Consider the following 56,217-nt stretch of genomic DNA (forward strand, 5'->3'; position numbering starts at 1 on the left):
AAGCCGAGCAGGCTCCATACCCCGAGCGAGACGCGCCATCCGTGTGCCTCGGCGACCGGCACCGCGGTGAGGGCCGGCACGATCGTGCCGAGCTGCACCATGACGATGTACAGCGAGCTCAGCGCGGCGACGTGATCCGGGAAATACCGCTTCACCAGCGGCGGGATCACCACGTTGCCGATGCCCATCCCCGCGAGCGCGAGGGCGGAGAAGCTGAGCAGCCCCACCGTGCCCGACATGAACACCCGGATCAGCATGCCCGCGCCGGTCATCAGCATGGCGGTCAGCGCGGTGCGCTCCAGTCCGAGCCGGGCGGCCAGGATCGGGGAGAGCAGTCCGGACAGCGCGAACATCGCGGTGGGGACCATGCCCATGACACCGATAGTGGCAGTGCCATAACCGATTTCGGCGCCGATCTGCTCGGCGAGGGGGCTGAACGCGGTGACCGCGACCCGCAGGCTGAGCGCGGACATCAGGATCGCCACCAGCACCAGCAGGCGGCCCTCGGTCGACCCCCGTCGAGGACGCTCGATCAGGACAGGACCCTGGCGAGGGGCAATTTCCGGGAGGGCAGTCACCGAGAAATCATAGGATGACAGGATGATGAGCGGCAATGATTTGTGAGCAGCGGTACTCTGTCGACGTGCAACCCGTCCGCCGCACCAGCCTCATCGCCCAGGTAACCGAGCAGCTGCGTGCCGAAATTCGTTCCGGCCGTTGGCCGATCGGCTCGCGTATTCCCACCGAGCCGGAACTCACCGAACTCACCGGCACCGGCCGCAACACCGTGCGCGAGGCCGTCCAAGCCCTCGTGCACGCGGGCATGCTGGAACGTCGCCAAGGCTCGGGCACGTATGTGATCGCGGCTTCCGACCTCGGCGGCACGCTGGGAAAGTATTTCGCCGACGCCGCGGACCGCGACGTGCTGGAGCTGCGCCTCGCGCTGGACACCACCGCCGCCGCGCTGGCGGCCCGCCGCCGCGACGACACCGACATCGCGAACCTGCTGCGCCTGCTCGCCGAACGCAACAAAGAAGGCCGCAACAAAGAAGACAACGACGACCAGGCCGCGATCGAGGCGGACGTGCGGCTGCACCGCGCGATCGTCGTCGCGAGCCACAACGCGGTGTACCTCGAGTTCTACGACTCGCTGCTGCCCATCATCGAACAGGTCATCCGCACGCAAAGCGCGAAGTTCGACGACTCCCGCCCCGAGGAGCACACGGCCTTGGTGCACGCGGTGATCGACGGCGACGCCGAACGGGCCGCGTCGGCGACCCGGTGCTTGCTCAATTCCCTCATCGCCGAATATCCGGACGCGCGATAAACACAAGGCCTACCAGGTAACCAACTGGTCACCATCGGAATCCGGCTCCGGTGAGCCGGAATTGCCGGGAACGTCATCGAAGGCCACCGCGACGCAACAACCGCCTCCTACCTTTATCTCGACCACAGCTAGGCACTCGATACCGCCGGCGGCGACAACGCCGTGATGAGGGCCGGTCGAGCCGAATCGAGAGGAAGCCGATGACCGCCGTAGCAGCCACCGGCCAGCAGTCGCAGCCAACGACTTTCGAATACCGCAAACGCGGACGCTGGATCGACCACTGGGATCCGGACAACGCGAGATTCTGGGAATCCGGCGGCGCGAAGACCGCGCGCAAGAATCTGATCTTCTCGGTGTTCGCCGAGAATCTCGGCTTCAGCGTCTGGGTCATCTGGGGCACCGTGGTCACCAGCATGGGCGCCGCGGGCTTCGACTTCCTCGCCGGCCTCGGCAAAGGCAATCCCACCGCGGTGAGCAACGCATTGTTGCTGACCTCCACCCCCACGCTGGTCGGCGCGGCGCTGCGCATTCCATATACCTTCGCCGTCCCCAAATTCGGCGGCCGGGCGTTCACCGCGTTCAGCGCGGCTATGCTCCTGCTCCCAACGCTCGGCCTGGCGTACTTCGTCAACCAACCCGGCACGCCCATGTGGGTCTTCCTGCTGCTGGCGGCGCTGGCCGGTGTCGGCGGCGGCAACTTCTCCTCGTCGATGGCGAACATCTCGTTCTTCTTCCCGGAAGGGAAAAAGGGTGCGGCACTCGGCATCAACGCCGCGGGCGGCAACCTCGGCGTCGCGCAGACCCAGCTCATCCTGCCGCTGCTGATCACCCTCGGCACCCACATCATGGCGAAGGATCCCGGCGGCTACCGGTTCGGCATCACCCTGTCGGTGCTGGTCTGGATACCGTTCATCCTGGTCGCCACGTTCGGCGCGCTGCGGTACATGGACAGCATCGGCACCGCGAAATCCGACGGCAAGTCCTACAAGCTGGCGCTCACCAGTCGGCACACCTGGGTGATGTCGTTTCTGTACATCGGCACCTTCGGCTCGTTCATCGGGTTTTCCTTCGCCTTCCCCACCCTGATCAAGGCCAACTTCCCGGACCTGGCCAAGATCGGCTGGATCACCACCCTCGGTAATCTCGCCTTCCTCGGTGCGCTGGTCGGCTCGTTCAGCCGTCCGTTCGGCGGCTGGGTCTCCGACAAGGTCGGCGGCGCCAAGATCACCGCGTTCGTGTTCGGCGGCATGTCGGTCGCGGTCGCGCTCATCATGGTCGCGCTGGAGCTGAAGAGTTTCCCGCTGTACCTGACCGCGTTCCTGCTGCTGTTCGTACTCACCGGCATCGGCAACGGCTCCACCTACCGGATGATCCCGATGATCTTCAGCGCGCAGGCCAAGAAGTACGCGGCCGAATACGGACTCGACCACACCGAGTCGCTGGCCTCGGCCAAGCGTCAGGCGGGCGCCGCCATCGGCGTGATCGGCGCGATCGGCGCCTCCGGCGGCTACCTGCTCCAGCAGGCGCTGCGCCTGTCCAACATCAACTTCGGCACCATGGCCCCGGCTTTCTGGGCCTACGCCGCGGCATTCCTGGTCATGGCGGGCGTCACCTGGTGGTTCTATCTGCGGTCCTCGTTCGCCGTCCAGCGTGCCCCGTCGCTGGCGTACGCGAACGTATAACCGCCGCAGCGTGTCCCGCGGTCCGGACCCCGCGGGACGCGAGCGGAGGGCCGCCGTTCCCTTCCGGCGAGTCCAGCCCCACCGCACGGGACAGAACGCCCGCCCGGGTGAACTCCTTTGTCCGGTAACGGGTCCTGGCCCGCACTGGGACGACGGGCGTTCGGTTTCGTCGTGCGCCGGACAGCCAGGTAAAACTGCTCATGCCGCTTCCGCGTCACTTCCGGCCATGCCATCAGGCCGCCCCGAGCAACCAGGCGCGCAGTTGCGCGTCGTCACTCAGCCCGATCAACTGCACCAGTCCCCAGTTCTCCCGGTGGCTCGGCGCGGTGCGCAACCGGCTCTGCCAGTCGTCGGCGTACGCACGGAGCGCGAGAATCACCTCGTCCACCGCGTCATCGAAGGTTGAGCCGTCAGCCGCGATGGGAAGTCCGCGCAGGAGTACAGACCAGCCGCCGTTCTCTGCCACCACCTCGGCATTGGCGGCATACAGCCTGGTCAGGGCATTCCGCAAGCGTTCGGCATCGACGACCGCGACACAATCGGCATCCCGCCGAACAGTGGCGACTCGGCCTTGTCCCGCGGCATCCAGCAGGTCCTTCAGATGTGCACGGGCCTCGGTATAGCTCGCGTAATGCACAGCGGACATCACATAACCTCCATTCGCTCCATCCACTACCGCGAGCACCTGCCAGTACGTCGCGTACGTGCATGCGCTCACTGGTGGACCGACCCGCGACACAAGAGACCGCCGAATCGAATCTGGACTCCGGTGGGTCGAGGAGTCGACGACCGGATCGTTCTTCGGGGGCAAGTTCGGCACGGGCATCGGACACCAGCCATACGCCCCCCGTACATGATGGTCAATAGGGCAGGTGGACGCCGTCGCGCACTTCGGTAACTGTCCGGGTGATCATCTGCTGCAAGGTCGCGGCGACGCGTTCGTTGGTGGTGGGTTTGATGGTCAGCGTGTCGGTGCCGAAGGTGACGTAGCGCCCGTCATCTGCGACGTCGTTGAGTTGGAAGTCCTTGCAGCCCTGAGTATGTCGGTTGTCGACGCTGCCCATGGCGTAGACGCCGACGTGACCGATCAAGGTCATCGCGCGGGTGAAGAACCGCTCGAACTCCTCCCGCGGTGTCGGCCGCCACGCGTCGCGGACCGGCGGCCGTGGCCGTTTCAGCTCCTCAGCGGAGACCTGTAGTTGCCTGCTGCGCCCCGCACCGCGGCCGGGGAACACATCGACCACCGCGCGCGCCACTGCATTCGCGGGCAACAACGTCAGGACGACATCACCGCCTTGTTCCTGGTCCGGGCCCGGCTCCTGCACCGCGACCGCCCCGTGCTGGTAATGCACTCCGGCATGCGCACGCAGCCTGCGGTCGCGCCGGGCGCCGACGAATGCGGCCAGCTCCACTCGGGCCTCCGGCGCCAGTAGCACCTCGACCGCACGCAGCAGAGCGTCATCGATGCGCGGGTGCAGCGACCGCGCCGCATCCTGCCGCAACCGCAGACTCTCCGACCGGAACTCCGTCGTGTACTGGTGCCGCAACGGGTAGGGCAACACGTCCCGTCCGGTGGACTCCCACAGAGTCCGGAATTCGAGCGCGGTGAACCGCCAGTTTCGCACGTCAGCCATGGGAAATGTGCTCACGGCGCCGGGCTGTCACCGATAACCGGCGGTACCGTCCGGGGCAGGTCATCGAGCCCGGTGAGCTCATTACCGTGTTCCTGGGTGATCAGGTAGTCCGGAATACCCTTGCTGGATTCATCATCGGATTTGCCGCCGCGCGCACCGGGCGCCATCCCGCCTGGCATGCCGGCCATTCCTGGGCGGCCGGACGGGTTTCCCGATCGTGCGACAGCCGGGACGGCTCCGGGACTATTTTGCGTGCCCGACATCGAACGTCCCGGGGGCGGCGCCGGCACACCCGGCGTGCCGGGACCAGTTGGGCTACTGGGACTTCCTGGGCTTCCCGGCGTGCTGGGATTCGGGCTCGCCGGGGTCCCCGGAGCGGTGGTCGAGGCCGGTGTGGTCGAGGCTGGTGTGGTCGAAGCCGGTGTCGTCGACTCCGGATCAGGGCGCCTCGACTGCGGGGTTCCAGCCGGGTTATCCGTGGATTGTGGGCTCGCAGGAGTAGCCGAGTCATCGATCGAGTTGGCATCGGGAGGGTTCGAGCCGGGAGATGGCGTGCCCGAAGGGTTTCCGGTGCCGATGTTCGTACTGCGCGGGGCGGGACCACCCGGGTTGGTGTCGCCCGGATTCGCGACCGGCGCCGGACGGGGTATCACGGGCACATTGGTGTCGGACTCCAACACCACCGGGGCATACACGGTGCGCAGCACGCGCAACGCCTCGGTCTTCGCGTTGTACTCGGCGACATCGTCATTGCGCCAATCACGTCCGGCAAGGACAGAGCGGAGGTTGTCGAATCCACTGCGATGTTCCGGTGCGTGCGGGACGAGTTGTTTGGTCGGCTCCAAACCGGTCAGCAATTCGGCCAGCTTGTTACTGGTCAGCCTGGCCGCGTTCGAGACCTGCGCGCCCTGTGTGGCGTAATCGCTCACCGCGCCTGCCGCCGAGTCGCGTGCCGCACCCCGCCACACGCTCGCGTCGGTTCCGCGAGCCATCTCCTTGGTGAAATCATCGAGCGAAGCCTTGGCACGATCGGCGATGTTGTTCCAACTGGCGATCAGGTCGCTGACTGCGTTCAGGTCGACGTGGTCGACTTTACTGCGCAGTGTGGCAACGTCATACTTTTCGAATTCATCCGAATCGAGCACTTCCCTGGGCCGGAATCGGCCTTGGAAGCCGATATCGGCAGCCCGGCTGCGCACACCGTCGCGCTGGCGGTTGTAGGTGTCCTGCACACTGTATGGATCGACTTCCGGCCGCAACTCTTCACCGGCAATCCAATCGGTGACGTTACGGAGCACGATCGAGCCAAGTCCGTCCGGCAAGCCCCCGAAACCCATCAGCTCACCCGTCCGATGACATCCGACGCACGCACGAAACCCACCAGCAGCAACATGATTCGACGGCTCATCCCCACCCTCTCGACCCGCGGACCCAGGGTTGCGGCCCACAGTAGCAGACGATCAGCAGCACGCACCCGCCCACGCTTCAGGATCAGCACAACTGGACAACCTGCCGGAGGGTCCCAGCCGAGGTAGCTGTCGTTGGAGGCAATCGTTTTTCAACCACGCGGAGAGCCACGCCCAGGCGCTCATCCAGTGACAACGGTCCAGAGTTGCAGCTCGGCCTCACGAGATGGCGTGCCGTTCCACGGGTGGTCCTGGAAATCTCCGTCCCGCAGCTTCGCTTCCTCCCTAAAATTGACATCTTTGTCGGCGATATTGAGGACAGCAGTGCGCGCGCCCAGTTCCGAACGCTTCAGTGCATCAGCGATCTCGGTGGCGATCGGACGCAACGAGTCGGGATCCTCCGAGCCAGGTACGCACAGCTCGAGAGTGACGACGTCAAGGTTGGGACCTCTGTTGGAGGCGACTACCAACCCGCTGATCACCTTGACCCCCGCTGGTAATTCCAGGTGCGCCACGAATGGTCCGAGGGGATCGGAGAGCGGCCCCGACGGATAGCATTGGCGTGTTGATGCCGACGTCGGCACCGATGTCGGTTCGCCGGTGTGCGTACCGCATCCGGCCAGCGCGACGAGGGCGGCGACCGCCACCAATGATTCAGCCATGGTCCGCTGCCGCGTCATGAGAGCTCGACCGCCTTCCATTCCTTGGGGTTATTGTAGGCTCCGGGGAGCGCATCCGGCCATTTATTCCCCGGTAGGCCCCACGGGTTGTCAGCGACATCTGCGAAATCGTTGGCGACGATCATCTGTGTCTGAACCTGACTCGCCGCCGCACCGATCAGCTTTGCGGCAACAGCAAATGCGTCATTTACTGCGCGAACCATTCCGGGGGCGCCATCGTAAATCAGGACTACGGAAGCAACCTCCTCGATCGCGGCCGCCAAGGCCGTCAAGTATGTCGAAATCTGATCGACAATATTTCTGTACAAATCGAGACCCGACTTGGCTAGATCGATGAGACTTGTACTAACTCTCCGCGACATTTCGTGCACGCTAGTCATAGCTTTTTCTTGACTTGCCTTAGAGTTTGCGAACCGCTCCTTGGCACCGCCCTCCCAGTAACCGTTTAAGCTGTAAAGCGGGTTATCTTCTTCGTTGAAGCCGGTACGCACCGAGGCGGCAACGGCCTGCCACTGGGCGGCATAATCAACAAAAGTAAACGGTGCACCTATCCCTTCCAGGACCTCCTCCAGTTTATCGAGAAGATCCTTCAACTTCTCCTGAGCGTCGTCCCTTAATCCGGTCGCGTACGCCCAGGCAGCGGGATAAACCCATTTCAGCCGATTGACCGTGTCGTTGATCTTATCCGGCATTTTCTTCCACTCATCGAATTGATTGCGGAATTCGTCTACAGCCTTATCTAGATCTTCCTTTGTGACTACAGGTGGTGTCATAAGCTGAAATCCATATTTCCGGTGATAGCCTGGGTCTGCTGGGCCTGCTTCAGATCTTGCTGCTCGTAAGCATTTGCTGCGGTATGCAATGCGCCGCCCATTCTGTCAGCCTGCTCGGCGCCTTCGATCAGGCGCGCTTGAATGTAGTTCGCCGTGTTTATGTAGCGATCCCATGGGAGCTGAAATATTCCCGCTTGCAGTCGCGAGAACTTCAGCCCGTCAATGCGCCTGCTGCCATTGAGGAGTTCATTGCGAACAGTGTCGGACCACGCTTTGGCCGCACCCCTCAGATGATCTGCTTGTACGGTTAGATCTTCAGCCATCAGGCATCCCTTCGCAGTCGGCAGATGTGTTCTACAAGACGCTCCATCAGCTGGTCATCGGACTCTTGTTCGAGGTAGGGATCGCTGACCAGGACTGGTTTCATCGCGCGAATCTGCTTCGCGCAACCAACGATGTCTTGGGCGATAGCGAACTCCTCGACGGAGGCCGCCCAATTTCCATCGATGCCAATCGAGCGCAGCCCCGAGCGATCGGCCTTCACGGTCAGCGCCGGTTCGTCGAATTCCGTCAATCCCGGGCCGTGGGCAACATATGTCGCTCGTCCGATCAACCTGTCCAACGTTTCCTTGTACTCGAAATGGCTACGAGTCTGCAATAAGGTTGGGACAATCGAACGCATGGACGGAAATGTTGGTGTGCCAACCCTTCCCGACTCCATCATTCGAATTGCTCTTTCATATACTGCATAACGATATGCGGACAGGATTGAAGCGCCATATTCCGCTGGATCGTACGAACGCTTCCATGTGCGACTCAATTTGACACTATTCGGCAGCCCTCCGTCATCTATTTCGACGTGAACAAACGATGACTTCGAAGGCGGGGTAAAGGCGATCTCGTCCCGCGCCACGGGCTCCCGAGGTGGCGTGTTCGAGTCTTGAGCAGGCACGGTTATGAAGTCACTGCCGTCGGCATTTGCAAAAATATCGTATTCGGAAGCGCCATGATCAGGTTCATCCCAATAGTCCGGATCATCCCACGGTGGCGGAGTGTATGCTGTCACTTATCCTCTTTCACAGTTTGTAGCGTTCGACGGTCACAGCCAGTAATCCTGCCAGTCGCGCAAGCGACCACTGGATGCGCACTGAAAGTGCTACTCATCAGCCCGGCTGTTCGGTGGCGTTCGCGATCTGGGCGGCGTTCTCGATGTCTTGGCCTGTGATGCGCTTGAAGGAGATCGCCATTACCTCGCGCATGTTCTTCACGGTCTCGATCTGTTCGAGAATGACCTGGTCGATCGAATTGGCTTCGCCAGTAGCTTGCTTGACGAACTTCTTTTCGAGATCATGTGCCATATTGAAATCACCGAAACCCGAAACGTTCTGGGTTCTACGGGCCGCGAGGAGCAGTTCTTCCAGGTCAAGGATGTGCTGGTCACACGCCTTCGCACAGTGGTATGCGGCGTTCTCGTCATCGAAGTACAGCGCCCCCGCTCGAGCTTGGCCGACAAGCCGACTCCAGAATGATGCGTTTCCCTCACTCATATACCCCTCCCCGATCAGCGCGGTAACACAGGAACAATCGACTCACCAACGCGGTACAACACGGCGCATGGGTCCTGGAGATCGTCCTGGCCAGGCCTGTTCAAAATGGCCAACTGCACAGCCCCTTGAGACGCCGGAAATACGACATCACAACCAAGGTTCTTCGACGCCCCTTCGACCCTGAACTGCCGACCTTGACGGCCCGCGACCGTCACATCGGCGAAATCGACGTTTCCAGGCTTGCGCTCGAATTCCGACACTGTGCGACCAGTTGAGTACACCGTGACGAAGTACTTGGGTGCTCTCCAGCCGCAGATCTCCCAGCCGGACTGATGCACTCCGGCGATACCGGACTCCTCGGTTGCCGGATCGGCCCCGGCCTTCAGCACCACGTCGTCAGGAATCCCCGTGCACGGGTCGAATAGGGCCTTCACAGTGGTTGTGCTTGTGGTGGTAGCCCCATGCGTTGTGTCTTCACACGCAACGACACCTAAGGCGAGCAGCGAAGTAAGAAGCCCCAATGTGATTCGATGACCCATCCCCACCCTCTCGACCCGTCACGGCTCAGGTTGCGCCAACAGTAGCAGACGAAGGCCTCGGACCGTGGTGCAGAGGATGGGGCCGCCGCCCGCTGGTTATGCGGTCGATTGGTCACGCAAGCCGGGCGAATTCGCCCTCCTTCAGACCAGCAGCGAATGCATCCCACGCGCGAGGCGTGAAGACCAGCGCCGGACCCACGGCGTTCTTCGAATCACGGACACCGACGTGACCAGCCTCTAGCCACGCGACTTCGACACACGCATCCGCCTCGCCACTGCGGGCAGACTTGAACCACTTCGCTCCGGATAGGTCGATGATCATTGTTCCTGTCTCCTTGCGATGTTCCTGAGCAGGTCTCTCGATGGTCGTTCTTCCAGGGCCGCACCACTGATAGCTGCATGAATTTCCCAAAAACGATTTACGTCATCGCCATCCTCGAAAATCATCGTTCCTATCGCTCCTTCCGTATAGACGACGGATGGCTCGTTATGCGGGAATTCGATGATGATGTACGGCGGTATCGCCAGCCCACCTGGAAAACCAGCAGTGAACGGAACAACTCGGATAGAGACGTTGTCCCGCGTACCCATGTCGGCAAGATGACGATATTGCGAAGACATGACTCGGCCGGAGCCCACCACGGTACGCAGCACCGACTCATGCAAAAGGAATTCGGCTTGAATCGGCTTATGCCTTCGGGTGAGGATTGCTGATCGTTGTATTCTCCGTTCTACGAGCTGATCAGCTTCGTCCCCGGTACCCGTCGAGGCGGCCGCTCCCACACTGCGGGCGTAGTCAGGAGTTTGCAACAGACCAGGTATGACAAGTGATTGAAAGAAGTGCAGTTCGGTTGCCGCAGATTCCAATTGGAGATATGTATTGAATCCCGGTCGGATCAGGCTCTGGAAGTCTTCCCACCAGACCCTCGCGCTGGACTGCGTTACAAGAAGTTTCAGATATTCGATTCGATCCTCCGGTAGCCCGTAGAACTGACAGATGTAATCCACATCCCGAACCTTGACCTTCTCGTTCTGGCCGAGTTCGAGCCGACTCAGTGTCGATCGGCTGAACTCCAGGGCTTCGGCCACCCGTTCGAGCGTGTAGCCGCGAGCCTGGCGCGCGTCGCGCAGCGCTCGGCCCAGCTGGCGATGCTGCAGCGTCGTCCCGCTGAGGTCTGACTTGGTACCCACCATTCCGCTGTTCCTCCCCTGCTTCCCACGTTGTGACCGTGTTTTCCCACGGCGAGAGTCCTCGTGCACCGAACTCAGGAAGCTTTCAGGGCATACGCGCCGATTGCCGCGCACCGGCCGTTTCGAGCCTCGCTCCGCGAGTACGCACCGCAGCATAAGCGCATGCCCGAACAACACGGAAGACCAATCGAGACTGTGACGAATTCCCCGCTGGCAGAAAGGACTGCGGCAACCAGCCGGGACCAACCGAAGGCCGTGGGATTCTTGCGGGGCGAGGTGTCGCAGGGCAATGCACCCCGGCACGCGATCGCCATCGAACGACATGCTCGCTCGCTGGGCTATGAGTACGTCTACACCCTGCGGACCCCACGCGATAGCGCCGATCCAGTCGGGTTCGCGCTTGGTGTCGCCGCCGGGCTCGGTGTCGCGGCGATCGTGGCCTACGACCTGGCACATGTCGACGATCGGCCCGCCCGGGTGTGCGAGGGCTTCGACCTGGAAACCGTGTGTCCGCCGAGCACGTGGGCGCGAGTCGCCGCGCCGGCTGCGGCCGTCGAAGACGGGACGGGGCGATGAATCCGGCTGCCCTGCTCACCCCAGGTGGGGTGTGTGGACATGCGGACGTGGCTCTCGCGCATCACCAGATGCAGGCGCATCGCGGTTGTCGCGTCCACCAGTGCGCATGGAAAGCGGCCGCGTACCGCACGCTGGTGGTGGCGGGTCGGCTGACGCCGCAGACGCTCAGTCCACGCGAGCGCGCCGCCGCGCGCGGCATACGGTTTCCGCCCCACGAGGCATGCGGTGTCGCCGGCGCGCGCCCGGCCGTACGCACAGTGCAGGAAGTGCTGGCGCGGCTGTCGGAGCCGGCGACACCACCGAAACCCTTTCGGGAGTGAAGGTTGCATCGGACCACTGTCGACGATACCCACGCTGGATGGCGGTTGGTGGGACATCGCATCGAGATCGTCTTCCTGTGCGACGATCGCGAGTCCACACCCGCCTACCGGCTGCGCAATAACGGCGAAGTGGTGCCGATTCCCTTGGAGCAGTGCGGATTCATCGCTTTCGATGAGCAATCGCTGCCGGATCTGACACTCGTGCGGGAGTGGTTTCCGCGCCACTTCCAACTGTGGGACGCCGTCCGCAGACACTACTGGCAGGTACTGCTGCCGTCCGCCGCCCGACACGTGGAATTCGGTAGCGACGCACAGTAGCCCCTCTGGCGTGCGCCACTCGCGCCGTCACATTTCTCGACGTCCGCATTCGGTATGCATATCACCCTGAGCGACCGTCATCCGCGGACGCAGCCCGGGCCGCAGCTGGGGCACGGACAGTTCAGGGGGCGCCACCTGACCGATGGCATGGGCAGCGTCAACGAGGCACGGCGGGCGGATCACCGGGCTTATGCAGGACCCCCACGAATTCGTGCGGATCGAAACAATCGACATCGAACAATCGACGAGGACAATGCGCAAGCGGCGAAACACAATGCGACACAATCCGAAACCGACACAGCGACGACCATCGGCGCCCACCATCCGATACCCACCGAATGCCACGATCGACGCACTCCTGGCCACGATGATGGCCGAATTCAGCACCGAATCGACCAACCCCGGCCTCGACACCCTTCACTTCTGGGTGTTTGCCGGGGGCAACACTCGAACTACCCAGCAGACAGCCCACACTGCGATCGTCCTCGATCCCGACGCAGAACGCTCCCCCATTCTCGACGCGGCGGAATTGCTCATCCGCAGATTCATGGTCCGTTTGTGGGGATTCGGGCTGGCCTACCGGACGATCGGCGAAATGTTCACCGGTCCAGGAGCCGTCCCGCCGGACGCGATACGCGCCGCCCGAGCAAGCCGGCTCCACGAGCGCGCCGGAGCCGACGAAATGTGCGCGGCAACAATTTTCGATGCTCGCGGATTGAGCTACACCGCTCTGACATACACCCACCTACCCGAACTCGGACCGACGCCGACCTGGACGAACGACACCAGCGCCAACACCACCGCCTGGATCGAACTGTTCGATCAACGCGCCGTCGCGGCACACGCCTGGGCAGCCGCGATAACCCTCGACCCGGACCGCAACCACGCCGCCATAGCCCGCCTACGCACACCATGAAAGCCGTAGACCGAGCTGGCAGCGACAGGTGGTCAGCCTCAGCGACCGTTTTTACCCAGGATAATCAATGATTCAAGACCCGAGTTCACGGGTCAAATCGATCAGGAATTGCGCTGCACTACGGACTTGCGGTTCGGAAATTTTTAATTTTCGTTCACCGCTTCCGGAATTGATCAAAGCCGTGTTGACGGTGAGTGTGCCCTGCCAACCGTTGACCTTGGTAGCGATACGAACCGCATCGCCGGTTTGATTCAGCCACACCTTTTCCTCGTACCCGTTTTGCGGAATATAGCTCGGGTCGCCTTTAAGTAGGGGAGGATCCGTCTCACTCGGCAACATGGCTCGAAGCCGTGTTTGCCCCACCCCTACCAAGGACGCCTGCCTTATGGTACATGTAGCCCCCTTGGCTATTGGCCCTTCTGGTTTATCGGACCCGTATTCGATACCCACATCAGCTATTCCAAGGTCATTTGCAAAGAAACTCAGTGTTCTATTACATTGATCGCGGATGGTATGGCTAGAATCTTTTGGCACAGAACTACTGCTTATTCCGCACCCGGGTATGAGCGTGACGGCTATAAGCCCTACCGTCGCGCCGACCAAGCGTCCAAGGGCCCTACTCAATCGCCACTCCTCATCTCAGTGAACACCGGATTACTGCGTCCGCCTATCCGTATTTACCGACCACCTATTTGTGCCATCGGTGACGGTCGCGTCATCAAATCCGGCGGATTCGTTGACATTCATTGGCGGCCACTTATTGTCCGGAAGACCATCAATATCCGAGCTGGACTGTGCTATCCGGTTTCCATTGATAATGCTGTTCTGGGCCGACGAGGCTATGCTTCCAACCGCTAGAGCGATTGCATTGTATGCATTGCCAATAGATGCTGCAATTTCCCCCGTCTGGGCCGCCGCAAGAGGGCCGGAAGCGACAATACCATATAACTCGCCGAGACTAGTAAGAAACGATAGAATCGCTTCGACTATCTCACGGTAAAGCTCCAGTGTCTTTACAGCAACATCCTCGAGTGCCGCCGCTATTGTTTCACAGGACGCCGGGATCGCCTGTTGCGTGCACGGCCTCTCCTGCCGCGCTCGACAATTTTCATACGATTCGGCAGCGATGCCGGACCAATGGGCTTTGAGCGAGGTCTCACTGATCTGAGTTCCAGCATTAGTGACCGCACTTCCAATATCGCGCCACGTATTGGCGTAGTCGATAAATGTAATTGGAATTGCAATGCCTTTTATTAGCTCAGTTAATTTGGTACCAGCATCTTTGATACTTCGCTGTACTTTGTCCCGCTCTTCCCACAGCCTGTCAACGATCTCCTCAGCGCCGAGCCCACCCCCAATACCAAAGAAACCCCAACCGGAAATGCGAACAGCCTTAACGATATCCCCAAAGGCGTCGTTGACCTTATCGGGATGCCCTTCTAATTCCTTCGCCTTGGTTTTTATATCCTCGATACTAGCCTTCAGATCTATGCGTTTCTGGGGATACTTGTCTTCGCTCATGCTTCGGCGCTACCTCAGTAAAGATTACGGATCTCGTGCTCGCGCCGCTCGTCCTCGGCTTGATATGTGTCCGCGACCTGGCGGAGAGTTCTAGCAATCTCGCTGAAGACTTCTATTCCCTCCTTCATTCGATCGTGCACGAAATCAGGAGCGGATTTATAGCTGTCGTAGGCAAGTGCGAATACACCCGCCTCAAGCTTTTCGAATTTTGCTTTCTCAGTGTGCTTTCGTGCCTCTTCCAAGGCGGCCGATGCTTCATCCCAGTTAGTTGCAGCGCCGCGTACTTGATCTACCGCAACCGAGATAGCGTCGTTGGACGGTCCGGCCATATTAAACCCCCAGCTCCTCGATTAGATTTTCGCGATGACGAATATGCTGATACTCGAGATCCTCGATAGAATAACTAGAGTAATCTCCCCGGATCTTGAAGGTAGGGCGAAGCTCTCGGACTCTATCCGCGCAGAAAATAATCTCATCAACAATCTGGGCAGGATCGACCTGCCGCGCCCATTCCGGCCATATTCGTATGGAATTCATTTTAAAGCGGTTCGCATTAATTGAAGTTACTGGTTCGTTCTGAATCCACACTCGACCGTGAACCTCGAATCCCTTCCGGCCGAAAATGCGCATTTGGGTTTCACGATAATCAGCCCAACTTGCAGTTTCAAGCAATAGCGCTAATATCGTACGTTGATCAGGAACTGCACACTCGTGACGAAATTCTCCGCCAAAAAATCTCCCAGATTTGATGGTCCCACCCAGGTAGATTCCAATCGCTTGTTGGTACGCGCGCATCAATTCCCTACCAGCGTCATTTCCATCCACGTAGCGGTGCCACTGCGGGCTCAACTGTATTCGTGTCGGCAAGAGTCCGCTATCGACCTGTAAAGTTGCAAATTTGGAACCATTCCAGCTTTGCGACTGGCCTGTATCAAATGGCCTCAAATTTGAATCTACAGTCCGGGAATGCTGCCCAACGGATTTCGGATAGGGGCCTACATTCTGCGGAGGCTCCGAAATAATCCGTGGGGATGGCGGAGAGTGATTGGGATTTCTTCTATTCACCTCTAGGGGCTCATCATCCCAGAACTCGTCTGGGTCGTCATAATGGTTGAACCACCCTCCGGTCGTCATCACAGCGCCTCGCGGCAGATACGTGTAGACAGCGGACTATTCGTTGAACTCGACATCACACCCCCTGTTAGCATATGCTGGGCCGACCTTGGCCCAGCAAGCGACCATCATTCCGGCAGTTTTGCGCGTTGTCAATCCGGAGAATATTTGACAGGCACTTCCAGCGGCGATCGCCTCCTCTGTCGATTAGGAGCTTATCCGCCGTGGCCCGCAACAAAATGTATCGAAGAGCCCCTGCGGACCAGCCCACTTAGCGGTCGAATCGTGCTATCGCCAGACGGCATGAGGACCCGCTGAGGTAGGAGGGGCCGAGGGCCTTGTTCCGTCATCCACCATTGCGACATGCCTGTTTCGGGTACCGAGCGGCCACAGCTTCCCGAATACAAGACCTAAGAAGAGCTGAAGAGACTCCCAGACGAGATCGCAAGCCAGATCGAGCTGTGGAACCACCGCGTGGTCTGGGGGCGCCGTGTCCCTTCGGACAGCATCGCGATCGACTTTCCGTTCCTGATCACCATTCCCTGGTCCGAACTCGAGTTCTGAAGCGGCGGGACCATCGACCCGAAAGCCACGCCTGCTGAATCGAACTCACCAAGTGCGGTATACGGCCGTCTCGGACACCTGAACGACGCGAGCCTCCACTCTAGTGTCCCGCCGCCGGGAATTCGTTGAGTAAGTGGGTTGTAGGCTCGCCTGGTGGCGCGGACGGGTCGGCCGGTGGCCGAGGTGGTGTTGACCGACGAGGAGCGGCAGACGCTGCAGCGGTGGGCGCGGCGGGCGAAATCGTCGCAGGCGCTGGCGCAGCGTTGTCGCATCGTATTGGGTTGTGCGGCAGGTAAATCCAATAAGGAAGTGGCTGTAGAGCTGGGGATCTGGCCGCAGACGGTGGGTAAGTGGCGCAACCGGTTCGTCGCCCGGGGTATGGAGGGCTTGGTCGATGAGCCGCGGCCGGGCGGGCCGCGCACGATCACCGATGAGCAGGTGGAGGTGGTGCTGGTGGCCACTTTGGAGCGGCAGCCGGCCGACGCCACGCACTATCGATCCAGGCTCTCGAACGCGACATCCGCGATTGGATCGCCGTCTGGAACGAGAACCCGAAACCGTTCGCCTGGACCAAGACCGCAGACGAGATCCTCGAACGACTCGCCTCATATCTTCAACGAATTCCCGGCGCGGGACACTAGAAGCCTGACTCACGCCGGGGCGGACAAAGGTGGGCTTTGAACATCGCGCAAGGGACGGGGGAGCCGGTGTTGCGGTCTGCGTCGCTGGATGATCTCGCGGAGATCGCCGCACTTGAGCAGACGGAATTCGGCGAACTGGCGTATCCGTACTTCGCGCTGCGCCAACTCTTCGATCTGCACGGGACGCACCTGCTACCTCGCCGCCGAGCACGGCTTTCCGCCGTCCCTGCCCGATGAGCAGTGCCTGCGCCCTACTCTGGATACCGGACACGAAACGGGGCGACAGGGGGCGAGCCTGTGTATATCGCGAAAGAGGTTGGGGCGCCGGTCTTCCGGCTGGCCGTCTTGGCGGATCTTACGCAAATCGGCGCGCTGGAGCAGACGGAGTTCGGCGAGTTGGCGTACCCATACTTCGCGTTGCGGCAGCTTTTCGATCTGCACGGAAGTCATTGGGTTGTCGCCGACCTGGATGGCGCCGTCTGCGGCTACGCGATGGTGGCGCTGGGCTCGCGGCGGTGTGCGTGGGTGATCGGGCTCGCGATCGCCCCGCACTGCCGTGGGCGCGGCTATGGTCGGGCGCTGCTGGATGACGCGCTGGAGCGTTGCCGGATCGCCCAGGTGGACGAGGTGTTCCTCACCGTCCGGCCGACTGATCAACTGGCGTCGAACTTGTACAAGACGGCCGGTTTCGTCCGGATCGGCTACGAAGAGCACTACTTCGGCGCCGGTGAGCCGCGCGACGTCCTGGTACGGCGATTCGCCCGCCCTCCAGGGGCAGCATCGATCACCGATCCGGCCTCGGACATCTGGCGCAAGCCCGGGCGAAGACCCGAGCCGAGCAGCTGAGCGGCGTTGGTATGGTGAATATTACGCCGTCATGACGGACCGGCTGCGGGGGGAGGATCTTGATGACCGAATACGAGAACCCGGTCACCCACCTGCAGTTCGGGAATTCACCCGACATCTGGATCGACCAGCACGCCACCGGCTACGCCCAGGAAGTCGCGGATTACCTGGACGAGTTGAGCGCCGGGACCACACAGCCGGACGAGAAGCCGCTGCTGGATTCGTTCAACAATCACGTCGAAAAGGTGGTCACCGCTTTCGATCACACCAAGATCAAGCATCGCGGTGACAGCCTGCTCTTCTCCGCTATCTACACCGCCGCGGCCGACGGCACCGCCGCGATGGACGAGGTGCTCCAGCGCGCGCACGTCGAACTGCTGATGGCATTGCTGGCCGCGGAGGTCGAACTGCGCGGACCGCTGAGCCTCAGCCGGACCCAGAACATTCGCTTGGCCGAGATCTACGAGGATCTCGGCCACCGCTTCCTCGCTGCCGCGCTGCCCGGCCGGCGCGGCAAGCCCTTTCTCCCTGGGCACGCGGCCATGGCGTTTCTACGCGCCGCGGGTCTCCACGCGCTCAACGAGGACGTCGACGCTCAGGACCGGTGCGGTCTCGCGTTGGCCCGCGCACGCAGGGCAGCGACCTATCCGGCGTGGCGACGCAGTACCGGATGGATCTCGGACCTGTTGTGCGGCTATGGCTATCGGCCGTTCCGGCTGCTCGGCTGGATCGCCGCGCAACTGCTGCTGTACAGCGTCGGGCTGTGGTTGAGCACGTCCCTGCCGATCACCACAGCGCTGCACATCTGCCTGATCAATTTTCTGAATCCGGTGGGCCTCAGCGATCTCGAAGAGGTCGGACTGATCGGACGCGCCCTGCTCATGGTCGAGGCGTACGCCGGGATCGTATCGACCTCAGTGTTCTTCGCATTGCTGGTCCGCCGATGGTTCCGGCTGTGACCGGAGGTCAATCCGGCGCGTTGATCGTGGAGCCGCGCATGGCGGCCAGCGTCGCCACCGACATCCGGTCGCGCAGCTGACCCACCCGCGCCGACCATTCCCGGGTGAAGCCGGGGTCGCGGTCCAACTGCTCCCACAGCCCGCGCAGCGGCGGGGGCGTGTGCGCACCGGGCATCCAGAGGTGCGCGAGGTGGGTGAGCAGTGGCGCGATGAGGGCGGCCGATTCCCTGCTGGACGCGGGGTACAGATCGGCCTCTTCGACCACCGTGTCGGCGACGGTGAGCAGCCAGTCGTGCAGCGCGAGATCCTCGCAGAAGCGATGCGCCATCTCGAGTTCCGACTCGTCACGCACGGTGACCAATACTGTGCGGACCAGCTCGTCCTGCAACTGGAACGTCAGCGTCGGCTCGGGGATCTCGGCGAGCCGCGCGGCCCAGCGCAGCCGCGCCGTCCGGGTCTGCATCGGCGCATGCTGATCCAGCCGCACATCCATACGAATCCTGGCGAGCAGCCGCTGACTGATCGACGCCAGATCCAGGACGCCGTCGGGCTGCTCCCCCGCCGCGAGAAAGCCGGCGGTCAGCTCACCGCTGGTCGCCTCGGTGACCTTGGACAGCACCTCCGTCACCCCGACCCGGGTGAGGTAGTGCGACCAAGTCTGCCGCTGCCGCACCGCAGCCGGCACGACCGTGGTGTGCGCCGAACTCAGCAGCACCCGTCCACCCGCGACCACCGCGTTGGTCGCCACCGTGCCGATCGCGCGCACGCCGCCCCGCGGCCCGGTGGCCAGCTGGCAATCGACCCCGACCGCGGTGGTCGGCGACGTAGCCAGCGTGGTCGGACGCTCGCGCCACAGCACCCGGCGGCCGGGTATCAGCGCGAGCAGTTCCTCCAGCAAGTCGCGGCCGAGCGCCGTCGAATCCGGCACCAAGCAGGTGCGGACCTCGCCGAGCAGAATCAGCGGACGCGCAGCGGAAGGCGCCGGCGCCGCGTCTGTTTCGGAGTCCGCGCGCTGGGATCTTCCGGCCAGTCGCGGTTTCCGCACCGACCGGTGGTCGCGCCTGTCCCGGGCCACGGCCGCCAACCGGCGCAGCCGCTCGCCGTGCGAGGGGTCAGCACCGCCGGAACCAGCCCGCGACGATTCGCTCATATCAGGACCCATCCAGCAGATAGTGGCTCATCCGCTCGGTCGCCTTGCGCGGCACGGCGACCGGGACATCCTCGTCGCCGCCCCGCGCCGTGATCTGTTCGATCACTTCCTCCTCCAGGTCGACGTGATCCAGGATTACCCGCACCGCGTGCTCGATACCCAGATACCGCTGCGGCAGCAGCGACAGCGACCGATAGGCGGCGAAGGGTTTGGCCTGCGGGTTGAGTTTCACGACAGCGGGCATCTCCCACCACTGCCGCGGCCACCCGTCCTCCGGTCGCCACAGCTGCGGGTCCACGATGGGTTCGCCTTCGTAGCGCAACATCCCGAGCCGCAGCAGCTGCCAGATCGACGCCAGGAAGGGGCACGACCATTTGGTGTGCACCTCGGCGCGTCCGTTCACCTTTTTGGTCTGCTTGCTCCACATCTGCACGTCGAGGAAGATCGAATGCTCGCGCCGGCCGAACTCCTCCGGCGGTTCATACGGCAGGCGGTGCATGGCCTGCCCGGGCTCGTCGTCGGAGGCCCGGCGCCCGTTGCACAGCCAGCCGGACTCCGCGGTGGGCGGACGCCGTCCGTTCGAGCCTTCCGGCGGCTCGGCCACGATGCGCGCGGCCACCATCTCGGCCAACGGGATACGCCGATCACCGGACGAGCCGGACGGCGCCTCCCAGCATCCCGCCTCGCGGGCCAGATAGTCGATGGTCACGCCGCATTCCGCGGCGGCGCCGAGCAGCTTGCCGAGGATTTCGGCCGGGTCGGTGTCGTGCCGGAAGTAATCGTCGATCAGGAAGCAGGTGCTCACCCGCGCGCGCGGCCCGTACTCGGCCTGCGCCGCGGCGGTGAAGGCAGGGATCAGTGGCGCGATCTTGCGGAACTGCGCGCGGATTCGATCCTCGCCGTTGCTGAGATCGTTCATATAGAAGTGGCCCACCTCGATGGACAGGTGGGACAACGGGACCTGGGCGACCCGCGGACGCTCGGTCGCCTCGCTGTAGCCAGCTATGTGGTCCAATGCTGATCGACACCCCTTCCGGCATCGTGCTTTTCGCGAAAGCCTAGGCGAGTTCGGAGCTATTCCCAGGTGGCGGCGTGCAGGAGGCGCCCGGCAAGCTGATTGAAGGCGGCGGATGTCTCCTCGTTGGCGATGCTGTTGGCCACATCGGCGTCCAGGATGATCTGCTCACGCCATTGCAGCACCGGCTCCACCGGGGTTTTGCCCAGCAGGGATGTCGCGCCGAGGCGGTTCTTGCCCGCCAGCGTGACCAAAGCCCCGTTCTGTTCCTGCAACCACTTGACCTGCGCCGCGCCGGGTCCACCGGTCATCTCGTTCACCTGCGGCACCGCGGTCCGCACGTAGCGGATGTTCGCGAGCAGTTTCTGCGGGTCGTGCCGGTACTGGCTGCCGGTCTCCAGCAACCCGTGCGGACCGTGGACCAGCCCGCTGGCCGCCAAGATGTGCTGGCGGGTCCAGCGGTGGAAAACCAGCCAGCGCACCGTTTTCGAAGCCAGCTGCGGAGCCGCCGTCGCGCGCAGCGCCAGCTCCATCGCCAGTGAGCGGCCCGCGCTCAGGTCCACGAAACAGACCTTGAATTCCTGTTCGAGTCCGACGAACAGTTCCGTGCAGCGGCGGACCACGTCGTCGTTGACGTTGTCGAACTCGGCGCCGCCTTCGTCACCGGGGAACAGTACGAGCCGTCCGGTCCTGGTGCGCATCTTGCGCAAGCCGGCGCGATCGGTCTTCGCGCGCACGTCGATCTGCCGGGCGATGCCGTTCTTCCCGAGCAGATACTCGTGCAGTCCGTCGCCATCGGGGGTCCCGCGCTCCACGGAACCGATTTCGAACAGTGCGCCCGCAGTCGGTGAACCGAAATCGAAATCGAGATAGGCCACGCTCAGCCCGCTGAGGCACAAACGGTAGGCGAGGTTGCAGCTGGTCACCGAACGTCCGGTGCCACCCTTGTCGGAGGTCGCGAACACGATCATGATTACGTGGCCCTTGTCGCGTCCATGCGGGCATATGCCAGCTTGTGCAATTCGCGTAGCGCGTCGGCCGCGAGCACGAACGCCGTGCCCGCCTGCCTGCGGGCCACCAATTGCCTGGCCTGCTCCAGGTTCTCCTCTACCCGGTCGAGAGTGATCCGGTTCTCCGAAACGTCATCGATGCTGACACTCAGCATCTCTTGGTTGAGCAGATGCTCGGCCTCGTTGAGCAGTTCGACCGCGCGCACCACCATCGCCGGCGAGGTCAGCGGTGGCTCGCGGAACGTGCGGTCCGCCGTGACCAGGCATTCGATCACGCGCTCGGTCATGTACCAGGACGGCTGCGTCTCCCGCGGCGTGCCGTTGCCGAAGGCACCGGCCGGGTCGTCCCAGAGTCCGGCCCCGCGGCCGGAGCTGATGACGCGCGCTTCCAGATGATCCATGGTCGATTTGGCCAGATCCATCAGCCGGTCGCGGGCGGTGATATTGCTGGAGAGCCGGGCTGCCTGCAACAGCCGTTTCAACAGCACGGCAGCGAAATCCGAGACCTCCCACTGCAACAGCGGGCCGTTGTCCACGGTCTCAGTGCCACGCAAGGACAATCGCACGCCGGGTGCGTGCATACGCACCGCCGGGTCATCGCGCGTGGTCCTGCGGATGATCCGGCCACGTCGGGCGAGTTCGTCGAAAATCGCCACGGCTCTGGTCAAGTCGTCATCCGAAGCGGTCCGGTTGACCAGATCCTGGATCAGCACGGCGGACACGATAAGACTGAAGTAGTCCGACTCCTCGCCGTCGGAGGTGCGCCACGGGATATCTTCCAGCGGCCACGAACCGGAACCGAACCGGGCGACCGTCGACCAGTAGCGCTGGGTCAGGTCCCAGCGGATCCGCAGCGCCTCGGCCAGCCGGTACTGCTGTTCGTCGAGCAGGTCCAGTTCCCGGGTGCGTTGCGAGATCAGGTCGTTGATGCCGTCCAGCGCGATGACGGTGAAGTACAGGTAGGGGCGCGGGTCGGCGATGCCGGGCTGCTCGGCGATGGCAGCGTCCACGAAGTCGACCGGGGCCGAGTCGCGAACCAAGCCCCAGCTCCAGCCACATTCGAACAGCAATTCCTCGTCGTCCAGCTCGGTATCCGGCGTCTGCCCGAGCGTGATGTCATTGCGCAGCCGGGCGCGCACCCGCTCCAAGCTGCGTGTGATGCCCTCGGCGACCGCCTTGGTCGGCGCATCGCTCTGATTGAGCATGCCGAGCATCACTTGTCCCGCATCGGATTTCAGCTCCACGGTATTGACCACGAAACTGCGCACCAAACCGGTCATCGCGGCGGTGAGGCGGGCGCTGAGCCTGCCGGTGAGCTGCTCGATCCGCTCGATCAGGTTGCCGCGGCCCTCCGCGCGCACCCAGCCCTCATAGACCCGCAGAAAGCGCAGCCCGGCCAGGCACAGCGTCAGCGACATGGAATACGAGTCGACGACCTCGATATCCCGCTGCACCGCAGTGGGTTCGCGATCGTCGGCGGAGCGCAAGTAGCTGCCCGCGGCGAAAATGGGATCGCCGTCCGGCGCACCGTTGCTGTCCGGTTCGCCGTTCGGTCCCACCCGCTCGGTGTTGCGGGCGATGTAATCCTCCAGCAAGGCGATCACGACGGTCCCGATCTTCGTCTGACCGCCGAACGGCGACAGCACCGAGCCGACATCGTCGGCCATGCTGTCGGGACGATCCAGCGCCAGGCTTTCGATCTCGGTCGCCGGATACAGCAGGCACAGCAATTGCTCGGAATCGCTGATCGAATTGGCGGCCACGCGACCACCCCACTGCCACGCGGCGCCGTCCCAGGACACCGACAGCGCGGCGCGCCACAGATCCAGAATCTGTTGCCGCGGTTGAATTCTCACCCTGCCCCGTCCTCAGCCCCTCGTCGCGGACCGCGCTGATCTCCGAACCCGGCGGAGACTCACGGCGGCGATACTGCGGAAAACTTAGCACGGGGGGACACGCACGGCGTCCGGCTCCGAGCGATTCGACAGCGGCTGCCTCGTGCCTTCGCTCGGCCCGGCGTGGACCGCAGCGTGGTCACCGCCGGCCCGACCGTTGTCGCACTGGACAAAAAGCCATTACCACCAGCGGATATCGCGAATTCAGAGAGTCAGCCGAACCATATCGGCCGTGCGCGCCAGACCGGGCAACGCCTGCGGCGTGGAGCGCGGGTGCAGCGCATGCACCGCGAGCCGGAACATGACCGCCCGCAACAACATCTGCGGCCACTCCGGCAGATCGGTCCAGCGATCCAACAGCCCGTCATCCGCGCCGCCCCAGGCCAGCGCGTCGACCACGATCACCGCCGCCGCCCACGGCACGGGCCGCCAGTACGGGGTGATATCGGTGAGACCGGGAGTCCGGGCGCCGGCGAACAACACGGTGCCGAACAGATCGCCGTGCACCAATTGCGCGGGCGTCCGCACCGGCTTGCGCAGCGTGGCCAGCTGACCGATGAGCTCCAGGCTGCGCCGGCCGTCCGGCGAGGTCGACAGCAACCCACCGCCCGCGCGCAAACTGCGCAGCGGTACCGCCTCCCACGCGGCGCGGTCCGCGGCGACGAACACGTCCACGTCCACCCAGGGCACGACCGGCGGCTGCGAAAGGAAGCGGGGCCGCTCCAACTTCGCTGTCGCCTGATGCAGCCGCAGCGACACCGCGACCACCTCGTCGTGCCGTGGTTCGGGCGCGCCTTCCAGATAGGTGTCCGCACGCCACCCGGACACGACATAGCGACCATCGGTGGCACGCACCGGGTGGGCCAGGCGCAACCCGTCCACCCGCAATGTCTCGCGCACTTTCGCCGACCATGCCGCGCGCGCGTGATCGGCGACCGGACTGAGCACCACATCCCCGCAGCGCCAGCCGCCTTCCCAGTCGCCAAGGGCGATCGGGGTCACTTCGCGCAGACCGAACGTGCCCCGCACATGCTCGGGAGGTTCCACAGAAGTCACGGCCGTACCGTACGCCGTACCGGTTTCGGCTTGGCCGCGGCGCGCCGTGGGCGGCTCGCGCCCGGCGCCGCAGCCACCGCCCGGACCACGGTGCGGCGAGCTCAGGCCCCGCGATCGGAACGCAACGCAACCCCATCGGCTCAACCCTGCTTTTCGAGCGCAGCGAGACCGAGCATCCCCCCGTCCGAGCCACACAGGGGCCGCGAACCCGCCGCGCCCGCGCGGCCGAAAACTCAGTACACCGGCAGCGACTTGTCGATCTGGTTGGCCCAGGCGATCACGCCGCCTTGCAGGTGGGTGGCGTCGGCGAAGCCCGCGCGCTTGAGGGCGGCCAGGGCTTCGGCGGAACGCACGCCGGTCTTGCAGTGCAGCACGATGGGACGGTTCTGCGGCAGCTCCGACAGCGCCTCGCCGGACAGGATGCGGTCCTTCGGGATCAGCTTGGCGCCCTCGATGTGCACGATGTCCCATTCGACTGGCTCGCGCACGTCGATCAGCTCGATCTCCTTGCCCGCGTCGAACAATTCCTTGAGCTCGCGCGCGGTGATGGTGGACCCGGCCGCGGCCGCCTGGCCGTCCTCGGACACCACCCCACAGAACGCCTCGTAGTCGATCAGCTCGGTGATCGGCCGGCGCTGCGGGTCACGGCGCAGCTTGATCGTGCGGTAGTTCATGTCCAGTGCGTCGTACACCATCAGCCGGCCCAGCAGGGGCTCGCCGATACCGGTGATCAGCTTGATCGCCTCGGTCACCATCACCGATCCGATCGATGCGCACAGCACGCCGAGCACCCCACCCTCCGCGCAGGACGGCACCATGCCGGGCGGCGGGGCCTCCGGGTACAGGTCGCGGTAGTTGATGCCGCGCCCGTCCGGCGCGTCCTCCCAGAACACCGAGACCTGGCCCTCGAAACGGTAGATCGAGCCCCAGACGTACGGCTTGCCGGCCAGCACCGCGGCGTCGTTGACGAGATAGCGGGTGGCGAAGTTGTCGGTGCCGTCGACGATCAGGTCGTACTCGCGGAACAGCTCGACCGCGTTCTCGGGTTCCAGCCGGATCTTGTGCAACCGCACATCGACACCGGAGTTGATCTCCAGGATGGAGTCGCGCGCGCTGTCGGCCTTCGGGCGGCCGATGTCGGATTCACCGTGGATGACCTGGCGCTGCAGATTGGAGGCGTCCACCTCGTCGAACTCGACGATGCCGAGCGTGCCGACACCCGCGGCGGCCAGGTACAGCAGGGCGGGCGAGCCGAGCCCACCCGCGCCGATCACCAGTACCTTGGCGTTCTTCAGACGCTTCTGCCCGTCCACGCCGAGGTCCGGGATGATCAGGTGTCGGCTGTAGCGGGCTACCTCATCCCTGGTCAGCTCCGCGGCCGGCTCGACAAGTGGCGGCAGGGACTTGGGTGATGACACGTCCAGGACTCCTCGAATATCTTGGCCGATCGGACGGCGGTACAGCGCCCTTCGCGGGCGCCGAACTATGCAACACCGACGACCGAACGGTTCTTCCCGCTACATCTGTTCCCAGTACATCGTGACGCATCCTGTGACCCGCCACGACAACCGCCCCGCCACGTCCTATCCACGCGGGTAGGGCCAGGGGTTGAACCGGCAGCGCTTGCCGTCCATCGGGACGACGCCGTGCGGGTCGAGGGCGGCGATGTCGTCGTTCTTGGTGCCGAAGGTCTGCTGCATCATCACCGGCGCCAGCCCTCCGTCGGTCTCGCACGGTTGGTGTTGTTGATAGCCGATGGCGTGGCCGACCTCGTGGTTGATCAGGTACTGCCGATACGACCCGGTGTCGCCCTCGAACGCGAGTGCGCCACGCACCCAGCGGACCTCGGAGAGCACCACGCGGCGGCTACCCGCGTTGTAGCAGGAGGTGTCGATCGGGATGTCGAAACCGCACTCCTTGCGGCTCGATCCCCGTGAGGTCAGCGAGATGCGGAAGTCGGCTTCGCCCCGGTCGACCCGGCGGAACGCGAACTTGCCGTCGTGCGCCCAGCTCTTCGGATTGGCGAGGGTGGAGTCGATCATCGTGGCGACGGCCGAGTCACCGCCGAAAGCGGAGGTGTCCACGCCGTCCTCGATCTCCACGGTGTAGCGGAAGACGCTCTGCGTGCCGGTGCCGACCTGGGCGGTGGTGCCTGCCACGACGTGCCAGACTCCCGCGCCGGTCTCGGCGAACGCACCGCCCTCGGGCAACGCACCGGTGGGCAGATCGGTGGGAAAATGCCCGTCCCCGGGCGGGGCTCCGATGATGCCCGCGGTCGCGGTACGCGGACTGAGGCTGCCGGGCGCGGGCGGCACGGCGACATTGCTGGGGCTGGCGCGGATCGCGTCCACGACCACCAGCACAGTGATCACGGCCAGTACCGGGAGGGCGTACGCCCGCCAGCCGTAGGTCGAGACGAATCTGCCGAGAGCGCTTTGCTTCTTGACGTCCCGGTCGGGGCGGGCCCTGGCTCTGCTCTCGTCGGGGGCGGTGGGATCCCAGCGGGCGCGCAGCGGCTGGTGCGAACGCTCACCGTTGCGGCGGTAGCGGCCGAGCGGATCATCGATCGATACGTCGTCCTGATTCCGTTGCAGCGCAGTCGAATCGGGCTGGTTTCCAGATGATTCCGGAGTATCCGTGGAGCGCTGCCGGTTCCGGGCCGGCCGGCCGGGTGATGCACCGTCCGAGCCGGACCGCGTCGCCGCCCCGGTTCGGGCCGCTCCGTCCGAGCGCGCCTCTGGCCAGGTTCTCGCCATGGGGCCCGACCCTACGGAATCGGACGAGCCGCAGCCAGCCGGGCTACGCGCACCGCGCCCCCCGGCAGACGTGCTCTCCGATCGGTCGGTCACGCCGACCAGCGTCTCACAGCAACGATCCCCACTCATGACCGCGCCCCGTCCGCACCCTGCTCGACCGTGCGAGGCCACATACTTCGTCGTCGGTCCAGGCGCCGGCGCCTTCGCGCACGAAGCACGCCTTGCCTGCGGCAACCTCACTGCATGCGGCAATCTCGCCTGGTGGCACCAGTTATCCGGCCCCGATCCGCGCGCGGGCGACAACCGGGTATCGTTCATGAGATAACCCGGTGCGCACCCCTACTGCCGGGGAACCGACTGGGAGAGCCGACATGACTGACCTCGTGGACCGGATGACGTCGCGCAGATCCTCGTCCGGGGCCACGGCACCCGCCAAACGCGGTACCCGACTTCCGCGCGACGAGAGACGTCAACAGTTACTCGCCGCGGCAAGTGAAGTCTTCGTACAGCGCGGCTATCACGCCGCCGGCATGGACGAGATCTCGCAGTGCGCTGGGGTGAGCAAGCCGGTGCTATACCAGCACTTCAGCAGCAAACTGGAGCTGTACCTCGCGGTGCTGCAGAACTACGTGGACATGCTGGTGTCCAGCGTGCGGCAGGCGCTGCGGTCGACCACCGACAACAAGCAGCGGGTGCGCGCCGCGGTGCAGGCGTACTTCGATTTCGTGGACAACGAGATGCAGGGCTTCCGCCTGGTCTTCGAGTCCGACCTGACCAGTGAGCCGCAGGTGCAGCGCCGCGTCGAGCAGGCCACGGAGGCGTGCGTGGACGCGGTCTTCGACTTGGTGGCGCACGACTCGGGCCTCGACCCCTACCGGGCGCGCATCCTGGCCGTCGGGCTGGTCGGCGCGAGCCAGTTCACGGCACGCTACTGGCTGGAGGCCGATCGGCCGATCCCGAAGGACGAGGCGGTCGACACCACCGTCTCGCTCGCGTGGGGCGGCCTGAAGCACGTGCCGCTGCACCCGATCGGCTGAGCCACCCGCTCGGCTGAGCCGCAGCCGCTCGAAACGCGACGAGCCCCTGTCCCCGAGCGATCGGGGACAGGGGCTCGTTGCGTGTGGGCCGGACGCCGAGGATCAGACCGCGGCGAAACCGACGCGACCGCTGGCGGGCGACCCGATCTCCACGTACGCGACCTTCGAAGCCTGAATCAGGAACTTGCGGCCCTTCTCATCGGTGAGTGACAAGACCCCGCCGTCACCGCCGAGCGCACCGGACACCAGCGCATCGACCTCGTCCTGGGTCTGGGTGCTGTTGATCACCAGCTCGCGCGGGCTATCCGAAATACCGATCTTGACCTCCACGGCCAACCTCCGAACCTGAGAGTCCTGTGCTGTCGAATCCAGGCTAGTGCTCCCCCGCCTCTCCGCGAATATCGGCCGTACCAGTCGGGTGGCGCTGGATTTGCGTTCAGGTCCTGCGTTCGGTGCCGCTTCAGGTCTGGGTGTGCCCGGTGAGTTACCCATGTACCTGCGAAATCAGTCGTTGCGTTTGGGTGATCGCGGATTGCGGTGTTCGGCAGACAGGGCGGTGTCCGGCTGACCGGGTGGTGTTCGCCGTTCGAGAACACCGGCGGGGTCGCTACTTCCTGTAGTTACTTCGGCTCGATGACCTCGATCTCGAGCTCGATCCGCACGGCGTCGCTGAGCAGGCCGGGCAGGGCGGGCCCGACGCTGAAATCGCTGCGCTTGATGGTGCCGGTGGCGGAGAAGCCCGCGTGCCGGTTGTCGGTCGGGGCGAAGTGCTCCACGCCGCCCCACTCGACATCCAGGGTGACCGGCTTGGTGATCGTCCCGATCGTGACCTCGCCCTCGACCTGGAAGGTCTGCGCGGCGACAACCGGCTTGGTGGTGCGGAAGGTCAGCGTGGGACGGTTGGCGACATCGAGGAAGTCGGCGGCGCGCATGTGCTCGTCGCGGCCCGCGTTACCGCTGTCGAAAGAATCGAGGTGGATCGTCGCGTCGACGGTGGCCGCGCCCGACTCGTCGACCACGAATTCGGTCTCGAACCGGGTGAATCCGCCACGCACCCGGGAGATGCCGAGATGGCGAACGGTGAAGGAGACCGAGGAGTGCGCGGTGTCCAGTGCCCAGGAACCGGCTTTCAGCTGAGTTGTCGTGGTGGATTCCGAGGTAGATGTCATGCCTCCGACAATGAACGGACCACAGTCCGTTAGCCAGACCGGCCTTATCCTGGACCTGACAGGGCGCGGCTAACCGGGCACGATGGGACGCATGGCTCGTAACGGATTTTCGGAGTTCCTCATCGCACGGCGCGCCGAATTGCGACCCTCGGATGTCGGGCTGCCCGAGGGCCGGCGGCGCCGAACGCCGGGCCTGCGGCGCGAGGAGGTCGCGGTCCGCGCGGGCGTCAGCGCCGACTATCTGGCTCGGCTGGAGCAAGGCCGCGACACGAACCCGTCGATAGCCGTGATCGACGCGCTGGCCGACGCCCTGCTGCTGCGCGGCGACGATCGCCAGTACTTCAGCATGCTCGCGTTCGCCCCGGGCAACCAATCCCGTTGCCCGGGCCGCGAAGCCGCCGAGGAGCAGGTGGCCCCGACAATCGAGAAGATCCTGCACGCATTGCAGCCGACTCCGGCGTTCGTGGTCGGCCGGAAGCTGAACGTCCTGGGCTGGAATCAGGCGTGGGCCGATTTCGTCGCGCCGCTCGGCCTGCTGGACGGGCCGGGCCAGCCCAACTTGGCGTGGTACACCTTCACTCACCCTGCCGCGCGGCATATCCTGCACAACTGGGAGTACGCCGCCGACACCTTCGCTGCCACGCTCTGCCGCGCCAAACTGCATTGGCCAGGCGATGATTCACTGCGGGAGACGATCGAGGCGCTGCGCAGGCTCCCGGATTTCACGGATCGCTGGAAGCCGCACCGGGTCGGCGTCTCCGGCTCGGGCACGCTCGAACTCGACCACCCGGTGCACGGGCTGATCGAAATACCGTACGAGACCCTGGAGGTCGACCGCGACCAGAGCGTGGTCGTCTGGCTGGCCGACCGGGCCGGCGCACACGCGCCGGGCCTGCGGCTGGTACCGACCGGGCGGTGAACAACTAGCTTTCCGCCGGATCTTCCGCCGGGTAACGAGGGATTCGCGTTCAGGTCCTGCGTCGGCGCCACACGGGTGCTGGGCGTACCCGGTGAGCGTCAGATGCCGAGGGCCACCATGCGTTCGGCGTGGCTGGTCTGCATCCGCTCGAACAGCGCGGCGATGCCGTTGAGATCGCCGGTGGCGGTGAGGAGCAGATCGGTGAGTTCGTCGCGCTGCGCCATGACGTACTGGGCCTGGGTGATCGCCTCGCCGAGCAGCCGCCTGCCCCACAGCGTAAGACGGTCGCGTTCCGAACGGCTCTCGGTAACCGCCCGGCGCACCTCCTCGACCACGAATTCGGAGTGCCGGGTCTCGGCGAGCGCGTCCCGCACCACCGCCGCTACGTCGGGAGTGAGGGCGCCGGCGATCGCGGTGTAGAAGTCCGCGGCGATGCCATCGCCGACGTAGAACTTCACCATCGACTCGAGCCAGGTCGAGGGATCGGTGGACGCGTGGTAGTCGTCCAGCGCCCGGACGAACGGCGCCATAGCGTCGAAGATGTCCACGCCGCGTGCGGCGAGCGCGGACTCGAGCGTCTTGAAGTGCGCCATCTCGGCCGCGGCCATCGTCGCCACCGCGACCTTGCCCCGCAAGGTCGGCGACAGCTTCGCCTCTTCGGCCAGCCGATAGAACGCGGAGATCTCACCGTAGGCGAGCACCGCGAACAGATCGGTGACGCCAGGATGGCTCGCAGGGATGGAGAGGGTTGCTGGGTCGGTCGACGAAACACCTAGCGCGGCAGGTGACTGTGCTCCCATGCGCCCCAGCGTAATACTCGGCGCGGGTTCTGCGGGCTCAGCGACGAACTTCTCCAGATAACTCGCTGTCGTGTCGCGCGCGTTCGACCCGGCAGGATCTCCGAGCTGTCGGCGGACGCGGTTTGGTACCGGACCAGCGCAGCGGCGGTGCGCGCGCGGGTCCCCACCTCGACTGAGGCAGCCGGGTGATCACGTCGGCGGGTCCATCGAGCAGCAGGACCAACGCGGGCGGTTTCGCCCACTCGACGCGACACGCCCCGAGCCGGACGATACCGCGCCCGATGTCGTTGCGGAGAATAAGCCGGTTCCGGCGGGAACCACGCCGGGCTCTGCTCGGCCCGCCGGGCAGCGCCGCGGCGTAGTCCGCGCCCACGCCTCGGGCAGAACCCGGCCCGCCGTGTACGGGTGGATCCGGCCGAAGCCGCCGGCCCGGTCGCGGGCTCACTGCTGCGCGCGGGGCGGCGCGAAATGCGAAGGATGTCTGCCGGTAACCACGCAACCCGTTGCCGACGCCGCACTCCGCGACGCCGGTTGGAAAATAAGCGACGGCGGCCGGCGGCGCGAGTCCGGTCCAGATTTGCCGCGCCGGATGAATTGCCATGTGGCACAGCGCGCGTCGGCGCCCGCCGTGGTGAAAGCGTGCCGCAGTGTGCACCATTTTCGATAGCGCGCCGCGGCGGCAATTCGAGCGACGCACAATATCACGCTACAATCACCGTGGACAACGGAAAGTTTCGCTCGACCGAGTTGCCAGGCGCCGCACGCACGCGAACCCGCGGGACGGTGTCAGGACTGCCGACCAGTTTCGGGTGCGAGGTTTCGTTGGACAAGAAAATGTGCGCGCACCAGTTCCGCGTCACCACTGCGCCGCGCCGATGTCTTGCGAGGTAGCCGCCGTTTCTGGCAGGCGCCCGGCATCCGGAGCGTGGCCGGGTGAGTATCTCCAGCGGAATCGTGGTCGTCGTGGACCGCCCGGTCCGCCCCATCTCGTGCGCGCGGGACGTGATTACGAGGAAGGCACGAACCTGAGCAAGATCACCGTAGATCAGGAACCTGGGCTGGCGGATACCCTGTTGACGGCCGAACTGGACGCAACGCATACCGCCCCGACTTTCGCCGAATTGGGCGTGCGCGCGGAAATCGTCCGCGCGCTCGGCGAGATCGGCATCGAACGTACTTTCGCCATTCAAGAACTGACCCTCCCACTCGCGCTCGCCGGCGAGGATCTCATCGGCCAGGCGCGCACCGGAATGGGTAAAACCTTCGGATTCGGCGTGCCACTGCTGCATCGGATCGCGACCGCCGAATCCGGCACCACACCGCTGGACGGCACGCCGCGGGCACTGGTCATCGTGCCGACCCGCGAGCTGTGCCTGCAGGTCACCCAGGACTTGGAGAACGCGAGCAAATACCTGACCAACCACCAGGGACCGCTGCGGGTCGCGTCCATCTACGGCGGCCGGCCCTACGAGGCGCAGATCGCGGCGCTGCGGGCAGGCGTGGACGTGGTGGTCGGCACGCCGGGCCGACTACTCGACCTCGCCGACCAACAGCACCTCATCCTCGGCAAGATCGGCGTGCTCGTGCTCGACGAAGCCGATGAGATGCTGGACCTCGGCTTCCTGCCGGACATCGAGCGGATTCTCGGCATGGTCCCGGACAAGCGCCAGACCATGCTGTTCTCGGCGACCATGCCCGGCCCGATCATCACGTTGGCCCGCACCTTCCTGACCCGTCCGACGCATATCAGGGCCGAGGAGCCGCACGACTCCGCGGTGCACGACCGCACCGCCCAGTTCGTCTACCGCGCGCACGCGCTGGACAAGGGCGAGCTGATCGCGCGGATCCTGCAAGCCGACAGCCGCGGCGCCACGATGATCTTCACCCGGACCAAGCGCACCGCGCAGAAGGTGGCCGACGAACTGGCCGAGCGCGGGTTCGCGGTGGGCGCGGTGCACGGCGACCTGGGGCAGATCGCCCGCGAGAAGGCGCTGACCAAGTTCCGCAAGGGCGCCATCGACGTACTCGTCGCGACCGACGTCGCCGCCCGCGGCATCGACATCGACGACGTCACGCACGTCATCAACTACCAGTGCCCGGAGGACGAGAAGACCTACGTGCACCGGATCGGCCGGACCGGCCGGGCCGGGCGCACGGGCGTCGCGGTGACCCTGATCGACTGGGACGAGCTCAACCGCTGGTCGGCGATCGACGGCGCGCTCGGGCTCGGCATCCCCGATCCGGTCGAGACGTATTCGCGCTCGCCGCACTTGTACGCCGACCTCGGCATTCCCGAAGACGTTACCGGCGCGGTGCGCAAGCCGAAGCCGGAGCGCGACCCGGACGCGGTCGTAGTCGAGCGCCCGGCCCGCGCCCCGCGCAAACGCAACCGCAAGCGCACCCGGGGCGGTCAGCCGATCGACGGCATGCCGGACGTTACCGACACTGCCGACAGCGCTGAACGCACGGGAGACGCTGAACTCACGGGAGACGCTGAACTCACCGGCGACGACGCGCAGGCCATCCAGACCGACGCCGACGCGGCCGACCGGCCCGCACGACGCAGGCGCAGGCGGCGCAAGGCGGCCGGTGACGCCGCGGATCAGGCCACCACCGACGCCGCCGGCACCGAAGACCCCGGCAGCACACCCGAGGGCGGTGCCGACGAGACCGAATCCGCCGACCGGTCCACCCGCCGTCGGCGCAGGCGGCGCAGGCCCACGGACGGTGGCGCCGCCGACGGCATCGACAGCACGGCCGAGCCGACCGCCGTCGCGTCGGCCTGACCGGCTCGATCGGCTAGTCTCGCATCCGTGCTCGCACCCGAGCGTCGGACACGCGCCGACATCATCTGCGCCGTGGCCATCGCGGTTCTCGTGGTGGTCGCGGGGGTCGTGGTCTGGGTACGCGGAGACGCGCACGGCACCGAATCGGTGACCGCGGCGACCACCGTGCCCACTCCGGTCGCGGCCGATCGGCTGCCGACGTCGCTGCGCGAACTGTGGTACGCACCGGACAGCGCGAGCGCGCGAGCGCTCGTGTCCGGCGGTGTCGCGGTGACCGGCGACGACGGCACCGTCATAGGCCGCGACCCACGTACCGGCGATCAGCTCTGGAAGTACCGGCGCGACATACCGCTGTGCGGGATCGAGGCACAGTACGGCATGGTCGTCGCGGTGTATCGCGACGAGCGCGGCTGCAGCCAGACCACGCTGCTCGCCGGAGACAGCGGCGACCGGCGCACCGCGCGCAGCAGCTACATGGATTCGAACGTGCGGCTGTCGGTCGACGGCACGTACGTCCTCGCGCAGGGGCCGCGGCGGCTGGAGGTGTGGCGGTCGGATCTGGTGCGCACCGTCGAGTACGGCTTCGTCGACGCGCCGGTGAACGTGAAGACTCAGCCACGCAGAGGCTGCACCCTGCTGTCGTCGAGTTCCAGCCCGTCCCGGCTCGCCGTGCTGGAACACTGCCCCGCCGACCCCGGCGACCGGCTCACGGTGCTCAACCCGGCGCCCAAGGACAACACCGTCCCCGAGGAATACGGCTCGCACGTATTGACCGGTCCCGGAACGGATTCCACCGATGCCCGGGTGATTGCGGTATCGGACGGCCGGATCGTGCTGTACTTGCCGGGTATCGCGACAAGCACCGAATCACTGCCGCCGCGTCTGGCCGTCTACGACGGAAACGGTAATCCGATTGTGGTACATCAGCTTCCGGCGCCGCTGAGTCCGGACGCCACCACCACCCGGATCGGCTCGGCCTACCTGGTCTTCACCGGCAACAGCGTAATCGCCTTGAACGCAAGCACATTCGACCCGCTGTGGACCTCGGGCGCCGCCCTCGGCGCTCCTGCGCTCATGGCGGGCGAACTGCTGTTACCCACCAACGGCGCGCTGACCTTGCTCGACCCGGCCACGGGGACCGAAGTCGGACGCATCCCGGTGGAGCGGCCCGGCTATTCCGGCAGGCCCATCTCCCTTGCGGTGCTCGGGAACACCGTGCTCGAACTCCGCGACGGAGGGCTGCACGCCCTCGGCTGACCGCGTTTGTCCGGCCGTGTCCCCCACGGTTGGCGCTATCGGCCCGCGGACGTCGCACTGTGCCCGCTCGACCGGAGGCCGAATTGTGTCGGTGTCCTCCGGCACACTGACCGTATGAGCGAACCCGAGTCGACCGCATCGGAATCCAAGCCCGCGATCACGTCCTATGACGATCCGAGCGCCCCATGGAACCGGTACTCCGACGAGGAGGTCACCCACTGGAACGGCGGTGTGATCCAGGAGTTCCGCGACAACGACGGCAAAGTCGGCGGCGCCTACGAGGGCAGCGAACTGTTGCTGCTCACCAGCATCGGGGCCAAAAGCGGTAAACAGCATGTGGTCCCGCTCGCCCTGGGGCGGCGGGCGGAGGCCATCTATGTGAGCTCGTTCATCGAGGACCGGTACCCGGCCTGGTACTACAACGTGAAGGCCGATTCTCGCGTCACCATCGAGCTGGGTTCGACCAGCTACCGGGGCACGGCGCGGGCGCTCGAAGGCAGCGAGTACGAGGAGTTCGCGACATGGGTGTTGGCGAACAACCCACTGCTCGCGGACTTCCAGTCCAGGATCACCCGTCCGCTGCCACTGGTGGTACTCGAACTCGGCGATCCCATCCGGCCGTGAGCGGGCGCCGGCGCGGCGCCGTGGGCACACCCGGTGCGGGCGGTGCCCCGTGGCCGTGGCCATGATGGGAGGCATGTCCGCACACGATGGCGCCAGACTCGTTCTGCTCCGGCACGGCGAAACAGCCTGGTCTCGCGAGCGACGCCACACCGGTCGCACCGATCTGCCGCTCACCGACCACGGCGAGCGGCAGGCCGCGGCCGCCGGACGTCTGCTTGCCGCGCTGCAACTGCGGAAGCCTCTGGTGCGCACCAGCCCTCGGCAACGCGCGGTCCGCACTGCGGAGCTGGCCGGGCTCACCGGCATCGTGATCGACAACGACCTCGCCGAATGGGACTACGGTGCCTATGAGGGCCTGACCACCCCGCAGATCCGCGAGTCCGCCCCCGGCTGGACCATCTGGACCGGCGAGGTCCCCGATGGCGAGTCCGCGGACCAGGTCCGCGTGCGAGCCGACCGGGCGTTGACCACCGTCGCACCGGTCCTCTCCGAGCGGGATGCCGTGCTGGTGGGACACGGCCACTTCTCCCGCGCGCTGATCGCCAGGTGGGCGGAATTCGAGGTCAGGGAGGGCCGCCGTTTCGCGATGTCGACCGGCGCGGTGACCGTCCTCGGTTACGAACATGACGCACGCACCATCCACGCACACAACCTGGTACCCAACGGAGCCCAACTGTGACCCGAACCGTCCACACCGGCGCGACCGAGCCGAACGCCGGCACGGCTGACGATCCCGACGCGACCGAACCCAGCGCAATCGCACCCGGCGCCGGCGAGCGCACCACGACCGACGCCGAACCGGGCAAACTCTCGGCAATCGACACTGATTCGACGAGCACGGCTTCGAAGACCATCGATCTGGGCGCTGCGGTCCTGCGCCGCGCCGTCCCGGCCGACGTCCCGGCCCTGGTCGACCTCATCTACGACCTGGCCGACTATGAGAAAGCGCGACATGAGTGCTCGGTCACCGCCCAGCAGCTGCATACCGCGCTGTTCGGGCCGGAGCCGAAGGTCTTCGCACACGTAGTGGCGGACCGGACGGGTCTGCTCGGCTGCGCCATCTGGTTTCTCAACTTCTCCACCTGGGATGGTGTGCACGGCATCTACCTGGAAGACCTGTACGTCAAGCCGGAGACCAGGGGGAAGGGTTACGGCAAGGCACTGCTCACCGCGCTGGCGAAGGAGGCGGTGGACAACGGCTACAGCCGTGTCGCCTGGTCGGTGCTGACCTGGAACAAGCCCTCGATCGAGTTCTACGAATCGATCGGCGCCGTGGCCCAGGACGAATGGCTCGGCTACCGGCTGGCGGGCGACGCGCTCGGCAGGCTGGCCGCCGAAGCGCGGTAACGGATGTCCTGGCTCGCGCAGGTTGATCGGGAGCCACGGCCCGCAACCCCCAGTCCCCCGCAATAGCCGGGATCTAGTTCGGTTCCACTCCGTAGTCCTGTGCCATCCAGCGGGTCGACGGCGGTGCGAACAGCAGCACGAGCGCCGTTACCGCGACCAGCCCGAGCAGCGCTCCGTAGAGCGGCTGGTGTGAATCGGTGAGCAGCGACCAGGTGACCGGGAGCAGCAGCAATTGAGCGATCACGGCGATGGCGCGGCCCCAGCGTTTCCCGAGCAGCAGTCCGATGCCCGCGGCCAGCACCGCCCCGCCGAGCAGGCCGAACCAAGCAGCCGTGCCGTAGCCGCTCGCGGCGGTCTGGTCGTGACCGAGCAGGCCGCGCACGACCAGCACGATCGCGGCCACCACGGCGACCGCCCCTTCGAGCGTCACCAAGCCACCGGCGACGCGCACCGTCACCGGCACATCCGCCGAACCTGCACCCTTGACGCTCACGACCGCCCCTCTCCGGCGCCGCGCCCCGATCCGCGTGACCGCGCACGATGTCCTCGGCTCACTCGATAACGCTCGCTCACGCGGCAAGCCTACGACCCGGACGACCGGGACCCGGCCTCGGCGTAGACCGACGGCCGTGTCCCGCCGGCGGCGGCGCTCGCCGCTTTCCGGCACGCAGCCGTGGCGAACTAGGCTGCGAACGTGCGGACGCTGCTGATCGTCAACCCGAATGCCACCTCGACCACGCCGGCGACCCGAGACCTGCTGGCGCACGCGTTGGAAAGCCGCACTCAGCTGACCGTCGCGCACACCCAGCACCGCGGCCACGCGGCGGAGCTGGCGCAGTGGGCAGCGACCAACGAGCTGGATCTGATCGTCGTCCACGGTGGCGATGGGACGGTCAACGAGACCATCAACGGCTTCCTCCCGCTGCCCGAACTGGCCGACGGCCAGGCCTGGCTGCCGCGCCTCGGCGTGATCCCCGGCGGCTCGGCGAATGTCTTCGCGCGGGCGCTGGGCATCGCACCGGACCCGGTCACCGCCACCAACCAGCTCATCGACCTGCTCACCGTGGATGCCGACCGCCGCATCGGCCTCGGCACAGCCGACGACCGCTGGTTCTGTTTCAGCGCGGGCGTCGGGTTGGACGCCGATGTCTGTGCGGCGATCGACAGCAGCCGCGCCCGCGGCCGTACCGCCACACCGAGCCGTTATCTTCGAACGACCGTGCGGCAATTTTTTCGGGCGAAGCGCGCTCAGCCAGGCGTTCGGGTGGAGGTCCCGGGCCGCGAGCCCCTAGCTGGCGTTCATTACGCCTTCGTTACCAACACCACACCATGGACCTACCTGAACGCCACACCGGTGCACACGAACCCAGGGACGCGGTTCGAAACGGGACTAGGTGTATTTGCCGTGCGCTCCATGGCGGTGCTCCCGACGCTCCTGCTCGCCCGGCAGCTTCTGACCGCCCACGGAAACCCAAAGTCTCGCAATTTATTTCGCGACGACGATGTTGCCTCGGTGCGAATCGAGGCCAAGGAACCCATCGGCCTGCAAATCGACGGCGACTACATCGGAAAACGCAACGTGGTGGATTTCACCGCGGTGCCCGATGTCCTCGCAGTGGTCGCTCCGCAGCCCGCCGAATGCGAAACGCCGTGAAAAACATCGCAGTTGTGCTGCGAAAACGGGGTTGAGCGAGTACAAAGGACCGGCGGGCTCCCCGTGCGGGGGCCCTTGGAGCGTGACCTTCCCCACGGTGCACCGCGTACCTATTGACATCTACGGTGTTCGTGAAAGCATTCACAAGCAACCGTGCGGAAACATTCGAGTCGCACAAATTGAACGAACCACAAACCATAGGCGCCCTGCGCGGCGCCCAGCAAAGGAGCAGAGGAATGGACTGGCGCCACAAGGCCATCTGTCGCGATGAGGACCCCGAGCTGTTCTTCCCGGTGGGTAACAGTGGTCCGGCGCTCGCGCAGATTGCCGATGCCAAGCTGGTCTGCGCTCGCTGCCCCGTCACCGCCGACTGCCTGTCCTGGGCCCTTCAGTCCGGACAAGACGCCGGCGTATGGGGTGGTATGAGCGAGGACGAGCGCCGGGCGCTGAAGCGCCGTAACGCGCGCACCCGCACCCGTAGCGTCGTTTGAGAAAGACCACCTGACCGGGCCATTCAGCGCTCCGGCCCGGTAAGCATTTTCAGCCCGGCACCCATAGGTGCCGGGCTGTGTTGCGTCCGGAGCCGCGAACCCGCCGCGCCCGCGCGGCCGAAAACACAGCTCAGCGGCCCGAGCGGCGTCCCAAGGGGACGCGGAGGACGGCATCGGTGCCGATGTCGGCACCGGGGTGCAGGCCGATGGAGCCGCCGAGTTCGGCGGTGACCAGGGTGCGGACGATTTGCAGGCCGAGACGGTCGGAGGATTCCAGGCTGAAACCTGGCGGCAAGCCGCGGCCGTCGTCGCTGATTATCACGTCCAGCCAGCGGGCGGAACGCTCGGAACGGATTGTCACCGTGCCGTTTTCGCCGGAATCGAAGGCGTGCTCGATGGCGTTCTGCACCAGTTCGGTCAGCACCATCACCAGCGGAGTCGCGCGCTCGGCGGAGAAGACACCGAGCGAACCGACACGACGCACTTTGATGCGCGCCGTGTGCACGGTGGCGACGTCGGCCATGATCGGCAACAGCCGGTCGACGACCTCATCGAGGTCGACCTCCTCGTCCACCGACATGGACAGCATTTCGTGCACCGACGCGATCGAGGTGACCCGGCGCACCGACTCGGTGAGCGCGACCTGCGCCTCTTCGTTCTCGGTGCGGCGGGCTTGCAGGCGAAGCAGGGCCGCCACGGTTTGCAGGTTGTTCTTCACCCGGTGATGGATCTCCCGGATGGTGGCGTCCTTACTGAGCAGCGCGCGATCGCGGCGCTTGACCTCGGTGACGTCGCGAACCAGGACGGCGGCGCCGGCCAGTTCGCCATGCGGGCGCAGCACCAGGGTGCGCAGCAGCACGGTGGCGCCGCGCGCTTCGACCTCCATGCGCCGCCCGGTCCGGCCGGCCAGCGCGGCCTGGATGTCGCCGACCACCTCCTGCGCGTCGAATGGGTCGGTGATCAGGGAGCGCGTGGTGATGGCGAGATCCTGCCCGGCCAGGTCAGCCTGCAAACCCATCCGGTGATAGGCCGACAGCGCGTTCGGGCTGGCGTAGACGACGATGCCGTTGGTGTCGAGCCGGATGAAACCATCTCCCGCGCGGGGGCTGGAATGGGTGGCCGCCCGGTCTTCGGTGGTCGGGAAGGTGCCGTCGGCGATCATCTGGCACAGGTCGTCGGCGCACGCCACGTAAGCGATCTCCAGTTGGCTGCGCACCCGGGAACGTTGCATATCGGTGTCCCGGCTGAGCACCGCGATCACGTCGTCACCGCAGCGCACCGGGATCGCCTCGCGGATCGCGTGCATCGGATGCGGGTGATACACGCCGGATGCCTCGACCTCGCTGTCGGCGCCCACGATCGCACCGGTCATCAGCGCGTCGAATACCTGCGGGTGGTCGGCTCGCAGGGCGATCGTGCCGACCAGGTCCTCCTGGTGCACGGTGGGCGCGGTGGTCGGGCGGCACTGCGCGACGCACACGATATCCGAACCGTCGATCACCGGGCCCGCTCCGACCCACAACAGCAAGTCGGCGAAGGACAGGTCGGCCAGCAGTTGCCAATCGCCCACCACGCGCTGCAGATGGTCGACGGCGACGCCGGGTAGGTCGGTGTGCTCGGCCAGCAATTCGCTCAGTGTCGCCATGAAAATCTACCGCCGGGATCGATCAGGAAATGACCGCGATGAGATGTCCGGCCTTGATCGCGTCGCCTTCCTCGACGCCGATCGAGGTCACCGTGCCGCTGGACTCCGCGAGCACCGGAATCTCCATCTTCATCGACTCGAGAATCACCAGGGTGTCGCCCTCCGCGACCTCGTCGCCCTCGCCGACGACCACCTGATACACGACCGATACCAGCTCGGCGAGCACTTCCTCAGCCATGGCACCCCATTCCCTCGTTGGCCTGTATCCGCTGACGGTACAGCCAACCACACATGAAACAATGGCCTTCAATCAGAAGGGAGACTACTCATGGGTAAGCGCGGACGTAAGAAGCGTAGCCGCAAGGGAAACGCGGCCAACCACGGCAAGCGGCCCAACGCCTGAGCGCACGCTCGGCCCGCAAACGTGAAGCGGCACGCACTTCCAGCGGAAATGCGTGCCGCTCGGCGTCTGGGACCGGCCTAATCGGAGGTCTCGGCCGAACTCTCGGTGGTGATGAACGTGCGACGCAGTTCAATGGTCAGGCGTTCGCGTAGCGCCTCCGGCGCGCGGTCACCGCCGCACTTACGACTGAGCAGGCCCTTGATCTTCTCCTCGATGCCGTAGGCCTCGATACACGGACCGCAGTGCTCCATGTGGTGCTGTAGACGAGCGCGCGTCGCTTCGTCGCACTCCCCATCCAGCATCAACCACACGTCGGTGAGTACCGCCGTGCAGTCGAGTTCCATGTCCGGGTCCCACTCGCTCACGACTCCGCCTCGCCGGCACTCGGCCCCGGCACGAGCGAGTGCTCGGCGGTGCTCATGGTTCGCTCGTTGCGCTCGCTCACTGCTTGACCTCCTGCCGTTCCCCCGAACGGTTGAATCCACGCTCACGCGCCACATCGGCGAGCAAGCCCTTCAGTTGCTTCCGGCCGCGGTGCAGCCGGGACATCACCGTACCGATGGGGGTGCCCATGATGTCGGCGATCTCCTTGTACGGGAAGCCCTCGACATCCGCGTAGTACACCGCCATCCGGAATTCCTCCGGCAGTTCCTGCAGCGCCGCCTTGATATCGTCGTCCGGCAACGCGTCCAATGCCTCGACCTCGGCCGAACGTAGGCCCTGTGAGGTGTGCTCGGCGGTGGCGGCCAACTGCCAGTCGGTGATCTCGTCGGTCGGGTACTGCGCGGGCTGCCGCTGCTTCTTGCGGTAGGAATTGATGTAGGTGTTGGTCAGGATCCGGTACAGCCAGGCACGGAGGTTGGTGCCCTCCCGGAACGACTTGAACCCCTGAAACGCCTTGACGTAGGTCTCCTGGACCAGGTCCTCGGCATCCGCCGGGTTCCTGGTCATACGCAGCGCGGCACCGTAGAGCTGGTCCAGCAGCGGCAGCGCGTCGCGCTCGAACCGCTGTGCCAGCTCCGCATCATCGACAGCGGCGACATCGTCGGCCGCCACGTCATCGTCGCTCGTCACACCTATCCCTTCGATCGCCGTACCTGCCAAATCTACCGGCAGCGGCATATCGACCGGGACTCCGCCTTCCGTCGGTGACACCACGGTCCATACCGAACGATCGTCGAGCAGCACGGGCACCGGCATCTCCTTCACGTCTGAATCGGGCGCATCTTCGTAGGGCCTGCTCACACGATGCGAAACCCTCCGAGCACTGTGTATCGCCTACAACATGCCCGGCCCCCGCGGTGTTCCCGTGCCGCATGGGCGGGCGGGAAACTCCAGGAAATCCTGCTGCGGTGCGGGCTGGTGCCACCGCTAATGTTTCGACTATGGCAGCAGGCCCGACACCCGCGATCCGCACAGTGACCCAGGCCGAAGTGGCCCACCGGGTGCATGCTTACAAACACGATCCGCGGGCCGACTCCTACGGCACCGAGGCGGTCGAGGCATTGCGCACGCAACTCGGCGTCGCGGCTGAGCAGATCTTCAAGACCCTGGTCATCGAGTTGGCCACCGGCTCACTCGCGGTCGCGGTGCTGCCCGTGCCGAACACGTTGTCACTGAAGGCCGCCGCCGCGGCGCTGGGCGCACCGAAAGCGACCATGGCCGACCGGACGCGGGCGGAGAAGTCGACCGGGTACGTGCTCGGCGGCATCTCGCCACTCGGCCAGCGCAAACCGCTGCCCACCGTGATCGACGACTCGGTATTGTCCTGGGACCGGGTGCTGTGCAGCGCGGGACGACGTGGACTGGAGATCGAGCTGGCGCCCGCCGATCTGATCCGGCTGACCGCCGCAGTGACCGCGCCGGTGACATCCGCTTGAATCCAGCCATATTCGCCGCGATCTGTGCGTTACTTGAACCGGCCAGTTGATCCGACTCGAGGATGTGATGCGAATGTTCGCGCAGCAGCGTTTGCGCACCATGATCGTCGTGTTGTTCGGGACTCCCATCGTGGCGCTCGGTTCGGTGACGGTCCTCGCCCCGGAGGCCGCCGCCGCGCCGACCGATCCACCGGTCACGCAGGTCAGCGGTTACCACTTCGACTTCGGCGGCCAGCGCAACAGCAACCCGTTCGATTTCGACGGACGGGGCAACAATGGCTTGACCGGTCAAAACATGTTCAGCGACGGCGACCGGACCGGGAAGGCCGAGAAGCTCGGCGGGAATCTCACCACCAAGCTCATCGACCTGGTCGCCGGGATGATCAAATGCGGACTGAATATCACCACGCCCAGTGTGAAGTGCAGTTTGTAATTTCTCGCGGTGTTGTTCGGCAGCGGTGTTGCCCGGCAGCGCCTTCGGCGCTGCCGGTTCGCATGCAGTCACCAGGATTCGGACCCCGCGGGCCGGCAGGTGCGTGGCCGCGCGGACACCTCGCTCGCCGACGGTTCGCCGCTGGGTGGGAACCGGGCGCGGTTTTCGGCGCAATCGCTCGGTGGGCAGCCGTCACAGCAGGCTGATCTGCCCGGTTTTCTCCGCACCCGATACACGAGCAAGCAATTCGGGACCGTTATTGCGCACGCTGTTGACCAGCGCCGGCACGGGACGTGCCACGATCGCGGCGACCGCATCCGCGCTGGGGGTCTCCAGCAGCGTCGCCGGGGCGGGGTGATCCGGGTCCAGCCAGGCGTCCCACCGTTCCCGCGACATGGGCAGCGGCATGCGGTCGTGAATGCGAGTGAGCTCACCGACCGCGTCGGTGGTCAGGATGGTGCACGACAGCAGCGGCTCGCTCTCCGGCTGAGAACGGTCCCGCCACACCGCCCACAGGCCCGCCATGTAGAGCCGCGAACCGTCGGCGTCGGCCATGTAGTACGGCTGTTTGGCGACTTTGCTTGTGGCGCCGGGCGCGGTCGGCTCGACGACCCACTCGTACCAGCCGTCCATCGGCACCAGGCAGCGCCGGTACTTCACCGCGTCGCGGAAGGAGGGCGTGGTGGCGGCCTTGTCGGCGCGGGCGTTGAACAGCGGCTTGCCCTTGACCGGCACACCGGGCTCGGCGGCCTTGGTCCACGCCGGGATCAGTCCCCAGCGCATGCGCCGGATCCGGCGCTTCGGGTCGTCGTCCGGCCGGCCGTGGTCGTGCCGTTCGACCACGGTGAGAACCTGAGTGGTCGGCGCGACGTTGTAGTTGGTGAAGGCCCCTTGATCGCTGGTCTCGGTCTCATCGATCGCGTCCAATTCGGCCGCGAGCCTGCCCGGGTCGGTCGTGGTCGCATATCGTCCGCACATATCCCGATAGTCCCACCCGACACCGACAGTGCCGGGGACAATTTCGCATAACAGCGCCGCAGGCGCTGCGAAATCCAACACGGTGCATGATGGACGGGTGAACTTCTGGCCAGCGCCCCATGTCGATGTCCCTGTGCACGCGACCGTGACCCTGCCCGGATCGAAATCGATCACGAACCGGGCGCTCATCCTGGCCGCTCTGGCCGATGCGCCCTCGACCATCACCGGTGCACTGCGTAGCCGGGACACCGACCTGATGATCGGCGCGTTGCGCGCGCTGGGTGCGCGCATCGAGGGCGACCGGGACACGTTGACCGTCGTCCCGGCACCGCTGGGCGCGGGCACCGTGGACTGTGGGCTGGCGGGCACTGTGATGCGCTTCGTGCCGCCGGTAGCGGCGCTGGCGTCGGGTGATGTCACGTTCGACGGTGACGAGCAGGCCCGGATTCGCCCGCTGCGCACCATCCTGGACGCACTGCGCGCGCTCGGCGCCGATATCGACGGTGACGCGCTGCCATTCACCGTGCACGGCAAGGGCGCACTGCGCGGCGGCACGGTGACCATCGACGCGTCCGGGTCGTCGCAGTTCGTTTCCGGTCTGTTGCTGTCGGCCGCCCGGTTCGACGAGGGTCTTGTGGTGCACCACGACGGCAAGGCGCTGCCGTCGATGCCGCACATCGAGATGACGGTGGAGATGCTGCGCCGTGCTGATGTTCGGGTGCAGGCGCCCGCGGACAGCTTCAAAGCGCAAACCTGGACCGTGGAGCACGGGCCTATCCGCGCGGTCGATTGGGAGATCGAGCCGGACCTGTCCAATGCCACCCCGTTCCTCGCCGCGGCAGCGGTCACGGGCGGCACCGTGCGCATCCCGCACTGGCCGCGGCTGACCACACAGCCGGGTGACGTGATCCGCGAGATCCTGGTGCGGATGGGTGCCGAGGCACGAGTCTTCGACAGCGTGCTCACCGTGCACGGCCCCGAGCGGCTCGCCGGCATCGACATCGATCTGCACGATGTGGGCGAGCTGACCCCCACCGTCGCAGCGCTGGCGGCGCTGGCCGACTCCCCGACCGTGCTGCGTGGCATCGCGCATCTGCGTGGCCATGAGACCGACCGGCTGGCCGCGTTGTCCACCGAGATCAACCGGCTCGGCGGCAAGGTGACCGAAACCGAGGACGGGCTGGAGATCCTGCCCACCGAGTTGCACGGAGGCACCTGGCACTCCTACGCCGATCACCGAATGGCCACGGCGGGAGCGATTCTCGGCCTCCGGGTGCCCGGCATCGAGATCGAGGACATCGGGACCACCGCCAAGACCCTGCCGGATTTCGTCGCCTTGTGGGAGCGGATGCTCGATCCCGCGCTGTCCGACGAAGGAGCGGCGCACTGAGCCGCAGACGCACGGCCGCCAGCTACGACGAGTCCGACGTCCGGGTTCGTCCCGGACGTAGTTCGCGTCCCCGCACCAAGACCCGGCCGCAACACAGCGATGCCGAATCCGCCATGGTGGTCTCGGTCGACCGGGGACGTTGGGGGTGCGTGCTCGGCGACGACGCGGATCGCCGCATCGTCGCCATGCGGGCGCGGGAGCTGGGCCGCACCCCGATCGTGGTGGGCGATCAGGTGGACGTGGTCGGCGATCTGTCCGGACGGCCGGACACCCTGGCCCGTATCGTGCGGGTCGCCGAGCGCCGAACGGTGTTGCGCCGCACCGCCGACGACACCGATCCATACGAGCGGATCGTGGTCGGCAATGCCGAGCAGTTGTTCATCGTAGTCGCGCTCGCCGACCCGCCGCCGCGCACCGGCTTCGTGGAGCGCGCCATGGTCGCCGCGTATGCCGGTGGGCTGCAACCGATTCTGTGCTTGACCAAACACGATCTGGCCGCCGACTCCGAATTCGCCGCCGTCTTCGACGATCTCGAACTCACCATCGTCTACGGCGGCATCGACGATCCGCTCGAGCCGGTGCTCGACCTGCTCAGCGACCGGCTCACCGCGCTCATCGGCCATTCCGGCGTCGGCAAGTCCACGTTGGTGAATCGCCTTGTGCCGGACGCGGATCGAGCCGTCGGCGCGGTCTCCGGCGTGGGCAAGGGCAAGCACACTTCCACGCAGTCCGTCGCACTCCCCCTGCCCGATGGCGGCTGGGTCATCGACACTCCGGGCGTCCGGTCGTTCGGCTTGGCGCACATCACTCCCGACGACGTCATCGCCGCCTTCACCGATCTCGCCGAAGCCATCGAGAACTGCCCGCGCGGCTGCACCCATCTCGGGCCGCCCGCCGACCCCGAGTGCGCATTGGACGAACTCACCGGCAAAGAGCACCGCGTAGCGGCCATCCGCCGCCTGCTCGTGGCCCTCGCCTCCAACGAATCCTGGTAGACCGAACCGCCGCCCGCTCCTGGCCCAGGCTCGGCACGCCACCTACGCCGACCGGGCAACCGGTCAGCGATTGTCAGGGTGGGTGACCGGTGCAATGGTCACCATCGCGGAAATGCCTTTGAAGTCATCGGGATTGACCGTGTAGAGCGGTAGGCGGTTCGCCGAAGCGATTGCTGCGATCATGAGATCGATTCGGCGCGGCTTCGGATTGCGGCCCGCGTCCAGGACGGCGGCGATGATATGGCCGAAGCGCCGCGCCGCCCGCGCGTCGAAAGGAAGCGGTTCGAAGGCCGCCTCTGCCGCCTGAAGACGCTCGATCCGCATAGCTCGCTCCACCGGATCGGTGACGAAATGCGGGCCCGCTGCGAGTTCGGCCATCGTTACCGAGCTCAGCACCAACTCGTCGGGAAGTTCGGCGGGCTCGAGCTCGTCGAGCAGAATCAGGACGTTGGTGTCGATGAGCCCTCGCCCCTGCTCGGCTCTGGTCACTGTCCAGCCTTCGGGGCGAACTCGCCGCGTCGGTACGCACGATCGTAGGGGTCGTAGGTGGAGTCGTCGATGAGATCGGCGACGTCCGGTGCGGTCGTCACTCCCGAGCCGATCCCCGAGAAGAGCGCCAGGGCCTCCGCACGAGGCACAGCCATCCGTCGGTGGGCCCGTCGATGCGGAACCAGATCCGCGATCGGAGTGCCATCCACCGTGATGGTGTAGGCATGGCCGGCGCGTACCTCGCGAAGCACCCGGCCGGAGTTGTTGCGGAGCTCGCGCTGCGGGATCTCCGGAAGCTCGGGCTGGGAGAAGGGCGCCGCAGATGTCATAGCGTAATGCTACGCCACGACTACGGACATGCTACGGGGTTAGGGGCTTCGGTGCTTACTCGCGAACACGAGGATTCGGCTCGTGCTCCGGGACACCACGACGGCGCCCAGGAAACCCCGGGCGCCGTCGTGATTCAGTGGCTCAGTGCCGGCGGCGGGACTTCGGGCCGCGCTTGGCCTTCGCCTCCGCGCGCGCCGCCTCGCGGCGCTCGCGACGGGTGCCCTGGGGGCCGCCGTCGACGCCGTACTCCTCGGCGTCGCTGCGCACAGCGGCGTGACCGCCCTCGTCGGGCCCCGAGTAGCTGAAACCGCGCGGAGTCGTTTCGTCGATGCCCCTGGCGCGCAGGGCGGCCGGAGCGGCGTGGCCGTTGGCGACCGGCGCCTCCTCGGTGGGCAGCGGACGCGGCGCCGCAGCCATGGCGCCGACCGGGGAACGCAGGCCCGCCTGGACCGAAACGCCTTCCGGCTGCGGCTGCTGCACCTCGACCTGAAGGTTGAACAGGAAGCCGACCGACTCTTCCTTGAGGCCGTCGAGCATCGCGGTGAACATGTCGAAGCCCTCGCGCTGGTACTCCACCAGCGGGTCGCGCTGCGCCATCGCGCGCAGGCCGATGCCCTCCTTGAGATAGTCCATCTCGTAGAGGTGCTCGCGCCACTTGCGGTCGAGCACCGACAGCAGCACCTGCCGTTCGAGGTTGCGCATGCTGCCCTCGCCCGCGAGACCGTCGATCTCCGCTTCACGGCCTTCGTACGCCTCGTGCGCGTCATCCAGCAGAGCCTCGAGCAACTCCTCGCGCGTCAGCTCGCCCGCCTCGCCGATCTCGGTCTCGCCGGTCAGGGCCCGGTAGTCCACGCTGACCGGGTACAGCGACTTCAGCGCCGTCCACAGCTTGTCCAGATCCCAGTCCTCCACGTAGCCCTCGGCGGTGGCGCCGTCCACGTACGCGGCGATCACGTCGGTGATCATGCTCTGGACCTGGCCCTCCATGTCCTCGCCGCGCAGGATCCGGTCGCGCTCGCCGTAGATGACGGTGCGCTGCTGGTTCATCACCTCGTCGTACTTGAGCACGTTCTTGCGGATTTCGAAGTTCTGCTGCTCGACCTGCGTCTGCGCGCTCTTGATGGCCTTGGAGACCATCTTCGCCTCGATCGGCACGTCGTCGGGCAGGTTCAGCCGCGTCATGATCGATTCCAGCGCGGCGCCGTTGAACCGGCGCATCAGCTCATCGCCCAGCGACAGGTAGAAGCGGGACTCACCCGGGTCGCCCTGACGGCCGGATCGGCCGCGCAGCTGATTGTCGATGCGGCGCGACTCGTGCCGCTCGGTGCCGAGCACATACAGGCCGCCCGCATCGCGCACCGCGTCGGCGTCCTCGGCAGTCTGCGCCTTGACCTGATCCAGGGCGGGTAACCAGGCCCGCTCGTACTCCTCCGCCGTCTCGACCGGGTCGAGCCCCTGCTTGCGCAGCAGAATGTCGGCGATGATGTCCGGGTTGCCGCCGAGCACGATGTCGGTACCACGACCGGCCATGTTGGTCGCGACGGTCACCGCGCCGGGCCGTCCGGCCTCGGCGATGATCTCGGCTTCCTTCTCATGGAACTTGGCGTTGAGCACGTTGTGCGGGATGCCGCGTTTGGTGAACTGCTTGGACAGGTACTCCGAGCGCTCGACGCTGGTGGTGCCGATCAGCACCGGCTGACCCTTCTCGTGCCGTTCGGTGACGTCGTCGACCACGGCGGAGAACTTGGCCTCTTCGGTCTTGTAGATCAGGTCGGACTGGTCGGCCCGGACCATCGGCTTGTTGGTCGGGATCGGAACCACGCCGAGGTTGTAGATCTGGTGCAGCTCGGCCGCCTCGGTCTCGGCGGTACCGGTCATGCCGGACAGCTTGTCGTAGAGGCGGAAGTAGTTCTGCAGCGTGATGGTGGCCAAGGTCTGGTTCTCCGGCTGGATCTCCACCCCTTCCTTGGCCTCGATCGCCTGGTGCATGCCCTCGTTGTAGCGGCGCCCGACCAGGATGCGCCCGGTGAACTCGTCGACGATGATCACTTCGCCGTCGCGGACGATGTAGTCCTTGTCGCGGGTGTAGAGCTCCTTGGCCTTGACGGCGTTGTTCAGATAGCTGACCAGCGGCGAGTTCGCGGCCTCGTACAGGTTGTCGATGCCGAGCTGGTCCTCGACGAACTCCACGCCCGCCTCGTGCACGCCGATGGTGCGCTTCTTGATGTCGACCTCGTAGTGCAGGTCCTTCTTCAGCAGCGGCGCGATGCGCGCGAACTCCGCATACCACTTCGAGGAGGCGTCGGCCGGGCCGGAGATGATCAGCGGCGTGCGGGCCTCGTCGATCAGGATGGAGTCGACCTCGTCGACGACGGCGAAGTTGTGACCGCGCTGCACCAGGTCGTCCAGCGAATGGGTCATGTTGTCGCGCAGGTAATCGAAGCCGAACTCGTTGTTCGTGCCGTAGGTGATGTCGGCGCCATAGGCCACCCGGCGCTGGGCGGGGCTCATGCCGGACAAGATCACGCCGACCTCGAGGCCGAGGAAGCGATGCACGCGGCCCATCCACTCGGCGTCGCGCTTGGCCAGATAGTCGTTCACCGTCACGACGTGCACGCCGTCGCCGCTGATCGCGTTCAGGTAGGCGGGCAGCACGCAGGTGAGCGTCTTACCCTCACCGGTCTTCATCTCGGCGATATTGCCGGTGTGCAGTGCGGCGCCACCCATCACCTGCACCTTGTAGTGCTTCTGGCTGAGCACCCGCCAGGACGCCTCGCGGGCCACGGCGAACGCCTCGGCCATCAGCTGGCCGAGCGGATCGGTCTCGCCGTCGGCGACCATCCCGGCGTAGCGCTCCCGGAACTCGTCGGTCTTGGCCCGCAGTTCGGCGTCGCTGAGGTCCTCGTATTCCGGCTCGAGGTCGAGAACCTGGTCGGCGAAATGCGAGAGCCGCTTGACCAGGCGACCCTCACCAATCCGAAGCAACCTCGTCAGTGTCAGCGCAGGCACGGGTCTCGTCAGTCCTCTGGTCGGTGTGTCAAATCGTGTCGTCGGCCTCCGGGCCGGTGCGGGCCCACGCGGTTGCGCGGAATCCGCTGCACGCTTCATGGTAATGCTGTGTTGTTCGTGGTTGTTTTCGCAGCGCCTTCGGCCCTGCGGGTTCGCGGCCGTGGGGCCGGCGTCCGAGCGGCCGCGAACCGGCAGTAGTACGTCTCGGGGCACGTCTCGGGCAGGTCTGCGCTGGTAGGTCTCGCTGCGCCCGAAAGCAGCGGTTGAGCCGAGCCGTCACGCGGGGTGACGACAAGCAGGACCTCGATCTTCGCCCGCCATGGTAGCCCCGGCAGCTGACCGCCGCCGCAAACCAGATCGCCGACGCGACGCCCGGCCGTGACGCCGCGTGCTCGATTCGGTACCGGCCGTAGCCGGACGCGGCGACCGTGCATCCGGGTTCCCGTTGTGATCGAATCGAATTGCGGGGCCTCGAACGGCGCAACGTGCCGTTGTACCTCCCGGACGCAGCAACTCCAGGACGCAACAGCTCCAGCACGCAGCAGTTCAACCCCAAAGAGGCGCACCGAATTCACCAGATATGCCACAAATGCCCGGGCAATGCTTGCCCTGGCAGCACAATATGCAGGAAACGGCATCGGGAAAAGGAGTACCGGGCAGCGTGATCACGAGACTGACGCCGCAGGACACGGCGTTCTACCGGCTCGAGTCGAGCAGCAATCCGATCCACATCGGGTCTCTCGCGATCGTCCGGAACACCGAACCCGGCGACATCGTCACGCCGATCCTGGACTACGACCGGCTGGTCGATCTGGTCGAGAGCAGGCTCGCCTTGGTGCCGCGGTACCGGCGTAAAGTGCGCGAAATCCCGCTGTCGCTGGGCCGCCCGGTCTGGGTGGAGGACAGCCGATTCGACATCGCCTATCACATCCGCCGCTCGGCACTGCCCGGTCCCGGCACGGACGAGCAGCTGCTCGATCTCGTCGCCCGGCTGGCTTCGCACCCGCTGGATCCGACGCGGCCGCTGTGGGAGATGTACCTGATCGAACGGCTGTCCGAGGGCCGCTGCGCGATCTTCACCAAGTCGCATTCGGCGCTGGTCGACGGGGAGACCGCACTGGAGATCGGCCACGTGATCCTCGACACCGGACCCGCTCCGCGCGAACTGGCCGACGACGCCTGGATCGCGCCGCGCGAACCCGGCGACCTCGAACTGCTGGTCGGCGCGCTGGCCCACCTGGCAAAGCAGCCGCGCAAGGCCCTGGAGGTGGCCCGCGACGCGAGCGCGGACGCGTTCGCGGTGCTCGGCACCGCGGGCAAGGCGGTGGAGTCGGTGGTCTCGGCGGTACGGGCCGCGGCGGCCGGCGCACCGGACAGCCCCCTGAACACCCCGACCTCCCGGACCCGGCGCTTCGCGGTGGTGCGCACCGAGCTGGAGGGCTATCGCGCGATCCGCAGGCGCTTCGACTGCTCGATCAACGACACGATCCTCGCGGTGGTCACCGGCGCGCTGCGCAATTGGCTGCTGTCGCGCGATGAGGCGCTCACCGAGTCCACCACGTTACGCGCGGTGGTGCCCATGTCGGTGTACGTCGAGGGAAGCGAAGCAGACCAACCGCAGGCAGCGAGCGAGGTGTCCTCGTTCCTGATCGATCTGCCGGTCGGCGAGCCGAGTCCGGTGATGCGGCTGTCCCATATCGCGCACGCCACCGAGCCCAATGGCCGCCAGCGCCATGCCGTCCGCGCACGCGCCCTGCTGCACCTGGCCGGGTTCGCACCGGCCAGCCTGCATGCGATGAGCGTGCGGGCGGCGAGTACGTTCGCAGAACACACATTCAACTTGGTGATCACCAATGCGCCGGGTCCGCAAGCACCGATGTACATCGGCGGCGCGCGGATGCTGGAGATGTACCCGGTGTCGCCACTGCTGCGCAAACAAGCCTTGAGCATCGGGATCACGTCCTACGACGGACGTGTCTTCTACGGTCTCAACGCCGACCGCGACGCGATGGCCGACATCGGCGTGCTGGCCGCGGCGGTGCGCGATTCGATGGAGGAGATGCTCGGTGCCTGCGTCTGATCAGAAGAAACTGCGGGTCTATATCCCGGCGACGGTGCCGATGCTGCGCGCGCTGGTCACCGACCGGGTGCTGGCCGCCGTCGGCGGAACGGCGTTCGCGGTGACCCCCACCCTGCGCGAGGCGTATGCCTCCGGCGACGACGAGGAACTCGGCGAGGTGGCCATGGCCGAGGCCGCGCGCGCCTCGTTGCGGCTGCTCGCCGCCGAACGCGAGGAGATCGGCGAATCGGAGGAGATCCCGGAAATCACGGAGGTCACACAGACCACAGAGATCACAGCATCGGAGGGCCCGGACGATATCGCACCGGTGACCGGCGGCCGTCCGGTCTACCGGCGCGCGGTGGTCGCGGCCGACGTGACCGGCGCGAAGCTTCGGCCCGATCTGGACGACGCGGTGGTCCGGCTGGCGGGTCCGATCAGCTACCAGCAGATCGCCTCGGTGCATGTCGATCTGGGCGACGCCGAACCGCAGGTAGCCAAGGCCGTCGACGTGGTCGACGCGGCTGATCTCGGCGACCCGGACGCCGAGTTCGTGCTCGGCGACGCCGAAGACCACCAACTGGCCTGGTATGCCGCCCAGGAGCTGCCGTTCCTGCTCGAACTGCTGTGAACCGGGAACCGCGTCGGCGAACGGCGCGGTATCCGGGTGCTCGGCCGCTGTTCGCGGGCTCGCCCACCCGCAGTAACCTACGATGCCGTAACCTTGCTGCCGAGGCCGCGTTCGCTCGAGGAGACGCCTGGCTCGCACCCGATAACAGGAGACCGACGGCAGCGATGGGTTCGAAAAATGGGGGCTTCTCGGTGCGTGGCGTCCGCGCGTGGCTGGAGGCGCCCGCGGCGAACGTCGCCGAGCGCGGCGGCAAGCTGAACATGCTGCGCGGCGCGGTGGCGCGGGTGACCACCCCCTTACTGCCGGACGACTACCTGCATCTGGCCAACCCGCTGTGGTCGGCCCGTGAGCTGCGCGGACGCATCGTGGAGGTGCGCAAGGAAACCGCCGACTCCGCGACGCTGGTGATCCAGCCGGGATGGGGCTTCGACTTCACCTACCAACCCGGCCAGTACATCGGCATCGGCCTCCTGGTCGACGGACGATGGCATTGGCGCTCGTACTCGCTGACCTGCCCCCCGGACTGGTCCGCGCCGGAACACGGCGGCAAGCGGCTGATCTCGATCGCGGTGAAAGCGATGCCGGAAGGTTTCCTGTCCAGCCACCTCGTCGGCGGCGTTGCCGTGGGGACCATCGTCCGGCTCGCCGCGCCGCAAGGTGGGTTCGTGCTGCCCTACCCACCGCCGGAGAAAGTGTTGTTCCTCACTGCGGGCAGCGGTATCACCCCGGTGATGTCCATGCTGCGCACGATGGACCGCCGTGCGGTTTTCACCGACGTGGCGCACCTGCACTCGGCGCGCACGGCGGACGACGTGATGTTCGGCGCCGAGCTGCACGAGCTGCACGATCGCAATCCCGGTTTCCACACCCGTCTGCATTTCACCGCGGAACACGGCAAGTTCGCGCTGAACGATCTGGACACCGAATTCCCCGACTGGCGCGAGCGGCAGACCTGGGCCTGCGGGCCGGCCGGGATGCTCGACGAGATCGAGAAGCACTGGCGCGACGCGCGCGTGCCGGACCGGCTGCATGTGGAGCGGTTCGACATCGAGCGCTCCGCGGTCGGCGCGGGCGGCACGGTCACCTTCGGCAGGTCCGGTCGCACCGCCGAGGCGGACGGCGCGACCAGCCTGCTGGAGGCCGGCGAGTCGGTCGGCGTGCAGATGCCATTCGGTTGCCGGATGGGTATCTGCCAAACCTGCGTCGTCACCATCGGTTCCGGTCATGTGCGCGATCTGCGCAATGGCGACGAGCGCCGCGCGGGCGACAAGGTGCAAACCTGTGTCTCTGCCGCCGCCGGCGACTGCACGCTGGACGTTTAGCCCGCAGGTACGCTCGATCTGAATCGAGTAGCGAAAGGACCCCGGTGGCCATCACCGATATCAAGGCGTTCGCGCACCTCACGGCGACCGACATCGAGACCCTGGGGCAGGAACTGGATTCCATCCGGCGCTCGGTGGAATCGTCCCGTGGCGAGCACGACGCGAAGTACATCCGGCGCACGATCGCGGCGCAGCGCGGTCTGGAGGTGGTCGCCCGCGCTGTGCTTTTCGGCAGCCGCAATCGCTGGGCCTGGCTGACCGGTACCGCGCTGCTGTCGGTCGCCAAGATCATCGAAAACATGGAACTCGGGCACAACGTCAGCCACGGGCAGTGGGACTGGATGAACGACCCGGAGATCCATTCCACCTCGTGGGAGTGGGACATGACAGGTCCCTCCGCGCAGTGGCGCCGGGCGCACAATTACTCCCACCACACCTTTACGAACGTCCTGGACAAGGACGAGGACCTCGGCTTCGGCATCCTGCGGATGACCCGGGACATGCCGTGGCGGCCGGTCCACCTGATCCAGCCATTGGCGAACCTGCTGTTGGCCACCACCTTCGAGTGGGGCATCGCGCTGCACGACTGGGGCATCGAGAAGCAGCTGTCGGACACGCCGCGCTGGCAGTTGCTGTCCCAGCCGAACCGGGACATCGGCCGCAAGATCGCCCGTCAGGTCACCAAGGACTATCTGATCTATCCCGCGCTCACCGGCCCGGCGTTCAAGCAGACGCTGAAGGCCAACGCGATGGCGAACCTGGTGCGCAACCTGTGGGCGTACGCGGTGATCTTCTGCGGCCACTTCCCCGACGGGGCGGAGAAGTTCACCGTCGAGCAGCTGGAGAACGAGACGCGCGGCGAGTGGTACCTGCGTCAGATGCTCGGCAGCGCCAACTTCAAAGCCGGTCCGGTCATGGCGTTCATGAGCGGCAACCTGTGCTACCAGATCGAGCACCACCTGTTCCCGGATCTGCCGAGCAACCGGTATCCGCAGATCGCGATGCGGGTGCGCGAGCTGTGCGACAAGTACGACCTGCCCTACACCACCGGCTCGCTGGGCAAGCAGTATCTGCTCGCCTTCCGCACCATCCACAAGCTGGCGCTGCCGGACCGGTTCCTCAAGGCGACCGCCG

General features: G+C 65.7%; 62 protein-coding genes (2 of these 62 only partly in view). 27 read left to right on the forward strand and 35 right to left on the reverse strand.

Annotated features, from left to right (window positions below; all coding sequences use genetic code 11):
• Positions 1-473 carry the start of an MFS transporter gene (locus ACT86A_RS15045; protein ID WP_445092801.1) on the reverse strand. Its footprint begins 667 nt before the window's first position, so only the first 473 of its 1,140 coding nucleotides appear in the window; its start codon is at positions 471-473; its stop codon lies off the left edge, out of view.
• Between the two features lie 170 nt (positions 474-643).
• Between ACT86A_RS15045 and ACT86A_RS15050 the strand changes: the two genes are divergently transcribed.
• Both ACT86A_RS15050 and ACT86A_RS15055 read left to right on the forward strand, forming a co-directional pair.
• On the forward strand, positions 644-1,327 hold the full coding sequence (locus ACT86A_RS15050) for a FadR/GntR family transcriptional regulator (RefSeq protein ID WP_445092729.1): 684 nt from the start codon (positions 644-646) through the stop codon (positions 1,325-1,327).
• 200 nt (positions 1,328-1,527) lie between these two features.
• Entirely contained in the window at positions 1,528-3,009 is a 1,482-nt protein-coding gene (locus ACT86A_RS15055; protein ID WP_445092730.1) for an MFS transporter, read from the forward strand.
• Positions 3,010-3,241: 232 nt separating this feature from the next.
• Here ACT86A_RS15055 and ACT86A_RS15060 read toward each other — a convergent pair whose 3' ends face one another.
• The 11 genes from ACT86A_RS15060 to ACT86A_RS15110 form a co-directional block, all read right to left on the reverse strand.
• The gene (locus ACT86A_RS15060) at positions 3,242-3,655 is read right to left on the reverse strand and encodes a RelB antitoxin-like protein (RefSeq protein ID WP_445092731.1); all 414 of its coding nucleotides are present in this window, start codon (positions 3,653-3,655) and stop codon (positions 3,242-3,244) included.
• Positions 3,656-3,869: 214 nt separating this feature from the next.
• On the reverse strand, positions 3,870-4,643 hold the full coding sequence (locus ACT86A_RS15065) for an ESX secretion-associated protein EspG (RefSeq protein WP_445092732.1): 774 nt from the start codon (positions 4,641-4,643) through the stop codon (positions 3,870-3,872).
• 11 nt (positions 4,644-4,654) lie between these two features.
• Positions 4,655-5,980 (reverse strand): hypothetical protein, encoded by a 1,326-nt coding sequence (locus tag ACT86A_RS15070; RefSeq protein WP_445092733.1) that lies wholly within the window; start codon positions 5,978-5,980, stop codon positions 4,655-4,657.
• A 251-nt stretch (positions 5,981-6,231) separates the two neighbouring features.
• Positions 6,232-6,729, reverse strand: coding sequence for a hypothetical protein (locus ACT86A_RS15075; RefSeq protein ID WP_445092734.1), 498 nt, complete (start codon positions 6,727-6,729; stop codon positions 6,232-6,234).
• Positions 6,726-7,502, reverse strand: a complete 777-nt coding sequence (locus ACT86A_RS15080) for a hypothetical protein (RefSeq protein WP_445092735.1) — start codon at positions 7,500-7,502, stop codon at positions 6,726-6,728. The genes ACT86A_RS15075 and ACT86A_RS15080 overlap by 4 nt, the downstream gene beginning before the upstream one ends.
• A complete protein-coding gene (locus tag ACT86A_RS15085) occupies positions 7,499-7,825 on the reverse strand; it encodes a hypothetical protein (protein ID WP_445092736.1) in 327 nt (108 codons plus the stop codon). Before ACT86A_RS15085 ends, ACT86A_RS15080 begins: the two co-directional genes overlap by 4 nt.
• Positions 7,825-8,568 (reverse strand): hypothetical protein, encoded by a 744-nt coding sequence (locus ACT86A_RS15090; RefSeq protein WP_445092737.1) that lies wholly within the window; start codon positions 8,566-8,568, stop codon positions 7,825-7,827. Before ACT86A_RS15090 ends, ACT86A_RS15085 begins: the two co-directional genes overlap by 1 nt.
• A gap of 97 nt (positions 8,569-8,665) precedes the next feature.
• On the reverse strand, positions 8,666-9,049 hold the full coding sequence (locus tag ACT86A_RS15095; RefSeq protein WP_445092738.1) for a hypothetical protein: 384 nt from the start codon (positions 9,047-9,049) through the stop codon (positions 8,666-8,668).
• A 14-nt stretch (positions 9,050-9,063) separates the two neighbouring features.
• Positions 9,064-9,588 carry a DUF3558 domain-containing protein gene (locus ACT86A_RS15100; RefSeq protein WP_445092739.1) on the reverse strand — a complete coding sequence of 175 codons (525 nt, stop codon included), beginning with the start codon at positions 9,586-9,588 and terminating at the stop codon, positions 9,064-9,066.
• Between the two features lie 112 nt (positions 9,589-9,700).
• Positions 9,701-9,910 carry a DUF397 domain-containing protein gene (locus tag ACT86A_RS15105; protein ID WP_445092740.1) on the reverse strand — a complete coding sequence of 70 codons (210 nt, stop codon included), beginning with the start codon at positions 9,908-9,910 and terminating at the stop codon, positions 9,701-9,703.
• Positions 9,907-10,782: a helix-turn-helix domain-containing protein gene (locus tag ACT86A_RS15110; RefSeq protein WP_445092741.1), complete on the reverse strand. Its 876-nt coding sequence runs from the start codon at positions 10,780-10,782 to the stop codon at positions 9,907-9,909. Before ACT86A_RS15110 ends, ACT86A_RS15105 begins: the two co-directional genes overlap by 4 nt.
• 252 nt (positions 10,783-11,034) lie before the next feature.
• Here ACT86A_RS15110 and ACT86A_RS15115 point away from each other — a divergent pair, with 252 nt between their 5' ends.
• The 3 genes from ACT86A_RS15115 (at position 11,035) to ACT86A_RS15125 (ending at position 12,909) form a co-directional block, all read left to right on the forward strand.
• Positions 11,035-11,355, forward strand: a complete 321-nt coding sequence (locus ACT86A_RS15115) for a hypothetical protein (RefSeq protein ID WP_445092742.1) — start codon at positions 11,035-11,037, stop codon at positions 11,353-11,355.
• 368 nt (positions 11,356-11,723) lie between these two features.
• Entirely contained in the window at positions 11,724-11,993 is a 270-nt protein-coding gene (locus ACT86A_RS15120) for a hypothetical protein (protein ID WP_445092743.1), read from the forward strand.
• Between the two features lie 274 nt (positions 11,994-12,267).
• A complete protein-coding gene (locus ACT86A_RS15125) occupies positions 12,268-12,909 on the forward strand; it encodes a hypothetical protein (RefSeq protein ID WP_445092744.1) in 642 nt (213 codons plus the stop codon).
• A gap of 72 nt (positions 12,910-12,981) precedes the next feature.
• Here the strand turns inward: ACT86A_RS15125 and ACT86A_RS15130 are convergent, their stop codons facing one another.
• The 4 genes from ACT86A_RS15130 to ACT86A_RS15145 form a co-directional block, all read right to left on the reverse strand.
• Entirely contained in the window at positions 12,982-13,443 is a 462-nt protein-coding gene (locus ACT86A_RS15130) for a hypothetical protein (RefSeq protein WP_445092745.1), read from the reverse strand.
• Between the two features lie 120 nt (positions 13,444-13,563).
• Positions 13,564-14,430 carry a hypothetical protein gene (locus ACT86A_RS15135; RefSeq protein ID WP_445092746.1) on the reverse strand — a complete coding sequence of 289 codons (867 nt, stop codon included), beginning with the start codon at positions 14,428-14,430 and terminating at the stop codon, positions 13,564-13,566.
• A 14-nt stretch (positions 14,431-14,444) separates the two neighbouring features.
• Entirely contained in the window at positions 14,445-14,759 is a 315-nt protein-coding gene (locus tag ACT86A_RS15140; RefSeq protein ID WP_445092747.1) for a type VII secretion target, read from the reverse strand.
• Between the two features lies 1 nt (position 14,760).
• The gene (locus tag ACT86A_RS15145; protein WP_445092748.1) at positions 14,761-15,564 is read right to left on the reverse strand and encodes a hypothetical protein; all 804 of its coding nucleotides are present in this window, start codon (positions 15,562-15,564) and stop codon (positions 14,761-14,763) included.
• 717 nt (positions 15,565-16,281) lie between these two features.
• Here ACT86A_RS15145 and ACT86A_RS15150 point away from each other — a divergent pair.
• From ACT86A_RS15150 to ACT86A_RS15165, 4 genes are all read left to right on the forward strand, one after another.
• Positions 16,282-16,788 carry a helix-turn-helix domain-containing protein gene (locus ACT86A_RS15150; protein ID WP_445092749.1) on the forward strand — a complete coding sequence of 169 codons (507 nt, stop codon included), beginning with the start codon at positions 16,282-16,284 and terminating at the stop codon, positions 16,786-16,788.
• Complete coding sequence (locus ACT86A_RS15155; protein WP_445092750.1) at positions 16,785-16,985, forward strand: hypothetical protein; 201 nt, start codon at positions 16,785-16,787, stop codon at positions 16,983-16,985. Before ACT86A_RS15150 ends, ACT86A_RS15155 begins: the two co-directional genes overlap by 4 nt.
• A 60-nt stretch (positions 16,986-17,045) precedes the next feature.
• Positions 17,046-17,594 (forward strand): GNAT family N-acetyltransferase, encoded by a 549-nt coding sequence (locus ACT86A_RS15160; protein WP_445092751.1) that lies wholly within the window; start codon positions 17,046-17,048, stop codon positions 17,592-17,594.
• Between the two features lie 62 nt (positions 17,595-17,656).
• Positions 17,657-18,553, forward strand: a complete 897-nt coding sequence (locus tag ACT86A_RS15165; protein WP_445092752.1) for a hypothetical protein — start codon at positions 17,657-17,659, stop codon at positions 18,551-18,553.
• A 7-nt stretch (positions 18,554-18,560) separates the two neighbouring features.
• Here ACT86A_RS15165 and ACT86A_RS15170 read toward each other — a convergent pair whose 3' ends face one another.
• From ACT86A_RS15170 to ACT86A_RS15200, 7 genes are all read right to left on the reverse strand, one after another.
• Positions 18,561-19,703, reverse strand: a complete 1,143-nt coding sequence (locus ACT86A_RS15170) for an SCO2521 family protein (protein ID WP_445092753.1) — start codon at positions 19,701-19,703, stop codon at positions 18,561-18,563.
• Between the two features lies 1 nt (position 19,704).
• The gene (locus tag ACT86A_RS15175) at positions 19,705-20,718 is read right to left on the reverse strand and encodes an SCO2522 family protein (protein WP_445092754.1); all 1,014 of its coding nucleotides are present in this window, start codon (positions 20,716-20,718) and stop codon (positions 19,705-19,707) included.
• A gap of 59 nt (positions 20,719-20,777) precedes the next feature.
• A complete protein-coding gene (locus ACT86A_RS15180) occupies positions 20,778-21,689 on the reverse strand; it encodes an SCO2523 family variant P-loop protein (RefSeq protein ID WP_445092755.1) in 912 nt (303 codons plus the stop codon).
• 2 nt (positions 21,690-21,691) lie between these two features.
• Entirely contained in the window at positions 21,692-23,584 is a 1,893-nt protein-coding gene (locus ACT86A_RS15185) for an SCO2524 family protein (protein ID WP_445092756.1), read from the reverse strand.
• Between the two features lie 243 nt (positions 23,585-23,827).
• Positions 23,828-24,679 (reverse strand): TIGR02569 family protein, encoded by an 852-nt coding sequence (locus ACT86A_RS15190; RefSeq protein ID WP_445092757.1) that lies wholly within the window; start codon positions 24,677-24,679, stop codon positions 23,828-23,830.
• Between the two features lie 233 nt (positions 24,680-24,912).
• Positions 24,913-26,097: an adenylyltransferase/sulfurtransferase MoeZ gene (gene moeZ, locus ACT86A_RS15195; RefSeq protein WP_445092758.1), complete on the reverse strand. Its 1,185-nt coding sequence runs from the start codon at positions 26,095-26,097 to the stop codon at positions 24,913-24,915.
• Between the two features lie 165 nt (positions 26,098-26,262).
• A complete protein-coding gene (locus tag ACT86A_RS15200; protein ID WP_445092759.1) occupies positions 26,263-27,435 on the reverse strand; it encodes a DUF3152 domain-containing protein in 1,173 nt (390 codons plus the stop codon).
• 371 nt (positions 27,436-27,806) lie between these two features.
• On the opposite strand from ACT86A_RS15200, the gene fasR reads away from it, so the two are divergent.
• Positions 27,807-28,472 (forward strand): HTH-type transcriptional activator FasR, encoded by a 666-nt coding sequence (gene fasR, locus ACT86A_RS15205; protein ID WP_445092760.1) that lies wholly within the window; start codon positions 27,807-27,809, stop codon positions 28,470-28,472.
• A gap of 102 nt (positions 28,473-28,574) precedes the next feature.
• On the opposite strand, the gene ACT86A_RS15210 is transcribed toward fasR, so the two are convergent.
• Complete coding sequence (locus ACT86A_RS15210) at positions 28,575-28,802, reverse strand: DUF3107 domain-containing protein (protein ID WP_445092761.1); 228 nt, start codon at positions 28,800-28,802, stop codon at positions 28,575-28,577.
• A 290-nt stretch (positions 28,803-29,092) separates the two neighbouring features.
• Entirely contained in the window at positions 29,093-29,641 is a 549-nt protein-coding gene (locus ACT86A_RS15215; protein ID WP_445092762.1) for a YceI family protein, read from the reverse strand.
• Between the two features lie 91 nt (positions 29,642-29,732).
• Here ACT86A_RS15215 and ACT86A_RS15220 point away from each other — a divergent pair, with 91 nt between their 5' ends.
• On the forward strand, positions 29,733-30,560 hold the full coding sequence (locus tag ACT86A_RS15220) for a helix-turn-helix domain-containing protein (protein ID WP_445092763.1): 828 nt from the start codon (positions 29,733-29,735) through the stop codon (positions 30,558-30,560).
• 98 nt (positions 30,561-30,658) lie between these two features.
• Here the strand turns inward: ACT86A_RS15220 and ACT86A_RS15225 are convergent, their stop codons facing one another.
• Positions 30,659-31,360, reverse strand: a complete 702-nt coding sequence (locus ACT86A_RS15225) for a ferritin-like fold-containing protein (RefSeq protein ID WP_445092764.1) — start codon at positions 31,358-31,360, stop codon at positions 30,659-30,661.
• A 1,058-nt stretch (positions 31,361-32,418) separates the two neighbouring features.
• Between ACT86A_RS15225 and ACT86A_RS15230 the strand changes: the two genes are divergently transcribed.
• From ACT86A_RS15230 to ACT86A_RS15250, 5 genes are all read left to right on the forward strand, one after another.
• On the forward strand, positions 32,419-34,146 hold the full coding sequence (locus ACT86A_RS15230; RefSeq protein WP_445092802.1) for a DEAD/DEAH box helicase: 1,728 nt from the start codon (positions 32,419-32,421) through the stop codon (positions 34,144-34,146).
• 27 nt (positions 34,147-34,173) lie between these two features.
• Positions 34,174-35,403 carry an Rv3212 family protein gene (locus ACT86A_RS15235; RefSeq protein WP_445092765.1) on the forward strand — a complete coding sequence of 410 codons (1,230 nt, stop codon included), beginning with the start codon at positions 34,174-34,176 and terminating at the stop codon, positions 35,401-35,403.
• Positions 35,404-35,517: 114 nt separating this feature from the next.
• Positions 35,518-36,027 carry a nitroreductase/quinone reductase family protein gene (locus tag ACT86A_RS15240; protein ID WP_445092766.1) on the forward strand — a complete coding sequence of 170 codons (510 nt, stop codon included), beginning with the start codon at positions 35,518-35,520 and terminating at the stop codon, positions 36,025-36,027.
• 73 nt (positions 36,028-36,100) lie between these two features.
• Entirely contained in the window at positions 36,101-36,706 is a 606-nt protein-coding gene (locus ACT86A_RS15245; protein WP_445092767.1) for an acid phosphatase, read from the forward strand.
• Between the two features lie 179 nt (positions 36,707-36,885).
• Positions 36,886-37,374, forward strand: a complete 489-nt coding sequence (locus ACT86A_RS15250) for a GNAT family N-acetyltransferase (protein ID WP_445092803.1) — start codon at positions 36,886-36,888, stop codon at positions 37,372-37,374.
• 73 nt (positions 37,375-37,447) lie between these two features.
• On the opposite strand, the gene ACT86A_RS15255 is transcribed toward ACT86A_RS15250, so the two are convergent.
• Positions 37,448-37,867 (reverse strand): hypothetical protein, encoded by a 420-nt coding sequence (locus tag ACT86A_RS15255; RefSeq protein WP_445092768.1) that lies wholly within the window; start codon positions 37,865-37,867, stop codon positions 37,448-37,450.
• 201 nt (positions 37,868-38,068) lie between these two features.
• Here ACT86A_RS15255 and ACT86A_RS15260 point away from each other — a divergent pair, with 201 nt between their 5' ends.
• Positions 38,069-39,028: a diacylglycerol/lipid kinase family protein gene (locus tag ACT86A_RS15260; protein WP_445092769.1), complete on the forward strand. Its 960-nt coding sequence runs from the start codon at positions 38,069-38,071 to the stop codon at positions 39,026-39,028.
• A gap of 236 nt (positions 39,029-39,264) precedes the next feature.
• Positions 39,265-39,519 carry a WhiB family transcriptional regulator gene (locus ACT86A_RS15265; protein WP_445092770.1) on the forward strand — a complete coding sequence of 85 codons (255 nt, stop codon included), beginning with the start codon at positions 39,265-39,267 and terminating at the stop codon, positions 39,517-39,519.
• A gap of 130 nt (positions 39,520-39,649) precedes the next feature.
• Here the strand turns inward: ACT86A_RS15265 and ACT86A_RS15270 are convergent, their stop codons facing one another.
• On the reverse strand, positions 39,650-41,164 hold the full coding sequence (locus ACT86A_RS15270) for a sensor histidine kinase (RefSeq protein WP_445092771.1): 1,515 nt from the start codon (positions 41,162-41,164) through the stop codon (positions 39,650-39,652).
• 22 nt (positions 41,165-41,186) lie between these two features.
• Positions 41,187-41,402 carry a biotin/lipoyl-binding carrier protein gene (locus tag ACT86A_RS15275; protein ID WP_445092772.1) on the reverse strand — a complete coding sequence of 72 codons (216 nt, stop codon included), beginning with the start codon at positions 41,400-41,402 and terminating at the stop codon, positions 41,187-41,189.
• 90 nt (positions 41,403-41,492) lie between these two features.
• On the opposite strand from ACT86A_RS15275, the gene ACT86A_RS15280 reads away from it, so the two are divergent.
• Positions 41,493-41,567, forward strand: coding sequence for a 50S ribosomal protein bL37 (locus ACT86A_RS15280; protein WP_022597109.1), 75 nt, complete (start codon positions 41,493-41,495; stop codon positions 41,565-41,567).
• Positions 41,568-41,644: 77 nt separating this feature from the next.
• Here the strand turns inward: ACT86A_RS15280 and rsrA are convergent, their stop codons facing one another.
• The gene (gene rsrA / locus ACT86A_RS15285; protein WP_445092773.1) at positions 41,645-41,932 is read right to left on the reverse strand and encodes a mycothiol system anti-sigma-R factor; all 288 of its coding nucleotides are present in this window, start codon (positions 41,930-41,932) and stop codon (positions 41,645-41,647) included.
• Between the two features lie 76 nt (positions 41,933-42,008).
• A complete protein-coding gene (locus ACT86A_RS15290; RefSeq protein ID WP_445092804.1) occupies positions 42,009-42,689 on the reverse strand; it encodes a sigma-70 family RNA polymerase sigma factor in 681 nt (226 codons plus the stop codon).
• A 263-nt stretch (positions 42,690-42,952) separates the two neighbouring features.
• Between ACT86A_RS15290 and ybaK the strand changes: the two genes are divergently transcribed.
• Both ybaK and ACT86A_RS15300 read left to right on the forward strand, forming a co-directional pair.
• The gene (gene ybaK, locus ACT86A_RS15295; RefSeq protein WP_445092774.1) at positions 42,953-43,447 is read left to right on the forward strand and encodes a Cys-tRNA(Pro) deacylase; all 495 of its coding nucleotides are present in this window, start codon (positions 42,953-42,955) and stop codon (positions 43,445-43,447) included.
• Between the two features lie 73 nt (positions 43,448-43,520).
• Positions 43,521-43,880: a hypothetical protein gene (locus ACT86A_RS15300; protein WP_445092775.1), complete on the forward strand. Its 360-nt coding sequence runs from the start codon at positions 43,521-43,523 to the stop codon at positions 43,878-43,880.
• Positions 43,881-44,072: 192 nt separating this feature from the next.
• On the opposite strand, the gene ACT86A_RS15305 is transcribed toward ACT86A_RS15300, so the two are convergent.
• Positions 44,073-44,858, reverse strand: coding sequence for an SOS response-associated peptidase (locus ACT86A_RS15305; RefSeq protein WP_445092776.1), 786 nt, complete (start codon positions 44,856-44,858; stop codon positions 44,073-44,075).
• A 97-nt stretch (positions 44,859-44,955) separates the two neighbouring features.
• Between ACT86A_RS15305 and aroA the strand changes: the two genes are divergently transcribed.
• Together aroA and rsgA are read left to right on the forward strand one after the other, a co-directional pair.
• Positions 44,956-46,248 carry a 3-phosphoshikimate 1-carboxyvinyltransferase gene (aroA, locus tag ACT86A_RS15310; RefSeq protein ID WP_445092777.1) on the forward strand — a complete coding sequence of 431 codons (1,293 nt, stop codon included), beginning with the start codon at positions 44,956-44,958 and terminating at the stop codon, positions 46,246-46,248.
• Positions 46,245-47,243, forward strand: coding sequence for a ribosome small subunit-dependent GTPase A (gene rsgA, locus ACT86A_RS15315; protein WP_445092805.1), 999 nt, complete (start codon positions 46,245-46,247; stop codon positions 47,241-47,243). The genes aroA and rsgA overlap by 4 nt, the downstream gene beginning before the upstream one ends.
• A 63-nt stretch (positions 47,244-47,306) precedes the next feature.
• Here the strand turns inward: rsgA and ACT86A_RS15320 are convergent, their stop codons facing one another.
• The 3 genes from ACT86A_RS15320 to secA form a co-directional block, all read right to left on the reverse strand.
• Positions 47,307-47,732 (reverse strand): type II toxin-antitoxin system VapC family toxin, encoded by a 426-nt coding sequence (locus ACT86A_RS15320; RefSeq protein ID WP_445092778.1) that lies wholly within the window; start codon positions 47,730-47,732, stop codon positions 47,307-47,309.
• On the reverse strand, positions 47,729-48,061 hold the full coding sequence (locus ACT86A_RS15325) for a type II toxin-antitoxin system Phd/YefM family antitoxin (protein WP_445092779.1): 333 nt from the start codon (positions 48,059-48,061) through the stop codon (positions 47,729-47,731). The genes ACT86A_RS15320 and ACT86A_RS15325 overlap by 4 nt, the downstream gene beginning before the upstream one ends.
• Before the next feature lie 142 nt (positions 48,062-48,203).
• Entirely contained in the window at positions 48,204-51,071 is a 2,868-nt protein-coding gene (gene secA / locus ACT86A_RS15330) for a preprotein translocase subunit SecA (protein WP_445092780.1), read from the reverse strand.
• A gap of 661 nt (positions 51,072-51,732) precedes the next feature.
• Between secA and ACT86A_RS15335 the strand changes: the two genes are divergently transcribed.
• The 4 genes from ACT86A_RS15335 to ACT86A_RS15350 all read left to right on the forward strand — a co-directional run.
• Positions 51,733-53,151: a WS/DGAT/MGAT family O-acyltransferase gene (locus ACT86A_RS15335; RefSeq protein ID WP_445092781.1), complete on the forward strand. Its 1,419-nt coding sequence runs from the start codon at positions 51,733-51,735 to the stop codon at positions 53,149-53,151.
• Positions 53,152-53,191: 40 nt separating this feature from the next.
• A complete protein-coding gene (locus ACT86A_RS15340; RefSeq protein ID WP_445092806.1) occupies positions 53,192-53,761 on the forward strand; it encodes a DUF6912 family protein in 570 nt (189 codons plus the stop codon).
• A 164-nt stretch (positions 53,762-53,925) separates the two neighbouring features.
• A complete protein-coding gene (locus ACT86A_RS15345; RefSeq protein WP_445092782.1) occupies positions 53,926-55,083 on the forward strand; it encodes a ferredoxin reductase in 1,158 nt (385 codons plus the stop codon).
• A gap of 44 nt (positions 55,084-55,127) precedes the next feature.
• Positions 55,128-56,217, forward strand: partial view of a fatty acid desaturase gene (locus ACT86A_RS15350; protein WP_445092783.1) — the 5' portion only. It continues 365 nt past the right edge of the window; the window shows 1,090 of its 1,455 coding nt (coding positions 1-1,090); its start codon is at positions 55,128-55,130; its stop codon lies off the right edge, out of view.

It is taken from the genome of Nocardia glycosmidis (assembly GCF_052545115.1).

What these genes read in the sequence shown, in the direction of transcription:
- ACT86A_RS15170 (WP_445092753.1), bottom strand. Translation starts at nt 19,703, where the DNA reads ATGAGCGAATCGTCGCGGGCTGGTTCCGGCGGTGCTGACCCCTCGCAC.
- fasR (WP_445092760.1), top strand. Translation starts at nt 27,807, where the DNA reads ATGACTGACCTCGTGGACCGGATGACGTCGCGCAGATCCTCGTCCGGG.
- ACT86A_RS15125 (WP_445092744.1), top strand. Translation starts at nt 12,268, where the DNA reads ATGCGACACAATCCGAAACCGACACAGCGACGACCATCGGCGCCCACC.
- ACT86A_RS15225 (WP_445092764.1), bottom strand. Translation starts at nt 31,360, where the DNA reads ATGGGAGCACAGTCACCTGCCGCGCTAGGTGTTTCGTCGACCGACCCA.
- ACT86A_RS15290 (WP_445092804.1), bottom strand. Translation starts at nt 42,689, where the DNA reads ATGCCGCTGCCGGTAGATTTGGCAGGTACGGCGATCGAAGGGATAGGT.
- ACT86A_RS15165 (WP_445092752.1), top strand. Translation starts at nt 17,657, where the DNA reads ATGACCGAATACGAGAACCCGGTCACCCACCTGCAGTTCGGGAATTCA.
- ACT86A_RS15275 (WP_445092772.1), bottom strand. Translation starts at nt 41,402, where the DNA reads ATGGCTGAGGAAGTGCTCGCCGAGCTGGTATCGGTCGTGTATCAGGTG.
- ACT86A_RS15070 (WP_445092733.1), bottom strand. Translation starts at nt 5,980, where the DNA reads ATGGGTTTCGGGGGCTTGCCGGACGGACTTGGCTCGATCGTGCTCCGT.
- ACT86A_RS15245 (WP_445092767.1), top strand. Translation starts at nt 36,101, where the DNA reads ATGTCCGCACACGATGGCGCCAGACTCGTTCTGCTCCGGCACGGCGAA.
- ACT86A_RS15140 (WP_445092747.1), bottom strand. Translation starts at nt 14,759, where the DNA reads ATGGCCGGACCGTCCAACGACGCTATCTCGGTTGCGGTAGATCAAGTA.
- ACT86A_RS15180 (WP_445092755.1), bottom strand. Translation starts at nt 21,689, where the DNA reads ATGATCGTGTTCGCGACCTCCGACAAGGGTGGCACCGGACGTTCGGTG.
- ACT86A_RS15095 (WP_445092738.1), bottom strand. Translation starts at nt 9,049, where the DNA reads ATGAGTGAGGGAAACGCATCATTCTGGAGTCGGCTTGTCGGCCAAGCT.
- ACT86A_RS15105 (WP_445092740.1), bottom strand. Translation starts at nt 9,910, where the DNA reads ATGATCATCGACCTATCCGGAGCGAAGTGGTTCAAGTCTGCCCGCAGT.
- ACT86A_RS15110 (WP_445092741.1), bottom strand. Translation starts at nt 10,782, where the DNA reads ATGGTGGGTACCAAGTCAGACCTCAGCGGGACGACGCTGCAGCATCGC.
- ACT86A_RS15345 (WP_445092782.1), top strand. Translation starts at nt 53,926, where the DNA reads ATGGGTTCGAAAAATGGGGGCTTCTCGGTGCGTGGCGTCCGCGCGTGG.
- ACT86A_RS15325 (WP_445092779.1), bottom strand. Translation starts at nt 48,061, where the DNA reads ATGACATCTGCGGCGCCCTTCTCCCAGCCCGAGCTTCCGGAGATCCCG.
- ACT86A_RS15055 (WP_445092730.1), top strand. Translation starts at nt 1,528, where the DNA reads ATGACCGCCGTAGCAGCCACCGGCCAGCAGTCGCAGCCAACGACTTTC.
- ACT86A_RS15270 (WP_445092771.1), bottom strand. Translation starts at nt 41,164, where the DNA reads ATGGCGACACTGAGCGAATTGCTGGCCGAGCACACCGACCTACCCGGC.
- ACT86A_RS15080 (WP_445092735.1), bottom strand. Translation starts at nt 7,502, where the DNA reads ATGACACCACCTGTAGTCACAAAGGAAGATCTAGATAAGGCTGTAGAC.
- ACT86A_RS15240 (WP_445092766.1), top strand. Translation starts at nt 35,518, where the DNA reads ATGAGCGAACCCGAGTCGACCGCATCGGAATCCAAGCCCGCGATCACG.
- ACT86A_RS15220 (WP_445092763.1), top strand. Translation starts at nt 29,733, where the DNA reads ATGGCTCGTAACGGATTTTCGGAGTTCCTCATCGCACGGCGCGCCGAA.
- ybaK (WP_445092774.1), top strand. Translation starts at nt 42,953, where the DNA reads ATGGCAGCAGGCCCGACACCCGCGATCCGCACAGTGACCCAGGCCGAA.
- ACT86A_RS15065 (WP_445092732.1), bottom strand. Translation starts at nt 4,643, where the DNA reads ATGGCTGACGTGCGAAACTGGCGGTTCACCGCGCTCGAATTCCGGACT.
- ACT86A_RS15135 (WP_445092746.1), bottom strand. Translation starts at nt 14,430, where the DNA reads ATGAGCGAAGACAAGTATCCCCAGAAACGCATAGATCTGAAGGCTAGT.
- ACT86A_RS15085 (WP_445092736.1), bottom strand. Translation starts at nt 7,825, where the DNA reads ATGGCTGAAGATCTAACCGTACAAGCAGATCATCTGAGGGGTGCGGCC.
- ACT86A_RS15145 (WP_445092748.1), bottom strand. Translation starts at nt 15,564, where the DNA reads ATGACGACCGGAGGGTGGTTCAACCATTATGACGACCCAGACGAGTTC.
- ACT86A_RS15060 (WP_445092731.1), bottom strand. Translation starts at nt 3,655, where the DNA reads ATGTCCGCTGTGCATTACGCGAGCTATACCGAGGCCCGTGCACATCTG.
- ACT86A_RS15305 (WP_445092776.1), bottom strand. Translation starts at nt 44,858, where the DNA reads ATGTGCGGACGATATGCGACCACGACCGACCCGGGCAGGCTCGCGGCC.
- ACT86A_RS15340 (WP_445092806.1), top strand. Translation starts at nt 53,192, where the DNA reads ATGCTGCGCGCGCTGGTCACCGACCGGGTGCTGGCCGCCGTCGGCGGA.
- ACT86A_RS15215 (WP_445092762.1), bottom strand. Translation starts at nt 29,641, where the DNA reads ATGACATCTACCTCGGAATCCACCACGACAACTCAGCTGAAAGCCGGT.
- ACT86A_RS15265 (WP_445092770.1), top strand. Translation starts at nt 39,265, where the DNA reads ATGGACTGGCGCCACAAGGCCATCTGTCGCGATGAGGACCCCGAGCTG.
- ACT86A_RS15100 (WP_445092739.1), bottom strand. Translation starts at nt 9,588, where the DNA reads ATGGGTCATCGAATCACATTGGGGCTTCTTACTTCGCTGCTCGCCTTA.
- ACT86A_RS15075 (WP_445092734.1), bottom strand. Translation starts at nt 6,729, where the DNA reads ATGACGCGGCAGCGGACCATGGCTGAATCATTGGTGGCGGTCGCCGCC.
- ACT86A_RS15200 (WP_445092759.1), bottom strand. Translation starts at nt 27,435, where the DNA reads ATGGCGAGAACCTGGCCAGAGGCGCGCTCGGACGGAGCGGCCCGAACC.
- ACT86A_RS15300 (WP_445092775.1), top strand. Translation starts at nt 43,521, where the DNA reads ATGTTCGCGCAGCAGCGTTTGCGCACCATGATCGTCGTGTTGTTCGGG.